Here is a 57,671-nt window from a genome sequence, read left to right as displayed (position 1 = left end):
AAAGGCATCAACGACAACTTCGGCCACGCCGCCGGTGATGCGGTGCTGGTGGCGGTGGCCAATCGCGTTCGTGCGCAGTTGCGCGAAGAGGATCTGGTGGCGCGGCTGGGCGGTGACGAGTTCGCTGTTCTGCTCACGCCGCTGCACAAGGTCGAAGATGCCGAGCGCATTGCCGACAAGATCCTCGCCAGCATGGACATGCCCATCGCGCTGCCGGGCGACACCAGTGTCGTGACCTCGCTCAGTATCGGCATTGCGGTTTTTCCCGATCATGGTGTCACGCCGGGGGCCTTGCTCGATGCCGCCGATGCGGCGATGTATCAAGCCAAGCGTCTGTCGCGCGGCGCCCAATTCACGGCCGGGGCGGAGCACCTGGTCGATTCCGTTCAAACCAGGAGCTGACTGTCGTGTTCACACTGTCCATTCGATCTTTTTACGCGGTGCTGTTGATGGCCGTACTGGCCCTGACCGGTTGCCAGACCGCCCCGCAAAAAGGCCTGACGCCAGCGCAGGTCGCCGTTCTCAAACAACAGGGTTTTGAATTGACCGACGAGGGCTGGGAATTTGGCCTGTCCGGCAAAGTGCTGTTTGGCAGCGACGTCGAAAGCCTGAACCAGCCAAGCACCGAGATCGTCGAACGCATCGGCAAGGCCCTGCTGGGTGTCGGCATCGAGCGCGTGCGCGTCGATGGCCACACCGACGCATCGGGCAAAGAGACGTACAACCAGCAACTGTCCCTGCGCCGTGCGAAAAGTGTCGCCAACGTGCTGGGCACGGTTGGTATGAAACAAGAGAACATCCAGTTGCAGGGCCTGGGTAGCAAAGAGCCGGTGGCGTCCAACGATACGGCAGCCGGCCGCACGGAGAACCGCCGGGTGTCGATTGTGGTCAGCGCCGACTAGTCGGCGAACTGCATCTCGCGGGTCTGCCCCATCAGCAGACCTTGATTACGCTCAGTCACCTCCCGAATGTAATCCCACAACAAAGTGATCCGCTTCAACTTCCTCAGATCCTCCCGGCAGTACATCCAGAACTGCCGGGTAATATCGATTTCCTCCGGCAACACCGGCAGCAGGCGCGGATCCTGCGCGGCGAGGAAGCACGGCAGAATCGCCAGTGAGCGCCCTTGCTGCGCCGCGACGAATTGCGCGATCACGCTGGTGCTGCGCAAGTTGGCGCTGGCGCCCGGCAACACGTTCGCCAGGTACAGCAGCTCCGAGCTGAACGCCAGGTCATCCACATAACTGATGAATTGATGCTTGCCCAAGTCTGCCGGGCGGCGGATCGGTGGGTGTTGGTCCAGATAGTCCTGGGTCGCGTAGAGCTGCAAACGGTAGTCGCAGAGTTTGCAGCACACGTACGGCCCGTGCTCCGGGCGTTCCAGGGCGATGACGATATCGGCCTCGCGCTTGGACAGGCTGATGAAGTGCGGCAGCGGCAGGATGTCCACCGAGATCGCCGGGTAAGCGTCGACGAAATGGCTCAGATGCGGGGTGATGAAAAAACTGCCGAAACCTTCGGTGCAACCCATGCGCACATGCCCGGACAACGCCACACCGGAACCTGAAACCTGCTCGCAGGCCATGTGCAATGTGCTTTCGATCGACTCGGCATAACCGAGCAAACGCTGGCCTTCGGTGGTCAGGACGAAGCCGCTGGTCCGCGACTTCTCGAACAGCAAAGTGCCCAATGCCCCTTCCAGCGAACTGATCCGCCGCGACACCGTGGTGTAGTCGACAGCCAGCCGTTTGGCGGCGGTACTGGCCTTGCGGGTGCGGGCGACTTCGAGGAAAAACTTGAGGTCGTCCCAGTTCAGCGAGCCTAGAGAGGTGATGTTTTTTTGCATGATGGACGGGCTTATATGTGCGTTCTTATTAGAAGTTTGCACATCTATACTCCAAAAACAGTCCGACAACCAATTCGTGACACACGCCTCATCTCAAGGCGAACCTTTCGCCTTGGCTCCTACGATAAAAACAAGTTTCGGAGACCAGCATGAACGCATCGCTTACGCCCAACGAAACCACGTTCCAGAAGGTCAAGCTGCTGATCAATGGCGAATGGGTCGAGTCGCAGACCACCGAATGGCACGACATCGTCAACCCGGCGACCCAGCAAGTGCTGGCCAAAGTCCCGTTCGCTACCGCCGCTGAAGTCGATGCTGCCGTCACCGCCGCCCAGCGCGCCTTCCAGACCTGGAAACTGACCCCGATCGGCGCACGCATGCGCATCATGCTCAAGCTGCAAGCGCTGATCCGCGAACACTCCAAACGCATTGCCGTGGTGCTCAGCGCCGAGCAGGGCAAAACCATTGCCGACGCCGAGGGCGATATTTTCCGTGGCCTGGAAGTGGTCGAGCACGCCTGCTCCATCGGCAGCCTGCAAATGGGCGAGTTCGCCGAGAACGTCGCCGGCGGTGTTGATACTTACACGCTGCGTCAGCCGATCGGCGTGTGCGCAGGCATTACCCCGTTCAACTTCCCGGCGATGATTCCGCTGTGGATGTTCCCGATGGCCATCGCCTGCGGCAACACTTTCGTCTTGAAGCCTTCGGAGCAGGATCCGCTGTCGACCATGCTGTTGGTGGAACTGGCGATCGAGGCCGGCGTTCCGGCGGGCGTGTTGAACGTGGTTCACGGCGGTAAAGACGTGGTCGATGGCCTGTGCACGCACAAGGACATCAAAGCCGTGTCCTTCGTCGGCTCGACTGCGGTTGGCACCCACGTTTATGACCTGGCCGGCAAGCACGGCAAGCGCGTGCAATCGATGATGGGCGCGAAGAACCACGCCGTGGTGCTGGCCGATGCCAACCGCGAGCAAGCGCTGAATGCCTTGGTCGGCGCCGGTTTCGGTGCCGCCGGGCAACGTTGCATGGCCACTTCGGTGGTGGTGTTGGTCGGTGCGGCGAAACAATGGCTGCCGGATCTGAAAGCGCTGGCGCAGAAACTCACCGTCAACGCCGGCAATGAGCCGGGCACCGATGTCGGCCCGGTGATCTCGAAGAAAGCCAAGGCGCGAATTCTCGATCTGATCGAAAGCGGCATCAAGGAAGGCGCCAAGCTGGAACTGGACGGTCGCGACATCAAGGTGCCGGGCTACGAGCAGGGCAACTTTGTCGGCCCGACCTTGTTCTCGGGCGTGACCACCGACATGCAGATCTACACCCAGGAAATCTTCGGCCCGGTGCTGGTGGTGCTGGAAGTCGACACCCTCGATCAGGCGATTGCGCTGGTCAACGCCAACCCGTTCGGCAACGGCACCGGCCTGTTCACCCAGAGCGGCGCAGCGGCGCGTAAATTCCAGACTGAAATCGACGTCGGCCAGGTCGGCATCAATATCCCGATTCCAGTGCCGGTGCCATTCTTCAGCTTCACCGGTTCGCGCGGTTCGAAACTCGGCGACCTCGGCCCGTACGGCAAGCAAGTGGTGCAGTTCTACACGCAGACCAAAACGGTCACGGCGCGCTGGTTCGATGACGACAGCGTCAACGACGGCGTGAACACCACCATCAACCTGCGCTGAGGAATCGATCATGAAAATCGCATTTATCGGTCTGGGCAACATGGGCGCGCCGATGGCGCGCAACCTGATCAAGGCTGGCCACTCGCTGAGTCTGGTCGACCTGAACAAAACCGTGCTGGCGGAACTGGAGCAACTGGGCGGCAGCATTCGCGCTTCGGCCCGTGAAGCAGCCGAAGACGCCGAACTGGTAATCACCATGCTGCCGGCGGCTGTGCATGTGCGCAGTGTCTGGCTCGGTGAGGATGGTGTGCTGGCTGGGATTCGCCAAGGTGTGCCAGCGGTGGATTGCAGCACCATCGATCCGCAGACGGCCCGCGATGTAGCGGCCGCTGCGGCGAAACAAGGCGTGGCCATGGCCGATGCGCCAGTGTCCGGTGGCACCGGTGGTGCCACTGCCGGCACGCTGACCTTTATGGTCGGCGCCACTCCGCAACTGTTCGCCACCCTGCAACCGGTGCTGGCGCAGATGGGTCGCAACATCGTGCATTGCGGCGAAGTCGGCACCGGGCAGATCGCCAAGATCTGCAACAACCTGCTGCTGGCGATCTCGATGGTCGGCGTCAGTGAAGCGATGGCGCTGGGTGATGCGCTGGGCATCGACACCTCGGTGCTGGCCGGGATCATCAACAGCTCGACCGGGCGTTGCTGGAGTTCGGAGATGTACAACCCGTGGCCGGGCATCGTCGAAACGGCACCGGCTTCGCGTGGTTATACCGGCGGGTTTGGCGCGGAACTCATGCTGAAGGATTTGGGTCTGGCGACCGAAGCGGCGCGTCAGGCTCATCAACCGGTGGTGCTCGGCGCGGTGGCGCAGCAGTTGTATCAGGCGATGAGTCAGCGTGGGGATGGCGGGAAGGATTTCTCGGCGATCATCAACAGCTATCGCAAGCCTGCAATAGAAGGACAGCGCTGAACAAACTGTGGGAGCTAGCCTGCTAGCGATGGCTGAGTGTCAGGCAACTCATTTTTGCCAGATTGATCGCAATCGCTAGCAGGCTAGCTCCCACAGGGATTTGAGTGAATCTGTGACATTTGCCGGGAAATCACGTCGGGTGATCTCCCGGCTTTTTTGCATCAGGCAAACACGAAATATTTGCGCACGGTCTCGACCACTTCCCACGTGCCTTTCATGCCCGGTTCAACCACAAAGATATCGCCAGCACGCAGGTGGATCGACGCCATGCCGTCCGGGGTGATTACGCAGTAGCCTTCCTGGAAATGGCAGTATTCCCACTTCACGTATTCAACGCGCCACTTGCCCGGCGTGCAGATCCACGTGCCCATGATCTTGCTGCCGTCTTCGCTGGTGTAGGCGTTGAGGTTGACGGTGTGCGGGTCGCCTTCGAGTTTTTCCCATTTGCAGGCATCGAGTACCGGCAGCGGATGGGTGTCGCGTAGAACGGTGATAGGGGCGGTCATGTGTCGGCTCCAGACAAGGCGATCAAACGGAAGCTGCACCCTATAGCGCCGCGCCTTGGCCCAGATGTCTGTGTTCGACATTCAGATATCCATAAACGCTGCCAGCGTTTTACGGATGGGGGAGTAAACCTTCCAGCAAAATCAATTAACGTCAGTACTGACCTAAAACAAAGGTTATGAAGTTATAACTATTTTACTTGTCCGGTTTTTACTTTTAGTACGTCTGTTCCGTTGCGTCCTTAGTTGCTTTCGAAAGTCGGCCTGCCTGATACCGCGGGCGCCCCACCTTACCCCGTCTTTGTTAAGTAAATAAGTCGTTCACCGCACCAAGGAGGTGCGGCGTCTGTGGGGTTTTGCAGACTTTTTTCGACTTGTAAAAAAACCTTGAATAGTTCGTTGACTCTCCCCTTAAGGGCAGAGTTTAGATTCCCGCCGCGTGAGAAGTTGCTGTGGGAAAAGTTACTTTTCATAAGTCGAATTCATGAAGTAGTCACGACATATAGGGAGATAGAAATGAACAATCCATTGGACTTGGAACATGTCGTTGCCAGCACTCGCGAAATCCTCGCACAGCTGTTGGTGATGGATGCGAATGACATCGAAGAAAACAGCAGCATTGTCGAAGACCTCGGTGCCGACTCGCTGGACATCGTCGACCTGAGCTTCCAACTGGGCCGCCAATATGGCTGCACACTGCCGAAAACCAGCGTGCTCGACCATGCAGTGGCGGTTTGCGGTGATGCCAGCGAGTTTCTCGCCAACGGTCGCATTACCGAAAGCGGCAAAAGCCTGCTTGAGCAAAGCCTGAGCGCCTACACCCCGGATCAGTTGAAGGCGGGCATGCAACCGGCTCAGGTGTTCGCCGCGACCACCGTGCGTAACTGGGCCAACCAGTGCCGCAATCTCTTCAACTACCTGCCGGCAACGTGCCCTGATTGCAATGCTCATCAGGCGATTCTGAACGAGCGCCAACAAGTGGTCTGCGGTGCGTGCAGTGCGCGTCTGGTGCCGGCGGATGGCGATGAAGTGTCGCGTCAATTGGTTGAGCAGTTTGTCGCCACTCACGCCAAAGAAGCGGTGTAGGAGTTCTCATGCGGGCACGAGAAGTCTATGTGAGCGGGTTCGGTCTGGTGGCGCCCATGGCGCTGGACGCTGCCACGTTGTTCGAGCGGATTTGCCGGAAGCAATCCTGTGTCCGCGAAAATCCTCGGTTCAAGGCGCTGGGATTCAGCAACAGCGCTGCCGGGTTTATTGATGACGCGCAGTGGCAGCAGATCGGTGCCGGTTTCGGCGGCAATGCGGCGCTGCACCCACGGCAAAGTGTGCTGGCCGAGTACGTCGCCCGGCAGGCGCTGGAGCATGCCGGTTTGACGCCAGCAGACTTTGCTCACAGTCGCAGCGGTCTGTTTCTGGGCGCCAACAAGTACTGTGCCGACAGCCACGATCTGCAGCGGCTCAGCCGTTGCATGGATGAGGCCGGCCGCGTCGACCTCGACCGTCTGCTGGACAGTCCGGCAACGTCCAGCGCGACCTTCATCCGGCGGGTCGATCAGCAGACGCAGCATCTGGCCGATCGGCTCGGCATCCGCGATCACATCTCGACCCATTCCGATGCCTGTGCCGCCGGCACCATGGCCATCGGCAGTGCTTACCGGGCCATCGAGCGCGGCGAGATCGATCTGGCTATCTGCGGCGCCGTCGAACTGATGGCCAACGAACTGCCTTATTACATGTTCAACAGCCTCGGCGCGCTCTGTCAGGCCGACTTGCCGGCAAGCGAACAGAGCCGCCCGTTCATGCCTGACCGTAGCGGTTTTGTCCTCAGCGAAGGCTCGGCGATGGTCATTCTCGAATCCGCTGAACACGCGCAGCGGCGCAAGGCTGCGCCATTGGGCCGGGTGTTGGGTTACGCGAATGTCTGCGAGGCGCAGAAAATGACCTCCAGCAGTCGCGACGGCAGTAAATACGAGGAATGCATGGAAGCAGCAATCGAAGACGCCGGGCTGCTGCGCAGCGCCGTGCAACACGTCAACACCCACGGCACCTCCACACAGGCCAATGACAGTTGTGAAGCGTTGGCGCTGCAGCGTCTGTTCGGCGGCTGCCAGGATTTCATGACCTTCACCGCCAACAAGTCCGCCATCGGTCATTCGCTGGCAGGCAGTGGTGCGATCGAAGCGGTGCTGTCGCTGATGAGCCTGCGTGACGGTGTGCTGTTGCCCACCCTGAATTACGACCCTGAGCGTGCCGAATACCCTTCGCTGACGTTCTTGAGCGAGCCGGTGCGACAGCCGATCAGCGTGGTGATGTCCAACTCGTTCGGCTTCGGCGGCATCAACAGCTCGCTGGTTCTGGGGAGGGCATGACATGAACCGAGCCATCTATCTCAATGCCGCTGCGGTGCTGAATGTGGTGGGCAGTGAATGCGCTGACTTGCTCGGCACACCCTGCGCGGCGCAACCGCTGGCCTTTGACGCACAGCGTCAGGCATTTGCCTTGCCGACGCCGCGACTGGCCAGTGACCTGTTTGATCGCAAGATCCAGCGCAGCGTCGAACCGCAGGGCTTGCGCCTGTTGCATTGCGCCGCACGGCTGGCGCCAGCGCTGTCGGCGCTGCAATTGCCCGCGTCACGCATTGCCCTGACAGCGGCCATTCCCGAAGTCGACGCGCCGAGTCCTTGCTGGGATGCGGTGCAGGCGATCATCGAACAGCCGCAAAAACAACTGGCGCAGTTATTGGCCAACACGCCGCCTCTGCATGCGCTGACCCTGCTCAACAGCAGCGTGATGGCCTATGTGGCTGAAGCGCTCAATTGTCACGGGCCGATGGGCGGGTTCTGTTCTCAGGACAACGCCGGACTGGATGCGCTGGTCGAAGCCTGCCAGCAGATTGGCGAGCGGCATGCCGACGCCGCGTTGGTGGTCAGCAGCAGTCCGAACCTGACCCCGGCCCTGTACCTGCGCGAGCCCGATCAGGCGAGTGAGCCGATTTTCGGTGAGGGCGCCGCCGCGCTGTTGCTGGCGTCGACACCAGCGCCGGGTGCGGCACACGCCGTGCGCATCGCCGGGTTTGCCCGTGGTTACAGCACCGATCCGCAACGGTCTGTGGTGGTAGGTCGGCGTGTGATCGACCAGGTTCTGAGTGGGGAGAAACTGCGGGTCGGCGACGTCGAGCATATCGTCGGCAATTGCGCTGACGGGCAAGTGATGAAGTTGCTCGAAGCTTTCCCGCGCGAGATTCGCAGCACCCGCGCCATGACCGGTGAACTGGGCGCCAGCGGCTTGCTGACCGAGGTCGCACTGACCTTGCACCTCAGCCGTGAAGTCGCGGCGACGCCGGGCTACACGCTGCTTGTCAGCCACACTCGCGCCGGTCACTGGGGCGCATTGTTGTTGGCCAGTGAAACCATGGAGAAGCACGCATGAGTGCGACACGGATTGTGATCACCGGCATGGGCGCCGTCACCGGTTTCGGTTTCGAATGGCAGACCCTCTGGGAAAAAATGCTCGGCGCCGAACATTGCGTGCGGCCATGGCAGCCGGACGACGTGCAAGAGGCGTCGTTCGCGGTGCGTTATGCAGCGCCTGTCGACATGCGCCTGTTGCCGGAAAAACTGCACAGCCACGCGGCGTGGACCCTGCCACTGGAGAAACGCAGCCGCTTTGGCTGGGTGGCCGCCACGCAAGCCGTCAACGACAGTGGCCTGCAACCGGAGCAATTGCGCGGCGCAGCGGTTCTGTGTGCCTCTGGCGCGCCGCAACACATGCTCGCCGACATGCTCCTGACCGCCGCCCCGGATGGCGCTGCCCCGGGCTGGCAGCACTTGATGCCGCGTGCCGGGCAAGTAAATGCCGATGGCTCGCTGCGTCAGAGCAACGACCGGCTGGCGCGAGTAATCGCCGACGATCTGGGCTGCGAAGGCCCCGTGATCAATATCAGCAGTGCCTGTGCGGGTGCCTCCCAAGCGATCGGTAATGCCTTTCAGATGATCCGTCGCGGCGAAGTCAGCGTAGCGCTGGCCGGCGGGGCCGACTCGGTGCTCAATCTCGACACCATGGCTGCGCTGTACCTGCTCGGCGCCGCTTCGGGAGAACAACGCTGGGGCGCCGACCTGTGTCGGCCGTTCGATCGTGACCGCAGCGGGCTGATCGCCGGCGAAGGCGGCGGTTTTGTCGTCCTCGAAAGCCTGGAACACGCCTTGGCGCGGGGCGCCACACCCTATGCCGAAGTGCTGGGTTTCGGCAGCAGCCTGGACGCTTATAAAGTCACCGCACCACAACCCGAAGGACGCGGCGCGGCGCTGGCGATGCAGGCCGCACTCGACGACGCCGGGCTACGCCCGCAGCAGATCGATCTGATCAACGCCCACGGCACCTCGACGCCACTCAACGACGTGGCCGAAACCCTCGCGATCAAAAGTGTGTTTGCCGAGCACAAGCACTATCAAGCCTTGGCTGTCAGTGCCAACAAATCGCAGTTCGGTCACCTGATCGCGGCGGCCGGCGCACCCGAATGCATCGTCACCGCATTGGCCTGCCTGAACGATCTGGTCACGCCCACGGTGAACCTGCACGACGCCGACGAACAGTGTGATCTGGATTATTGCGCCGGTCAGGCCGTCAGTCGTCGCGTGGATTACGCACTGAGCAATTCTTTCGGTTTTGGCGGCCTCAACACCTCGCTGGCCCTTGGCAAATATCGGGAGCACGGACAATGAGCAATGCCTCTGCACGTATCGCCATCACCGGCAGCGGCTGTGTGTTGCCCACCGGGTGGGGTGTCGAGCGTTTCTGGTCGGCAGCCCGCGAAGGTCGCAGCGCGATCTCGGCCTTGCAGTCGCCGCTTTTCCACAGTGAGCGTGTCGTCGCGTTCGGTCACGTCGCTGAGGACGATCATCAACGCAGTCGCCAGGACGTTGCACAAAACCTCCAGCGTTATTGTCCGCCGGCAGTGATCTGGGGCGTCAGCGCCGTACGTCAGGCACTGGCCGAGGCAGGGCTTGAACCGGGCCGCGACGACGTGCGTTTTGGTCTCTATTGCTGCCAGGGCGGGTACACCCATCCGTCGCTCGCCTCTTACGGTGAGCTGCTGCACGAATGTCAGACCAAAACCGGTGCCGACATGCAGCGTCTGGCCAAACGCGTATTGCAGGAGCGCGCGCTCGACCCGTTTCTGGTCCTCAAAAGCCTCAGCAACGGTTTGCTCGGGGTGGTCAGTCTGGCGTTGAAACTGGAGTGCGAAAGCAACGCTTACATGCAAGGCGTCGCCGGCAATCTGGCGGCGCTACGCGAGGCCTGCGCCGCGCTGCAAAGCGGTCGAGTGGATGCGGCCATTGTGGTCGGCGCCGGCAGTGAACTTGATCCGCTGGCGCTGGCTGCACTGGCCGAGGCTGGCGTGATCAGCACCGACGCTTCGCCAAGTCTGCGCGCCTTTGATCGCCGCGGCCGTGGTGGTATTGCCGGCGAAGGCGCGGCAGCGTTGGTACTGCGCCGCGCCGATGATCTGCCGGCAGGCCCGCAAACCTGCCTGACGGCGCTCTTCGCCCACCCTCGTCTGGATTCGCTGAACCTGCCGGATAAACAAGTGGATCTGCTGGTCAGCAGCGCCACTGGCGATCCGCACAAGGATGCCGATCTGGCTCGCACCCTGGCACGAACCGGCGCCGCACACATCACCAGCAGCACAGCACTGACCGGCATGCTCAGTGGTGCACCGAGTCTGGTTGACCTGATCTTTGCCCGGCAGGCCTTGCAGGCGCAAAGCATCCCGCCGGTCAGTGGCCTGGAGCAACCGCTGGATGCGCATCTGCCGTTTGTGATCGGTGGGCCGCGCGATGCCGTGCTGCACGATTGCCTGGTCATCAACCGCGACGACAACGGTTTCAGTGCCGGTTACCAACTCGAATTTCACGCGGCCGACTGACCGTCGGCACGCAACGAAACGCAGCTGATTTTTTACTTAAGGGATAGAACTGTCATGGATTACCGCGATTACGTACGGCCGAAATTCGTAGAATTGATGCAGGCCCTGGGCCTCGAATGCCAGTTCCACAGAGCGCTGGGCAGCAAACTGTTTTACCGCGACCGCCAGGGTGACGAAGTGACCGTCACCGACTTCCTTGGGGGTTACGGCGCCGCGCTGTATGGCCACAACGATCCGCAATTTGTCGATCAACTCGTCGACCTGCTGCGTGCCGATGTGCCGTTCAACGCGCAGATGTCGGTGCGCGGTGCGGCGGGGCAGTTGGGGCGTGAACTCAGCGAAGCGTTCAACCGTGAACTGAACAACAGCGAGCGCTACATTTCGACCTTCTCCAACAGTGGCGCCGAGTCGGTGGAAATCGCCGTCAAGCACGCCGAATACCGTCGTCAGAAAAACCTGCAGAAGCAATTCGACGAGCGCGATTTCGCCCTCGCCAATCTGGTTGCCAGCGACAAGGCTTACGTCGAACTGGACATCGACGATCTCGATTTGCCCGCCGGTCTGCTGCCGCAGAATCTGTCCTGCGTCACCGTGCGCCAAGTGGCCGAAGCGGTGCGTCAGCACAACCTGGCGCAGCTGCATGTCGAGCCGGTGTTCCTCGCTGTGCGCGGCAGCTTCCACGGCAAACTGGTGAACACCGTTCAGTTGACCTATGGCAAGCAGTACCGCAAGCCGTTCGCCCGTTTCGGTCTCAACGTCGAGTTCATCGACCCGCAACAGCCACAGCAATTGCAGGAGCTGCCGGCCCGTCATATTCGTCACTGGCTGAGCCTGGAATGGAGCGGCGAAACCCTGCAGGTGCGCCGCGAAGCGTTCAGCGCGATTACCGCCGTATTGCTGGAGCCGATCCAGGGCGAGGGCGGGATCAACGAGTTCGCCAATGAGTTCTATCTCGGCCTGCGGCGCCTGTGCAACGAGCAGCAATGCCCGCTGATCATCGATGAAGTGCAATCGGGTTTCGGCCGCACCGGCACCTTGCTTGGCGCCAGCCATTTCAACTTGCAGGGTGATTACTACTGCCTGTCGAAAGCCTTGGGCGGTGGTCTGATGAAGATTGCCGCGACGGTGATTCGCGCCAGCCACTACGAAAACGATTTCAGCTACATCCACAGCTCGACCTTTGCCGAAGATGATGCGTCCTGCCATATCGCCCTGTCGGCCCTGCGCCGTCTGTTCGAGAACGACAGCGCGATGCTCAAGGACGTAAACAAGAAGGGCGAGTACCTCAAGTCTTCGCTGCTGGAACTCAAAGCGGCCTACCCGGACGTGATCGCCGACGTGCGTGGTCGCGGCTTGCTGCTGGGCTTTGAACTGCACGATCTGACCGGCACCAGTTCGCTGGTTCAGGCGTCGGCGCAGTACAACGATGCGCTGGGCTACATCATCGCCGGCTACCTGCTGCAATTCGAATCCCTGCGCGTGGCGCCGTCCGGCAGCAACGCCAATGTGATCCGACTGGAACCGCCGGTGTGCATCACCTTCGAAGAGATCGACGGGTTGATCGGCTCCCTGCAGAAAGTCTGCGACATGCTGCGTCGGCGTGATGCATTTCCGCTGGCGGCCGGTGTGTGCGCCGACAGCATCGCGCAGGTGCCGGCTCGTGAGGTCAGCTTCAAGGAGGACGAAACCCGCCCAAAGTCTGACGAGAACGTGCGCGTGGTGGCGCGCGTGGCGTTCATCAACCATCTGATTGATTCGGACATGCTCAGCGACGTCGATCCGTCACTGTCGACCCTGAGCGCTGAGCAGAAACGCGAGTTCATCAAACGCATGGCCCCCGAGCGCCGTGCCGCGCCAATCGGACCGGTGCAGATTCGCTCGAAACTCGGCACCGCCGTGGAGTTCACCCTGTACCCGCTGTGCATGGATTCCGATGCCATGGCGGCGTACATCGCCAGCGGCGATCTGCAAACCATCCGCGAAGAAGTCGGCAACCGTATCAAGGATGCCCGCGCCGATGGTTACACCGTCGCTGGGCTGGGCATGTACACCTCGATCGTCACCAACAACTGCCAGGCCTTGCAGATTCCCGACATGGCACTGACTTCCGGCAACGCGCTGACCATCGGCATGGGTCTGGAAGCCATCGAACAGGGCTGCAAGCAGCAAGGCCTGGAACTGAGCGCGCAAACCGCTGCGGTGGTCGGTGCGGCGGGGAACATCGCCTCGACCTACGCCTCGCTGCTGTCGACCAGTGTCGAGCACCTGATCCTTATCGGCAGCGGCCGCGACGGTTCCCTGCGTCGTCTGGAAAAAACCGCTCATCAGATTTACGCCGAAGCCGCCCGCGCGATCCTCAAGGGTGTCGCCGAACACGATCGCCTCGCCCGTCGCCTGCAGCAAATTGATGGAATCGATGGACTCTTGCAGGCCCACGGCAGCAGTGCCGATCTGGGGCTGCGCGTGGCGAAACTGGTCGAAGAACGCCTGGGCGCGAACGCCTTCATCACCGTCAGCAACGATCTTGATGTGCTGAAACAGGCACGCATCGTGCTCTGCGCGGCGAACGCACCGCAGCCGTTTCTCTTTGCCGAACACTTCGCCGAAAACAGCGTGATCTGCGACATCGCCGTTCCGCTGAACGTTGACCAGAACCTCGCCAGCCAACGCTCCGACGTGCTCTACATGCACGGCGGCATCGTGCAGACGCCGCTGGGCGATGGCCTGGTGAAAAACGTTCGCGCCTATCTCAAGCAAGGTCAGTTGTACGCGTGCATGGCTGAATCGGTGCTGATGGGCCTGTCCGGGATGAAACAGCACTACTCCTACGGCGATATCAGCCGCGAGCAAGTGCAGCAGATTCGTGCACTCGCGGCGACTCACGGCTTCAGCCTCGCGCAGTTCAAAACCGACAACTCGCTCTAAGGAACGGTCATGCCGAATAAAGTAGCAGTGGTGACCGGTGGCAGTCGTGGCATCGGTCGGTCGATTGTCCAGACCCTGGCCGGGGCGGGTTATCAGATCGCGTTCAGTTACGTGCGCGATGAAGTCGCGGCAATGACCTTGCGCGATGAGGTTCAGGCGTCGGGCATCGATTGCCTGGCGTTGCAGTGCGATGTCAGCAGCGGCGACAGCATCAAGGCGTTTTTCGAGCGGGTCGAGGCGCATTTCCAGCGTATCGATCTGTTGGTCAACAACGCCGGTATTACCCGTGACGGCTTGCTGGCGACGATGTCGGCGCGCGACCTGATCGACGTGATCCAGACCAACCTGATCGGCACGATGCTCTGCTGTCAGCAGGTGGTGCCGGGCATGTTGCGTCAGCGCAGCGGTTGCATCGTCAACATCAGTTCGGTGGCGGCGCAGAAGCCCGGTAAAGGCCAAAGCAACTATGCCGCCGCCAAGGGCGGGGTCGAATCCTTGACCCGTGCCTTGGCGGTGGAGCTGGCGCCGCGCAACATTCGCGTCAACGCGGTCGCCCCGGGCATCGTCAAGACCGAGATGAGTACCGCGCTGATCGGCAGTCAGGAAGAAGAAATCCAGTCGCGCCTGCTGATCAAACGCTACGCGGAACCTGAAGAAATTGCCGAAGCGGTGCTGTACCTCGCCGATCGCGGTTTGTACCTGACCGGGGAGGTCCTGTCGGTCAACGGCGGGTTGAAAATGCCATGAGCCGAACCATTCTGATCACCGGTGCGGCGAAAGGCATCGGCCGTGCGGTCGCCGAGAATTTCGCCGCCGACGCCGACAATCGCCTGATTCTGCTGGATCTCGATCTGGCCGAACTGCAGCGCTGGGTCGATGAGCAACAGGAGCAGATCAAGGCGCGAGTCGAAACCCATGCAGCAAACATTGCCGACCTGCCGGCCATGGAGGCGTTCTTCAAAACCCTTGGTTCGCAAGTCGAATACGTCGATGTGCTGGTCAACAGTGCAGGTATCTGCAACGAGAACGAGCCGGAGGATCTGCATAACTGGCACAAGGTGATTTCGGTCAATCTCAACGGTACGTTCTATGTGACCTCGTTGTGTCTGGCACTGATGCCCGACCGAGGGCGAATCATCAACATGTCGTCGATCCTCGGCCGTGCCGGCAAGGTGCGCAACACCGCGTACTGCGCGTCCAAGCACGGCATCGTCGGCATGACCAAGGCGCTGGCGCTAGATCTCGCTTCGCGGCAGATCACCGTTAACGCGATTCTGCCGGCGTGGATCGATACGCCAATGTTGCAGGGTGAACTGGCGACGCAAGCGGCGATTGCCGGGCTCACCCAGGAACAGATCGTGCGTAACGCGAAGAAGAAACTGCCGATGCGCCGTTTCATCCAGAGCGAGGAGGTGGCGGCGATGGTGCGTTACCTGGCCAGCCCCGAGGCTGGCGGGGTGACCGCGCAGAGTCTGGTGATCGATGGCGGTGTCGGGTTGGGAATGTAGCGATGCCTCGATTTCACAACAGTCATATCGCTTGTGCGGTGTGGGCGTGCATGGCTGCGCCCACCGCGATGGCCGAATTTACCGTCGCTGATCTGAAGCCTGATTACGCCGACGGTGAAGTCGGCGTGGCCACGGCAATGCGTCTGCACGGTGACGATCAGGTCACGCAGAAAGCCGTCTACTTCAAGGCCAACCTGGAAGACAACTGGGAGGGCGGTTACTACAAGGCCAAGGGCCGTGTGCGTTATGACGCGCGCTATGACGGCAACAATCCGTACAGCGAACGGGCGCGGGACAAGTACCGTTTCGACGCCGATTGGCGGCACCTCTACGTCGGCCATTCGCTGGGTGACGGTGAAGTGACAGTGGGCTGGCAGCAAGTGGTCTGGGGCCGCGCGGATGAATTGCGCGTGCTCGATCAGATCAACCCGCTGGACTATCGCGATGGCCTGACGCCGCTGCTCGAAGACAGTCGCATCGCCGTGCCCATGGTGCGTTTTGCGCAACCGCTGGGCGAGTGGGAACTGGAGGCGCTGTGGATCACCGACTTCGTGAAAAACCGGGCGCCGGTTGAGGGCAGTGAATTTGCCGCGCCACTGTTTGCCGCGCCGGACCCGCAGTATTTCCTGCTCGACTCCAAGCCCGGCTATGACGGCGACAAGGGCTATTCCTATGGCCTGAGCGCCAACGGCCGGATCGGCGCGGTGGACACCAGTTTTGTTGCCTTGAGCGCCCGTCAGCAAGACCCGGTGTACGCGGTCGAAGGCCTCGCCGACGACGGTCGCACGCGGCTGGAGCGGCAGTTTCCCCGTTACACCATGGGCGGTGCCGGGCTGGCGATCGACGCCGGGCACAGCATCGTGGTGCGCAGCGAGGTCGCGTATTTCGACAATTGGCGCGTGACCAATCCGACCCGCGCCTACGGTGCCGACAGCACGCCGATGGTCAAGTCGCTGCTGGGTGTCGACTACCTGTTGCGCGACTGGCTGATCTCCGCGCAGTGGCAGGAGCAGGTGTTACTCGACTGGCAGGACGGCATGTTGCAGGACAAACACGAACCGCTGTTCACCCTGTCGGCCGAAGGCACCCATTGGCAGGACCGCCTCAAAAGTCGCCTGGTGGTCGCTGGCTCACCGCCGTTTCAGGACGACGCCTTGCTGCAAGGCATCTTCACCTACAAGCCGGTCGACTACATCAAGCTCGGCCTGGAAGTGGATGTGTTCTTCGGCAAGCCCGAGAAGACTTTCGGCGAGTACAGCAAGCGCGATCAAGTGCGGCTGTCGGCCGGCTATCTGTTCTGACCCATCACGCCTGCCGCGCGCGCGCAGGTGCATTCATCCAACGAAAAGGAAGTTGTTATGTTGCCGTTTTTGAAAAGTCTGACCACCGCCGCACTGATCCTCGGTAGCGCCTGCGCCAGTGCCGCCGAGGCTGGCAATGCCGATGAGATCATCCGTCAGGTACGCGATCGCAATGACGGGAACAGCTTCATGTCCCAGGTTTCGCTGATCCTGCATGACAAGAAAGGCAATACCCGGGTTCGCGAGTTCACCTACCTGCAAAAGGATTACCCGGACAGCGACAAGTTCAGCATGTACTTTTCCGCGCCGACTGACGTGCGTGACGTGGCCTTCCACATCGAAAACCCGCACGAAACCCTCGGCCTGGAAGACAGCCAGTGGATGTACCTGCCGGTCAGCCGCCAGACCCGCCGCATCTCCACCACCGACAAGCGCGGCTCGTTCATGGGCAGTGAGTACTCGTATGCCGATCTGGACAAGATCCGCGTCAAGGACTACTCGCAGAAACTCGTCGGCGAAGAACAGATCAAGGGCCGCGACTGCTACGTGATCGAGCGCGAGCCGGCGTCCCCCGAGGTGCTGGCCAAGACCGGTTACAACAAGCTGAAGGTGTGGATCGACAAGCAGAATTTCCTGGTCATGCGTCAGGATTTCTTCGACGTCAAAGGTGTGCTGATCAAGCAGATGCGCACGCAGAAAGTCGCGACCATCGACTCGATCGACAGCATTGTGCTCAGTGAAACCGAGCACTTCATCGACGGCACGCGCTCGGAAATGCGCTTCAACCAGTTGCAGTACAACGTCTCCTTGGAAGATCGCCTGTTCACCCAGACCGCCATCAAGCGCGGGCTGAAAACCGGTGACCTGCCGGAATTTGCCGTGTCTGCCCGCTAAGCGCCGACCCCGACGACCTGGAACCGCATGATCATGGAAAGATATCTGAATTTCGTCGAGCGCTATGCGCGGGCGATTGTTTTCCTGCTGGTGGCGATTACGGCGTATTTCACCTATACGCTGGGCGCGCTGGTGTCCGACACCAACCCTTATCTGCTCAAGGAAAGCCACCCGGCGCGCAAGACCATTATCGATTTGCAGGGTGAGTTCACCGGCACGTTCGACTCGGTCATGGTGGCGCTGAACAACCCGCAGACGGTGTTCAACAAATCGACGCTCAACGCGCTGTTTTCGATGTCGCAGTCGGTGCGCAAGATGATCCTGGCCAACGATGCCGACAAGGATCAGTTGGCGCAAATCGTCGCCCGGCACCCGGACGACAGCCGTGCGCAGTTGTTGACCCGGGACATTCTCGAGGGTGGTTTTTCGCAGAACGATTACGCCAACGCCAAGGCACTGCGTGATCATGCCCAAAGTCAAAACTGGGATTCCCATGATCAGCTGTTCCTGACCTTTCTCGCCGAGCGGATCAACCCGATCCGCGAAATGGCCTCGATGGGTGATCTGGAAAACATCGTCCTGACCGACGACGGCGAGCTGTTGATCCACAAAACCCTGAATGCCTATGACATGGACCCGGCGCTGGTCGAGTCGCAGATCATGGGCAACGAACTGATGGTCGACGGGGTGGTGTCCAAGGACAAGAAAGTCGCGATGCTGGTGGCTGAGCTCGGCACCAAACAGGACGACGCTCAGGCGCAACTGCGGGCTTATCAGATCGTGCGCGGCATCGTCGCGCAATATCAGGCCGAGCACCCGGAGTACAAGGACGAAATCTTCATTGCCGGCATGCCGATCTTCATCGCCGCGCAGCAGGAAATCATTGATCACGACCTGGCGGTGTTGTTCCCGATCGTGTTTCTGCTGATTACCTTGCTGCTGATCTTCTTCTTCCGCAAACCGCTGGGCGTGCTGTTGCCGCTGTTCAATATTCTGTTCTGCACCATCTGGACCTTGGGCCTGATGGCGCTGTTGCGGGTGCCGTTCGACCTGCTGACCAGTGTGCTGCCGGTGTTCCTGTTCACCATTTGCTGCTCCGATGCGATCCACGTGATGGCTGAATATTACGAGCAGAAAAACGCCGGCAAGAGCAATCGCGAGGCCAACCGCGAAACCCAGCGCTTGATGGTGGTGCCGGTGGTGTTGACGACCGTGACGACCATCGCCACGTTCATGATTTCCACCACCAACAACATTGTCAGCATCCGCAATTTCGGCGTGTTCATGTCGATCGGTCTGACGGCGGCGCTGATCATTTCGCTGTTGCTGATTCCGGCGTGGATCGCGGTCTGGGGCAAGGATCAGCCTCAGCAGGCCAAGGCAGTGGTGCACCAGGACTCGATCATCTCGCGCTATCTGGTGGCGTTCTGTGCCTGGATGATCCGCTTTCGCAAACCGATCCTTATGGTCATTCTGCCGCTGCTGGCACTGGCCACCGTGTTCACCTTCCGCGTCGACATTGAAGACTCCGGCATCGCTTACTTCAAGCCGGAAAGCCACATTCGTGTGTCCGATCAGTTCATCAACCACGCCAAAGTGGCGGGGACGGCGCCGGGCTGGATCGCCATCGACAGCAAGGAGCCGCGCGGCGTGCTGACCACCGAAGTGGTGCAGTTCATCGACAAGCTCGACCACTTCATCAAACAGCAACCTAACGTCAGTTACGGCTACTCGCTGGCCACCTACGTCAAACGCATGAACCTGGTGCTCAACGACATGAACCCGGAGTATCTGCGGGTGCCGAATGCCGTGGAGAAGGTCACTTCGATCAATGACGACGGGCAGGTCGAGCAGTTTGAAGTGCCGGGCAATTCGCTGATCGAGCAGCACGTGATGCTGTTCGAAAACGGTGGCGGCTCGGACCTGAACAACGTGCTCAACGCCGATTTCTCCAAGGCCTTGACTCTGTACACCATGACCTCGTCGGTCGCCAGCGACTATCAGGGCATGCTCGACCGCCTCGACGCCTGGCTACTGGTGAACAAACCGGCCAACCTGGAAGTGACCCACGCCGGCACGCCGTTGATCTGGACCGGCGTACTGCAGGAAATCACTCAGGGCCAGGTGCTGAGTTTTTCCCTGGCCTTGCTGGTCGTCACGCTGATGATGATGTACTGGCTGAAATCGGTGCGCTTGGGAGTGCTGGGCATGCTGACCTTGCTGACCACCTCGGTGACGGTGTACGGCTTCATGTTCATCTTCGGCATTGAGCTGAACATCGGCACGACGCTGGTGACGTTCCTGGTGGTCGGCGTGGTCGATTACGCGGTGCACCTGCTGTCACGCATCAAGTTGCTGGTGCAGCAGGGTATTGAAATCGACGCGGCTATTTTGCAGGCGATGCACAGCGTCGGCCGTTCGACGGTGATCAACGTGGTGATCTTCTCCGTAGGCTTCATGGCGCTGCTGTTTTCCGACTTCAAGCCGATTGTCGATCTCGGCGCATTGGTGGCGATGGCGCTGTTTTCCAGCGGGGTCATGACCATTGTCTTGGTGACGCTGGTATCGCCGTGGTTCTTTGCGGCGATTGCGCCGGTGCATGCGCCGGTTCCAGCACTGCATACAGAGGGAGAGACGGTGCCGGGCTGATTCGCCAACGACCGGGCGCGCCTGCCCTGAGGCGGCAGGCGAGCATGGTCATGCGGCGCAGCAGGGTTTTCAGTTCAGAGTAGTGCCCGGGTTTTTTTCGCCATAACGGGCGATGCGTTCGAACTGACATTCCTGGCGGGCGTCGTTGAGGTTGTGTTCAAACGCCTCGAGGCCATCATGCAATTGCTGCAAATCGCCGATCTGGGTCACCAGTTCGGCTTTTTTTTCGGCGATGGCTCGTTGCGCCATGTCCCACGGGAATTCGTCGCCGCGGTAGTTGTTGAGGATCACCTGCAGCTCTTTGAGCTTGAAGCCCAGTTGCTGGGCGCACTTGATGAACGTCAACACCTCGACACTTTGCTGGCTGTAGATGCGGTATTTGCCTTCACGCTTGGGCTCGGGCAACAGGCCGATTTCTTCGTAGTGGCGAATGCTTTTGACAGTGGTGCCCGACAGCTGGGCGGCTTTGCCGATATACATAAAGGTCCGTCTCGATGGTCAAACATAGCGTAGCGCGATCAGGCGTCATGCCGGATCGGCGGCGATTATATGTCCAATACCATCTGAAAATTGCAACTGCGCGTAAATGACGTGCACAGGCGACGGACGGGCTCGTGGAGGGAACCCGAAGAGGCACTGACGGCGGCTTGTGCGCCGTCAGTTGAGGCGGCTGGAAAGCCTTAGACGGCGGCGGTCACGCGCGCCTTTTCCAGCCAGGCATCGCGCTGGTTTGGCTTGGAGCCAAGGATCGGCCCGAAGGTCAGCGTCTTCAGTGGCTTGATGCCGCAGAATTCCAGCGTGGTCTTGCGCATCTGATTCAGCCCCGGCATGCCGTAGATCCATTTGTAGTACCAGTACGGCGTGTCCATGGTCACCAGCAAATGCGCGGTGCGGCCCTTGAGCAGTTTGTCGGGGAAGGCTTTGCCTTCGCGGTATTTGAAAGCGAAACCTGGCAGGAAGATCCGGTCGACAAAGCCTTTCAACAGTGCCGGAATCCCGCCCCACCAGATCGGATAGACGAATGTCAGGTGTTCGGCCCAGGTGATATCGGCCTGCGCTTGCAGCAGGTCCGGCTCCAGTGGCTGCACCTTGTTGTAGCCTTCGTGCAGGACCGGGTCGAACTCCAGCGCATCCAGACGCAACAGCCGCACCTCATGCCCGGCGTCCTTGGCGGCCTGAACGTAAGTCTCACTCAATGCCCCGCAAAAGCTGTCGGTGGAGGGGTGACCCAGTATCACGAGCATTCGTTTGCTCATTGTGTGTACTCCTGAAATGAAGCTCACAGGATAGAGTCTGCCCCTAGCGGTAGAGTCAAGGCTCCAGCGCATCAAACAAGGACCGGGCGTAACCGGGCAGGTGGTCGAAGTCAAGTGCGCACAGTTGCAAGGTGCGATGGGCCCAGACTTCGTCCAGCGGCCGGCACGTTACCGAGTGCACTGACGCCCAGCGCTCGATGGCCACCTTGGGCACGATGGCCAGCCCCGCACCTCGCGCCACCATGCGCATGACGCCCTCGAAGCCATCGGCACGGATCCGGATCGACATGCGCTGGCCGATGTGCAGCGCTTGTTCCTCCAGGTGAATCGCCAGCGCGCTGTGGCTGCCAAGCGCCACATAGTCGTGCACCAGGGTTTCACCAAATGTCAGCGACGCCTGACTCGCCAAAACATGCTCAGGGGGCAGGATCAGTACCAATGGATCGTCGCGAAAGGGCCGGGTCTGCAGACCGTGGGTGTCGACCGCATCGGAGACGATCCCGAGGTCCGCCGCGCCCTGACGCAAGGCGTGGGTGATGCGCGCGCTGGGCAGTTCCTGCAAGTCGATGTCGAGATTGGGATGATCGCGCAGGAAGTCCGCGAGTACTTCCGGCAGGTATTCGGTGATCGCCGTGGTGTTGCACAGCAAGCGCACCTGACCTTTGACGCCTTGGGCATAGTCGGCCAGATCCTGCTGCAGGCGTTCGGCCTGTTGCAGGAGGATGCGCGCGTGCTGAGCCAGCGCCTTTCCGGCGGCCGTCGGTGTGACGCCGCGTCGGCCGCGCTCGAGAAAATCAACGCCAAGCGAGGCTTCCATGGCGCGGATTCTGGCGCTGGCGGCGGCCAAGGATAAATGGCTGCGGGCGGCGCCGGCGGTGATGTTGCCGGTGTCGAGGATGTGCAGGTAGAGGCGCAGGTCGGTGAGGTCGAAGTGCATAGTGGCAGCCTCTGGTTTTTGTGGTGTCTGGGCGGGCCCCTTCGCGAGCAGGCTCACTCCTACATGGGATCTGTGGCGAACGCAAAACCTGTAGGAGTGAGCCTGCTCGCGATGAGGCCAGAAGCCTCAAAAATATATCAGCCTCTTGTCAGGGCGGAGGCAGCCTCAGTATATGGCAGATTTTCAGCCAACCCCGACTGGCGCACAGTAGCGCCATGAACACACTCACAGATTTCTACCAACACCTCGGTCTGGCCCTGTCCCTGCTGGTCATCATGACCTTCATTCTCGCCGGTCTGATCAAAGGCGTGATCGGCCTCGGCCTGCCCACCGTCGCCATGGGCCTGCTCGGTCTGGCTATGGCGCCGTCGCAGGCAGCCGCGTTGCTGATCATCCCGGCAACCTTGACCAATGTCTGGCAACTGGCATTCGGCGGGCATTTGAAAGGACTGATCAAACGCCTCTCGCCAATGCTGCTGATGATCTTCCTCGGCACCGCTATCGGCACGTTGTCGATCGGCATGACGGGCGGGCATTGGGTGGTGCGCGGGCTCGGCGCGGCCCTGTTGCTCTATGCGTTGACTGGTTTGTTTCTGCCAACGCTGAGCGTCAATCCACGCCATGAAGGCTGGCTGGGGCCGGCGTGCGGTTTGATCACCGGTGTCATCACCTCGGCCACCGGCGTCTTCGTGATTCCAGCGGTGCCGTACCTGCAAGCGCTGGGCTTGAATCGCGATCAACTGGTGCAGGCGCTGGGCCTGTCTTTCACCGTTTCGACGTTGGCGCTGGCCGCCGGATTGCTCTGGCGTGGCGCCCTCGGTGGCGGCGAACTAAGCGCTTCGCTGCTGGCGCTGATCCCGGCCATTCTCGGCATGTTGCTTGGTCAATGGCTGCGCGAACGCATCAGCGCCGTGCTGTTCAAGCGGGTGTTCTTTATTGGTATGGGCGCACTCGGCGCCCATTTGTTGATCAGCGGTTAGCCGAAGCCTCGCTGAGCATTTCGATCTGGCGGATATCGAAATCGCGCTCCAGATAGTCCATGCGCTGTTCAAAGAATGCCTTCATATGCGGCAGATTCGAATGCACATCCAGGTGCGCTTGCGACGCCCAGATCTCGTAGAAGATAAACAGCGTCGGATCTTGCTTGTCGCGCAGCATGTGGTACTCGATACAGCCCGGCTCAGCGCGACTCGGTTCGACATAGGCGCGAAACAGCGCTTCGAAAGCCTCGGCTTTTTCCGGGCGGGTCTTGGCGTGCAGGATAAAACCCAAGCGTTCACTCATCACAACGACTCCTCAAATTCAGAATGCCGCGGATGTTATTGCAACAATCGGCGATGGATTCGTGCCTTTTGATCAAATGTATTTTGCGCAATCAGGCCTTATTCCGCGCGAGGCGGATCGTTAACCTGCCGCCATTCCAGTTTCCCTTCTCCATCCAGCCCACTGGCTGCGCCGAGGCTTTCTCATGAAAAAAGTGCTGTTGCTCAATGGCGGTAAAAAATTCGCTCACTCCGATGGTCGCTACAACACCACCCTGCACGAAGCCGCGTTGAGCGTGCTGGATCGCGGCGGTGTCGATGTGAAAACCACCTTCATCGACGAGGGCTACGACGTTGCCGAAGAGGTGGCGAAATTTCTCTGGGCCGACGTGATCATTTATCAGATGCCGGGCTGGTGGATGGGCGCGCCATGGACGGTGAAAAAGTACCTCGACGAAGTCTTCACCGAAGGCCATGGCAGCCTCTACGCCAGCGATGGCCGCACCCGTTCCGACGCCTCGCAGAAGTACGGCAGCGGTGGTCTGATTCAGGGCAAGCAATACATGCTGTCGCTGACCTGGAATGCACCGCAGCAAGCGTTCGATGACCCGACTGACTTCTTTGAAGCCAAAGGCGTGGATGCGGTGTACTTCCCGTTTCACAAGGCCAATGAATTTTTGGGCATGACCGGGTTGCCGACCTTTTTGTGTGTGGACGTGATGAAACGTCCGAACATCGAGGCTGATGTGGCGCGTTATGAGCAGCATTTGACCGAGGTGTTTGGTCTCAAGGGCTGAATGGTTTCGGGCTACTATCGGTGGTAACAGCAAAAGATCGCAGCCTGCGGCAGCTCCTACAGAGAGTTGCAGTCATCTGCGATCTTGGCGATCTCAAAGAGGACACCCGTGAAAGCCAGATCCGATGAGTTGCAGATTTTCGTCTGCGTGATCGAATGCGGTTCGATTTCCGCCGCCGCCGAACAGGTCGGGCAAACGCCGTCGGCGGTCAGCCGCACGTTGTCGAAGCTGGAAGCCAAGCTCGACACCACGCTGATCAACCGCACCACGCGGCGCATGGATCTGACCGAAGAGGGCAAGTATTTCTTCGAGCAGGCCAAGCTGATTCTCGATCAGATGGAGCAACTCGAAGAGCGTCTGTCTTCACGTCAGCAAACCCCGTCCGGGCGCTTGCGGATCAACGCCGCGTCACCGTTCATGCTCCACGCGGTGGTCCCGTACATCGACGAATTCCGCCGGCTCTATCCGGACATCCAGCTCGAACTCAACAGCAATGACCTGATCATTGACCTGCTGGAACAAAGCACCGACATCGCCATCCGTATCGGCACCCTCGCCGATTCGACGCTGCACGCGCGCTCGCTCGGCTGCAGCCCGCTGTTGATCGTCGCCAGCCCCGCCTACCTGGAAAAACATGGCGCGCCGCAGCAAGTCGCCGATCTGAGCGAACACACCTTGCTTGGCTTCACCCAGAACGAAGGCCTCAACCAATGGCCGTTGCGCTATGTCCACGGTGACCGCTGGCCGATCACCCCGGCGATCAGTGCTTCCAGCGGCGAGACCGTGCGCCACCTGGCGCTGGAAGGGCAGGGCATCGCTTGCCTGTCGCATTTCATGACCATCGACGACATCCGTGCCGGGCGATTGAAAGTCCTGCTCGGCGAATTCAACAGCGGTTATCGCCAGCCGATCAACGCCGTGTACTACCGTAACTCGCAACTGGCGCTGCGCATTCAATGCTTCCTCGACTTTATCCAGAGCAAACTCGCTGCTTACGCCAGCGCCGATTTCAAGGGCTGATTCGTGACCTCTGCGCAAGAGTGAATTGGCCGGGGGCGGGTTTTTCCCTCCGACCCACAGGTCGATACTCGTCCCATCACTTACTCACGCAGGGAGTTACTCCATGAACGTATTCGTCACCGGCGCTGCCGGTTTTATCGGTGGCTCGATTGCTACCGGTCTGGTTCAGGCCGGTCATAAAGTCACCGGTTTGGTGCGCAGCGCCGAACAGGCTGAAGAGCTGAAAGCCATCGGGATCACCCCGGTCATCGGCACTCTCGACGATAAAGCACTGCTCGCTGAACAAGCCCGTGCTGCCGATGCGGTGATCAACGCCGCCAGCAGCGACCATCGCGGTGCGGTCGAAGCCTTACTCGACGCGTTGCGCGGCTCCAACAAAGTATTCCTGCACACCAGCGGTTCGAGCATTGTTGGCGATGCATCCGGCGGCAAGTCCAGCGACGTCATCTATTTCGAAGACAACCTGCCGGAACCGACCGTCGACAAGGCCGCCCGCGTGGCCATCGACAACCTGATCCTCGCCGCGGCGAAGGACGGCGTGAATTCGGCAGTGATCTGCAACACGCTGATCTACGGCCACAGCCTGGGCGTCAACCGCGACAGCGTGCAATTGCCACGACTGCTCAAGCAAGCACGCAAAAGCGGCGTGGTGCGCCACGTCGGCACAGGCCAGAACATCTGGTCCAACGTGCACATCGAAGACGTCGTTGCCCTGTATCTGCTGGCGCTGACCAAAAACGTCCCGGGCACGTTCTACTTCGTTGAAAGCGGTGAAGCCTCGTTCATCGACATGACCACCGCCATGGCCGAGGCCCTCAATCTGGGCCAACCACAAGACTGGCCACTGAAAGACGCCGAAGCCGAATGGGGCTACGAAATGGCCAACTACGGCCTCGGCTCCAACAGCCGAGTGCGCGGCAAACACGCCCGCGAACTGCTGGGCTGGGCACCGAAGCGCACGTCGGTGGTTGAATGGATTCGTAACGAAATGGTGTGAGTCGTCCACTAGCTCCCAAAGGTTTTGCGCATTCTGTCTGGAGGAATGCGATCAAAACTGTAGGAGTGAGCCTGCTCGCGATAGCGGTCATTCAGCCAATGAAGATATTGACTGTTACGGCGCAATCGCGAGCAGGCTCACTCCTACAGGGGGCTGTGTTGGCTGTAAAAGCATGTAAATCCCGCCCCGTGATTTTCATTAATCACGACAAGACATATCCATCAGCGACACACCTTGCCTCTCCGCGAAAATTACTTTCATGCGGTTTGAAATCTCGATCTCGAAATGATTTATGAGTTTCACAACCCATTCGAACGTGACCCTTTCGAGGAGTACCGCATGACACCTTCCTTCGGCTATTGGCTGCTGGTGTATGCCGCCGTCGCCATCATCGCGCTGATCGTGTTGATCGCCCGTTACCGGCTCAATCCGTTCATCGTCATCACCCTGATTTCCATTGGTCTCGCGCTGGTCGCGGGGATGCCGCCGTCGGGTGTGGTGGGGGCGTATGAGGCCGGGGTGGGCAAGACGCTGGGGCATATTGCGTTGGTGGTCGCGCTGGGCACGATGCTCGGCAAGATGATGGCCGAGTCTGGCGGCGCCGAGCAGATGGCGCGCACGCTGATCGACAAGTTTGGTGAGAAGAACGCGCACTGGGCGATGGTCTGCATCGCGTTTCTGGTCGGGCTTCCGCTGTTCTTCGAAGTCGGTTTTGTGTTGCTGGTGCCGATTGCATTCACTGTGGCGCGGCGCGTTGGCGTGTCGATTCTGATGGTCGGTTTGCCAATGGTCGCCGGCCTGTCGGTGGTGCATGCGCTGGTGCCGCCGCACCCGGCGGCGATGTTGGCAGTGCAGGTTTATCAGGCGTCGGTCGGGCAGACCTTGCTGTACGCGATTGCCATCGGCATTCCAACGGCAATCATTGCTGGCCCGCTGTATGCCAAATTCATCGTGCCGCGCATTCAATTGCCGGTGGATAACCCACTGGAAAAGCAATTCCTCGACCGCGAACCGCGCGACAAACTGCCGGGTTTCGGCATCACCATGGCGACCATTCTGTTGCCGGTGGTGTTGATGCTGATTGGTGGTTGGGCCAACCTGATTTCCACCCCGGGCAGCAGTTTCAACCAGTTCCTGTTGTTCATCGGCAACTCGGTGATTGCGCTGTTGCTGGCGACCTTGTTGAGCTTCTGGACGCTGGGCATCGCCCAGGGTTTCAACCGCGAATCGATCCTCAAATTCACCAACGAATGCCTGGCGCCGACTGCCAGCATCACGTTGCTGGTCGGTGCCGGTGGTGGCTTGAACCGCATTCTGGTGGATGCCGGTGTGACCGATCAGATCGTCGGCCTCGCCCACGAATTCCAGCTGTCGCCGCTGATCATGGGCTGGTTGTTCGCCGCGCTGATGCGTATAGCCACGGGTTCCGCGACCGTGGCGATGACCACCGCGTCCGGCGTGGTTGCGCCGGTGGCCATTGGTCTGGGTTATCCACACCCTGAGCTGTTGGTGCTGGCGACCGGCGCGGGCTCGGTTATCTTTTCCCACGTCAACGACGGCGGCTTCTGGTTGATCAAGGAATACTTCAACATGACGGTCGCGCAGACGTTCAAGACCTGGACCGTGCTCGAGACGCTGATCTCGCTGGTCGCTTTTGGTCTGACCATCGGCCTTTCTTACCTGCTGTAACCGGAGCCCGCCGCCCATGGACATCCTCTACCAGATCCGCGCCCGCCAGGATTCCTTCAGCGCCGGTGAAGGCCGCATCGCCCGTTTGATGCTCGATGACGTTGGTTTCGCCGCCAGCGCCAGCCTCGAAGACCTCGCACAGCGCGCCGAAGTCAGCACCGCTACGCTGTCGCGTTTTGCCCGCACGGTCGGTTGCCGCGACCTGCGTGATCTGCGCCTGCAACTGGCTCAGGCCAGCGGCGTCGGCAGCCGTTTTCTCGACCCGGCGGGCACGCCTGAGCAGTCGGCGTTCTACGGGCAGATCGTCGGCGACATCGAAACCACACTGCGCCAGCATCTGGCCGGGTTCGATGAATCACGCTTTGCCGATGCGGTGAAGATGCTCGGCCAGGCACGAATGATTCACGCCTTCGGCATGGGCGGTTGCTCGACCCTGTGCAGCGACGAATTGCAGGTACGCCTGGTGCGCCTCGGCTACCCGATTGCCGTGTGCCATGACGCGGTGATGATGCGCGTCACCGCCGCCAGCCTGAACGCCGAGCAAGTGCTCATCGTTTGTTCGCTGACCGGCATCACCCCGGAATTGCTCGAGACTGTCGAGCTGGCGCGCAACTACGGCGCACGCATTCTGGCGATCACCCGCGCCGATTCGCCGCTGGCCGAACTGGCCGACATCGTCCTGCCGCTGCAAGGCGTAGAAACCTCGTTCATCTACAAACCGACGGCGGCGCGCTACGGCATGCTGCTCGCCATCGACGTACTCGCCACTGAGCTGGCGCTGGCCAATCCTGAAGACAATCAAGAACGTCTGCGGCGGATCAAACTCGCCCTCGACGAATACCGTGGCGGCGACGATCACCTGCCGCTGGGAGACTGACATGCTGTACGACACCCTGATTCGCAATGCCCTGATCATCGATGGCAGCAACGTGCCCGGCTACAAGGCCGACGTGGCGATTCTTGACGGTCGCATCGAGCGCATCGGTGATTTGCACGATGCCACGGCGATGGAAGAAATCGACGCGGCCGGGCGTGTGCTGGCGCCGGGTTTTATCGACGTGCACACCCACGACGACACCGCGGTGATTCGTCAGCCAGAGATGCTGCCAAAACTCAGCCAAGGCGTGACCACGGTGATTGTCGGCAACTGCGGGATCAGCGCTTCTCCCGTGATCCTGAAGAGCGATCCGCCGGATCCGATGAACCTGCTCGGCACAGCGGCGGCGTTTGTTTATCCACGGTTCAGCGATTACCGCGCGGCGGTGGAAGCGGCCAATACCACGCTGAACGTGGCGGCACTGATCGGCCATACGGCGCTGCGCAGCAATCATCTGGATGATTTGTTCCGTACCGCGACGCCAGAAGAAATCGCCGCGATGCGTGAGCAGTTGCGCGAAAGCCTTGAGGCCGGTGCATTGGGTTTATCCACAGGTCTGGCGTACGCCAGCGCCTACAACGCTTCCACCGATGAGGTGATGCAACTGACTGAAGAACTCACGGCCTTTGGCGCGGTGTACACCACCCATTTGCGCAGCGAATTTGCCCCGGTTCTGGAAGCGATGGATGAGGCTTTTCAAATCGGTCGACATGCGAAATCGCCAGTGATCATTTCCCACCTCAAATGTGCCGGTGTCGGTAACTGGGGGCGCAGTCCCGAGCTGCTTGCATCATTGGAAGAGGCTGCGAAAACCCACCCGGTCGGCTGCGATTGCTACCCGTATGCGGCGAGTTCTTCGACGCTGGATCTGAAGCAAGTCACCGATGCGCATCGCATCACCATCACCTGGTCGACGCCGCACCCCGAGGTCAGCGGCCGCGACCTGATCGACATTGCCGCCGAATGGAACGTGCCGCTACTCGACGCCGCCAAACGCCTGCAACCGGCCGGCGCGGTGTACTACGGCATGGACGAGGCGGATGTACGAAGAATCCTCGCCCATCCGTTGTCGATGGTCGGTTCTGACGGACTGCCGGAAGACCCGTTCCCGCATCCACGCCTGTGGGGCGCTTTCCCACGGGTGTTGGGCCATTTCAGTCGTGATGTCGGGCTGTTTCCGCTGCACACCGCCGTGCACAAGATGACCGGGTTGTCGGCGGCGCGATTTGGTTTGAAGGAAAGAGGCGAGATTCGTGAGGGATATTGGGCGGATCTGGTGTTGTTCGATCCGGCGACGGTGCGTGATGTCGCGGATTTCAATGATCCGCAACGGCCAGCGCAGGGCATCGATGGCGTGTGGATCAACGGTGTATTGAGTTATCGCGACGGGCAGGCGAATGGGCGCAGGGAAGGGCGTTTTCTCGCTCGACAGGGTGATCTGCGCGACAACTTTCACTGAGGTTTCGCGGACTGGATCACAGTGATGGCACATTGCGACTAAAGAAAGCCATCAACAGGCCGACTTGCTGACATCCAGCCCAGCTACACTGTCGGGCCAACCAGTCAGGGAGCACCCCATGAGCTTCGGCAAAACCACCCCGATCCTGCGGATCTTCGATGAAGCCAAAGCTGTCGAGTTTTACGTCGACTTTCTGGGTTTCAAGATCGACTGGCAGCATCGCTTCGAGGCGAATTTTCCGCTGTATCTGCAGGTGTCTCGTGGCGAGTGTGTTTTGCATTTGTCCGAGCATCATGGCGATGCGTGCCCGGGTTCGGCGCTGCGCATCGAGACGGATGAACTGGAGGCGTTTCAGCAGCAGTTGGTGGCCAAGGATTACAAGTTTTCGCATCCAGGGATTCAGGCGATGCCGTGGGGGAGCCAGGACATGACGATCGTTGATCCGTTTGGTAATCGGCTGGTGTTTACCAACGCGATTTGTCTCTGAGCTGAAAAGCCCCTCACCCTAGCCCTCTCCCAGAGGGAGAGGGGACTGACCGAGGTGTCTGGCGCTGTACATCGACGTGAAAGATCTGCAGCGATTATGGATTCACAGCAGCACTTTCAGGTCGGTGTATTTAGCGAAGATCCCACGGTCGGCCCTTCACCCTCACCCTCACCCTAGCCCTCTCCCAGAGGGAGAGGGGACCGATCTGGGGATGCTTGAGAGATACACCGACCTGAACCTGCTCGGTCGAATCCATAATCGACTCGGTCATTCAGGTCGATGTATGGCGCCAGACACCTCGGTCGGCCCCCTCTCCCTCCGGGAGAGGGCTGGGGTGAGGGGAAAATGGCCCACCGCAAAAAGAAGCCCGCCACCTAACCATCACAGTTGGGGGCGCGGGTTTTTTCGTTACTCGGTCGGCACTAACCTGTCCAACACGCGATTGACGGCCATTTCCGCCACCATCACCACTTGCGCAATGCCCTGCAGGGTTTTGCGGTGAGTGCCTTCAACCTGCGCGGCATGGTTGTTGAGCATGACCGTCGCCGAACCCAGGGTTTCGCTGGCGTCGGCCAGCAGGGATTCGGTGTCGGCATTGGGGTTGGCCATGTACAGCGTGTTGGGGGTGTAGGGCGTGGCCATGAGGTCGGCGTTCGTCGGACCGAGATAGTGGTCGAGTGCGCGCTCGGCGGCTTCGTGGAATTTCTTTGAATCGGCGGATTCGTAGGGGGAGGCCGGGTCGGTGACCGGCGGATTTGGCGTTATCTTGAACATAGCTGTGTTCCCTTTGTTGAGCGGCAACCCTTTGGCTACTAAACGAAAGGGTGGCAGCTGTACGCAGGTTAGTAGACCGGGGAACTCAGCTAAGCCGGCGCGCCGAAGCGCCCTGCGTACAGCCACCATAAAGCTCAGATACGCGAGTACCTGTGATGAATGTACGACCAGCAGAATTACCACCGGGCTACTAAACCCGATCACTGGGAATCAGTGACCGAATCAAGTTACGCAGCATGCTCAGGGCGCACAAGCCGGCGGATTCTGGCGCAGGCGTAGGCAGCGGCGCAAGGATTTGTGGGCTGTTTCGCGTAACGCTGAGTGTCTTTAAACACCTATAGATAAAAGTGTTTATTGTGTTGTGGCGGCTGGCCTCATCGCGAGCAGGCTCACTCCTACAAGGGATTGTGCCGGACACGGAATCTGCGTTCACTGGAGATCAATTGTAGGAGTGAGCCTGCTCGCGATGAGGCCCGTGCAATCATCCCCGATGCATCTGCCGAAACTCCCCCGGCGGCATCCCGCGTCGACTCTTGAACGTGCGGTGAAACGACCTCGGTTCGGTAAACCCCAGATACTGCGCAATGTCCTGAATCGGCAACGTGCTGTTGAGCAAATAATGCTCAGCCAGCTCCTGACGCAAATCATCGAGAATCTGCTGATACGACGTCCCCGCCTGATGCAACTGTCGCTGCAACGTTCGCACCGAAACGCTCAACTGTTCGGCAACCTGCTCCTTGCGCGGCAAGCCTTCCTTGAGCAACTGCCGCAGGATGTTCTTCACCTGCTGCTCAAGCGACGCATCCTCCAGCGTCGCCATCAATCCCAACGCATGTTCTTCCAGCGTCCGCAGCAACTGCGCATCCGCCTGACGCAACGGCAACTGCAAATACGCCAGCGGCACGACCAGCGCCGAATACGGCTGATCGAACAACACCGGGCAATCGAAAAACGCTTCGTACTGCGCCGGCGTCGCCTCCGCCGGGCATGAATGTTCCAGCCAGACCCCGGCCGGCGACATCTGCGTATCGGCGATCCAGCGCGCGTATTGCAGCCACGAACCGAGGACGTTTTCCACCAGATGCCGACGAATTCGCGGGCGCTGATAGCGACAGGTCCAGATCAGATGCACATGGCCGTCCTGCACCTCGGCGCGACTCACGCCCATGTCCCCCACCAGTTTTTCGAACGGCATGATCCGGCTCATCGCATCGCCCAGCGTTGCGCAGTTCATGGTGATGTAACCGAGCACGCTCCACGAATTGGGCAGGACGAAATTGGCAGCGTTGAGCCCGAACAACGGATCGCCCGAGTGTTCGCAGAAATACTCCAGCAAGCGTTCATGCGCCTCACCGGGCAAACGCAGGGTATTGTCGCTCAACTGCTGCGCCTGCAAACCCGCTGCCGCCAACGCCGGCTCGATGGCCATGCCCAAGTATTCGGCGTGGCGCAGGTATTTGAGCAGCGGCGGAACCGAGGTGAAGCCGAGCGATTGCATGATCCCATTCCTTTGATCAATGGCGGCGGAGGCGGACGAATAGCCTGAAAGGTAATTTGAAACCCCGACTAAAGTAAATGGCTGACGCTTGCGCGACGTTTGACTCAATTGGCTACACGAACTGGCCGGATGCGACCGTGACACTTTGCGGCCGCTGGCTAGTATGGGGGCCTGAAATATCACTGATCTGACGGTTAGAAGGACACACGCATGCGACGCTGGAACGGCTGGGGAGAGGCAAGCACGGTGGTCGAACTGCCGGCCCAGGGCGCGGAGTTTCTTCATAAACGACTGGGCGAGGGGCGAGCGCTGCCCGATGCCACGCTTGAAGCTGCATTGGCCTGGGTGCCGGCCTCGCGGTTACCGGCGCACACGTTGTACAGCGTCGATGCCCATGACCGTTTGTTGCATGCGCGGGGCCAGAGCCTGCCGGACTGGCTGGCGTTGCGCGAAGGTGCTTTGGGCAATTATCCGGATGCGGTGGCGTTCCCCGAGACCGCTGAACACATTCGCCAGTTGCTGGCGCTGGCTCACGAACAGGACTTGTGCCTGATCCCCTATGGCGGCGGCACGTCGGTGGCCGGGCACATCAATCCGCCGGATTCTGCGCGGCCGGTGGTGACGGTGTCGCTGGCGCGGATGAATCGCCTGATCGATCTCGACGAACAGAGCCTGCTGGCGACGTTCGGCCCCGGTGCGAGTGGGCCGCAGGTGGAAAGTCAGCTGCGGGCGCGGGGCTACACGCTGGGGCATTTCCCGCAGTCGTGGGAGCTGTCGACGCTGGGCGGTTGGGTGGCCAGCCGTTCCAGTGGTCAGCAGTCGTTGCGCTATGGCCGGATCGAGCAGTTATTTGCCGGCGGCACTTTGGAAACGTTCGCCGGGCCGATGCACATTCCAACCTTCCCGGCCTCTGCAGCGGGCCCTGATCTGCGCGAAGTGGTGCTCGGTTGCGAGGGGCGTTTCGGGATCATTTCCGAGGTCAAGGTGCGAGTCAGCGCGCTGCCTGCCGATGAACGTTTTTACGGTGTGTTTCTCCCCGACTGGCCGCAGGCACTCAGAGCCATTCGCCAATTGGCCCAGGCACGCGTACCGCTGTCGATGCTGCGCCTGTCCAACGCCGTGGAAACCGAAACGCAACTGGCGCTGGCCGGTCATCCACAGCAAATCGCCTGGCTGGAAAAGTACCTGAATCTGCGTGGCGCGGGTGCGGGCAAATGCCTGCTGACCTTCGGCGTGACCGGTAATCGTCGACAAAACGCATTGTCGCTGACCCAGGCGCGGCAACATCTGAAGGCCTTCGGCGGCGTGTTCACCGGCACTTTGCTCGGCAAGAAATGGGCGCAGAACCGCTTCCGTTTCCCTTACCTGCGCGAGAACCTGTGGAACGCCGGTTACGTGGTCGACACCCTCGAAACCGCTACCGACTGGAGCAACGTCGACAACCTGCTCAACCTCATCGAAAACAGCCTGCGCGATGCCCTGGCCGCCGAAGGCGAACGCGTGCATGTGTTCACCCACCTGTCCCACGTCTACGGCGAAGGTTCGAGTATCTACACCACCTACGTGTTTCGCCCGTCGGCGGATTACCCCGCGACGCTGGCGCGCTGGAAAGCGCTCAAACATGCGGCCAGCCAAACCATCGTCGAAAACCACGGCACCATCAGTCACCAACACGGTGTCGGCAAGGATCACGCGCCGTATCTGCGACGGGAGAAGGGCGCACTGGCGATGGATACCTTGCAGGCACTGAGCAAACATTTCGATCCGGCCGGGCGCCTCAACCCCGGCACGCTGTTGCCGGAGTGACGGCCATGAGTCAGGACTGGAACGCCGCGTGGCGCCAGCAGATTCTGCCGACGCTGGCCGAGGAAACCTGGGATCTGATCGTCATCGGTGGCGGAATCAGCGGCGCCGGCATCCTGCGCGAAGCGGCGCGTCGAGGTTGGCGCTGCCTGCTGCTTGAGCAACGTGATTTCGCTTGGGGCACGTCCAGTCGATCTTCGAAAATGGTTCATGGCGGTTTGCGTTACATCGCCAAAGGGCAATGGCGCCTGACCCGTGATTCGGTGCGCGAACGTCAGCGCTTGCTCGACGAAGCGCCGGGGTTGGTCGAGCCGATGAGTTTCATGATGCCGCACTATCGCGGCGGCTTTCCCGGACCTCGGGTGTTGGGTGGTTTGCTGAGCGTTTATGACGCCTTGGCCGGGCGTCGCAGCCATCGTTTTCATGATGCGCAACAGCTTCGATATCTGGCGCCAGGGGTGAAGGAAATCGACTTGCTCGGCGGCACCAGTTTTGTCGATGCGCTGACTGATGATGCACGGTTGGTGATGCGTGTGTTGAGTGAAGCGCGGGCCGAGGGCGCGGTCGTGGTCAATGGCGTTCGCGTCGATCATCTGTTGCGAGAAAACGGCCGCGTGTGCGGCGTTCAAATCGAAGATTGCGAGGCGGGCGCGACCCTGCAGTTGCGCTGCGGCGTACTTGCTGTGGCCACCGGTGCATGGGCCGAGCGCTTGCGGCCGATGGAGGCACCACAGCAATTACGGCCGTTACGCGGCAGTCATTTATTGCTGCCGGGTTGGCGTCTGCCGGTGGCGCAGGCGTTCACGTTTCTGCATGAGCGCGACCGGCGTCCGGTGTTCGTTTTTCCATGGGAGGGCGCGACAGTGGTCGGCACTACGGACCTCGATCATCGTGAGGATCTGGATCAGAGCGCGAGCATCTCTAACGAAGAACTCGACTATCTGTTGGCGGCCTGCGCGCAACAATTTCCCGGCGCAGAAGTGACGGCGAATGATGTGCTGTCGACCTGGTCCGGTGTGCGTCCGGTGGTGGGCAGCGCGGGTGCACATCAAGACAAACCGTCGAACGAAACCCGCGAGCATGTGCTCTGGCAGGAACCCGGTTGCGTGACCCTGGCCGGCGGCAAACTGACGACGTTTCGCCCGCAAGCCATCGAAGTGCTCAAGGCCTGCGCGAGCATGCTGGATCGTCCCTTCGTCGATGACGCCGCGCCAGTGTTTGCCGCTGTGCCTGCGTTTCCGATCCCGGCGCTGAGCAGCCACCAATGGCGACGTCTCGCCGGACGGCATGGCCGCGACCTGCCAAGACTGGCGCAACTGATCAAAAATGTCGGCCACGAAACGGTTGGTGCTACGGACACGTTGTGGGCGGAATTGGCCTTCGCCTGCGACGCGGAAATGGTCTTGCACCTCGACGATCTGCTGCTGCGCCGCACGCGTCTCGGCCTGTTGCTGCCTCATGGCGGCGAAGAGTATTTCACCGCCATCCGCCAACTCTGCCAGCCACGACTGGCCTGGAGCGACGAACACTGGCAGCAGGAAGAACAGCGTTATCAGGCGTTGTGGCAATGCCATCACGGTTTGCCGGATGTCACGCCTTGATGCCCCTTGAAGAGAGCTCCATGGATAACCACCCGAACAAGCGTTACCTGCTGGCGATCGACAACGGCACCCAGAGCGTGCGCGCGCTGCTCTTCGATCTGCAGGGCAATCTGCTCGGCAAAGGCAAAGTTGAATTGCAGGCCTATTACTCGACGCAACCGGGCTGGGCCGAGCAGGATCCGGAGTATTACTGGGCGAAACTCGGCGAGGCGTGTCAGCAGGTCTGGCAGCAGACTGGCATTGATCGTTCGCAGATTGCCGGGGTGTCGCTGACCACGCAGCGCGGCACGGTGATCAATGTTGATGCCGAGGGTAAAGCGTTGCGCCCGGCGATTCTGTGGCTTGATCAACGTCAGAGCGAAGTCGAGGGCGGGATCAAAGGACCGTGGGGCTGGTTGTTCAAACTGGTCGGCGCGCAAGGCACCGTGGATTATTTTCGCGCTCAGGCTGAGGCGAATTGGATCGCTCAGCATCAGCCAGAAGTGTGGGCCGCGACGGACAAGTTTTTGCTGCTGTCCGGTTTTCTCACGCATCGACTGTGCGGACGCTTTGTCGACTCGGTCGGCTGCTGCGTCGGCTATCTGCCGTTCGACTTCAAACGGCTGAAATGGGCCGCGCCGAGTGACTGGAAATGGCAGGCGCTGGCGGTGCGCCCCGAACAATTGCCGACCCTGCACAAGCCCGGTGAAACCCTCGGCTACATCACCGCTGAAGCCGCTCGCCACACTGGCATTCCCGAAGGCTTGCCGCTGATCGCTGCCGGCGCCGACAAGGCCTGCGAAGTGGTCGGTTCTGGCGTGGTCGATGTGAGTACGGTGTGCCTGTCCTACGGCACCACGGCGACGATCACCAGCACCCGCTCGCGCTATCTGGAAATCGTCCCGTTGATTCCGCCGTACCCGTCAGCGGTGCCCGATCAGTTTAACTGCGAGGTGATGATTTATCGCGGTTACTGGATGGTCAGCTGGTTCAAGAACGAGTTCGGGTTGCGCGAGATGCAGCAGGCGAAAGAGCAGGGCATCGAGCCGGAGCAGTTGTTCGATGCGCTGGTCGATGCGGTGCCGCCAGGATCGATGGGTTTGATGCTGCAACCGTACTGGTCGCCGGGGATTCGCGAGCCGGGTGTCGAGGCGAAAGGCGCGATGATCGGCTTCGGCGATGTGCACACTCGCGCGCATATTTACCGGGCGATTCTTGAGGGGCTGGCGTATGCATTGCGCCAGGGTATGGAAAACATCGAGCGGCGTTCGAAGGTGTCGATCAAGCGGTTGCGCGTGGCCGGTGGCGGCTCGCAAAGTGATGCGGCGATGCAGCTGACGGCGAATATTTTCGGCCTGCCGGCGGAGCGTCCGCATGTGTACGAAGCGTCGGGTCTGGGCGCGGCGATTTGTTGTGCGGTGGGGCTGGGTTTGCATGCGGATTTCCCCTCGGCGATCGCGGCGATGACGCGGGTGGGCGCGGTTTTCATGCCGCAACCCGAGGCGCAGAAAATCTATGAGCAACTGTACAAAGACGTGTACCTGCGCATGTACCGCCAGCTTAAACCGCTGTATCAAAGCATCCGCAAAATCACCGGTTACCCCGCCTGAAAGAACACTGTAGATCCCTGTGGGAGCGAGCCTGCTCGCGAAAGCGGAGTGTCAGTCACCATTGATTTCACTGACCCACCGCATTCGCGAGCAGGCTCACTCCTACAGGGGACGGTGGTGTTTTTGATATCGGGTAATTGGCGCCATCGGAGAACTTTTCTGGCGAAATCGGACAGTGTCACCAGCGGGGGCGGTTGTTAGGCTCATCCCCCACGGCACCGCCAATAAGAACGAAAAGCAATGAAGCTGACTTTCCTCCTGTTGCTGCTTTGTGCAACGGCCCCGAGCGCCTGGGGCTGGTCGAACCATACGGTCGGCAGCTATCTGGCGTTGCAGGGTCTGCCGGCGTTGCGCGATGCGCCAGCGGTCGAAGTCGAGCCACTGGAGCAGTTTCTCACCGAGCAATACCCAGCCGTGCTGGCGCTGTTGGAGCAACAGGAACGCTTCGCCCGCGAGCACTTTGCTCAATACCCTCCACGCCCTGACAACCTGAAATTGCCTGCGGTGCCGAGCGACAATCTGCGCCACGATTTCCTCTCGGCGCTGCGCATCAATCCCGAGATTCACCTGGCAATGGTCATCCAGCCATTGCCCGGCAAAGACTTGCCCGAACGTGAGCATCTGCAGGCCAATCAGGTCATGGTCGAGCAAACCCTCTCTCCATGGAATCGCCAGCGTTTCATCGTTATCGCCGAGCACGAAAAGGTCGCGCCCCTCGCCGTGCTCGCCAGCGCTGCTGATGAGCCGGATTACGGCCACGACATCAATCTGTTCAGCGACAACCCTGGCGACGTCGGCGCGCTCTACGGCTTCGGCCCGCAACCGTTCGGCGATGCGCGTTTCCAGTACAGCTCGCAGGCGCCGTTTCATATGGGCTTCTTCCACGAAAGCGCGGTGGTGTATGCGGCTGCCGGTTTCCTCGAACGCAGTTGGCCGGACTGGCGCGCGTATCAGTACATGGGCCTGGCGCGACTGGCGTTTGCCAGTGGTCATCGGTATTGGGGTTATCGCTTTCTCGGCTGGGGACTGCACCACATTCAGGACCTGACCCAGCCGTATCACGCCAAACCATTGCCGGGCGTCAACCTTGCCAATCTTCTTCTGCTGGAAGGCAAGGCAATCGCCGGTTTCGCCGCCGACAAACAAGCCTCCATCGAGCGCGTCGCGACCCGGCACATGGAAGTGGAGAAATATCAGTCGACCTGGCTGCGCCGCGTGCTGCGTGCCGGTCAGCCGCATCCGATGCTCGCGGCTTACACCGATGTGGCTCAGGACAAAACCTACCCGCCGTACTCGGTCGACTACCTGCGCGAAGTGGTCAGCGCCGAAGCGGTCAACGACTCCGCAGCCTTCGACGAAGCCATCGGGCAGTGGCTGGAAACGGCGCCCGTCAGCAGTGATTTCAGCAGCGGCAATCAACTGCAACGAGAAGACTTCGACCACCCGGCACTCAACCAGCAGCTGTTCAAGTTGCTCGGGCATTTCGGCTCTCACAGCCGAATCTACGTCAGCGCGGGATTGGCGCCCTAGCCATCGCGGCAGGACAACAAAACAATAAAAACACAGGGAAGGAGGAACACATGATCAACACTCGATTGCGCCTGACAGGCGCCGTGCTCCCCGGTGTCGGCCTGGCAGGGCTGCTGCAGTTGTGCGCAGTCGATGCGGCGCACGCGGTGGAGTTCAGCCTGATGGACAAACAGGTCACTGGCTCCCTCGACACGACCTTGTCTTACGGCCGTTTGTGGCGGGTGCAGGGCCGCGACAAGACTAACGATGACGTCAACACCAACGACGGCAATCGCAACTTCGACACTGGGCTGGTTTCCGAGGTGTACAAGATCACCTCCGAGCTTGAAGCCAACTATCAGAATTACGGTTTGTTCGTGCGCGGCACCGCGTTTTACGACACGCAACTGATGGACAAGCGCAACGACTACTACGACAACAACAGCCCGTCGCAACCGAGCCAGAGCTACCCGCAGGACAACCATTTCACCAGCCAGACTCGCGACATCGCCGGTAGCCGCATCGAGATGCTCGACGCCTATGTGCATGGCAGTTGGGATGTCGCGCAGATGCCGGTGACGGCGCGTGTCGGTCGGCAGGTGTTCAACTGGGGCGAGGGGATTTTCTATCGCGGCGGGATCAACACCACCAACCCTGTGGACGCCGCCAAGTACCGCTTGCCCGGCGCCGAAGTGAAGGAAGTGCTGGTGCCGGTCGAGGCGCTGAGCTTCAACATCGGCCTGACCGACTCGCTGACCCTGGAGAGTTTCTACCAGACCAACTGGAAGGAAACCCGCATTGATCCGGTCGGCACCTTCTACTCGCAAACCGACCTGTTCGCCGACGGTGGCAACACCGGTTACAACAACTTCAGCGGCACGGCGCTGGATACGCCTGTGCCGGGGTTTGGCAACGTCATCGGTGTATACAGCGCGCTGGGCAACAACCCGTTGCTGAACTCCGCCCTGCAAACCACTGGCCTGTACGCCAACGGCGTCACTCCGGCCTACGGCAACACGCTGAAAGTGGCGAGCATCGGCAAGGACTACAACGCGCGCAACGATGGCCAGTTCGGCTTTGCCTTTCGCTACATCGCCGAACAACTCAACAGCACCGAGTTCGGTTTGTACCTGGTCAACTACCACGCCAAGGAACCGACCATCGCGGCGGACCTGGGCGGCTACAACGGCATCGACATGGATGCGCTGACCAGCCTGTTGTCCGGTGTTGCCGGCAGTCAGGCCGGGGCGCTGGCCAATGGTCTGGCCACGGCTGATGTGATGGGCAATATCCAGGCGCATCGGCGCTACGCCGAAGACATTCGCATGTACGGTTTCAGCTTCAACACCACACTGGGCGAAGCATCGGTGTTCGGCGAAATTGCTTATCGGCCGAATCTGCCGATAGGTGTCGCGGCTACCAACGATTTGATTGGCGACCTGGCCAACGGCGCGGCTGTGGCGGTGACGGGGCGGTCGATCAACGTCGGCGGGCAGATGGTCAATCTCGACAGCGAGATCAACAACGCCGAACGTGTCGAAGCGTTCAACACCTCGCTGGGGACCATCTACAACTTCGGCCCGACCGCTTCGTTCGACTCGCTGTTCGGCATCTTCGAACTTGCCTCCGAGCACCTGCGCGGCAGCAGTCTGCAGTACACCGCGTATGACGGCAGCCGTCGCTTCTACGCCGGCACCGGTAACTATTCCTATGTCTCTGGCGGTGATCGCGACGATCAGGTCAATCGCAATTCCTACAGCTACACGGCGATGCTCAACGGCACCTGGAACGATGTGTATGCCGGGGTCAACGTCTCGCCGTATATCGTTTACAAGGACGATTTCGAGGGCAACAGCTATCAGGCCGGCAACACCATCGAAGGTCGCAAGGCCTACACGCTGGGGATCAAGGCCAACTACCAGAACAAGCTCGAAGCCGAACTGCAATACACCGAGTTCTATGGCGGCGGGCAGAACAACGGCATCCGCGACCGCGATAACGTCGGGTTCAATCTCAAGTATTTCCTTTGAAGGCTACACACAGCCCCCGTGGGAGCGAGCCTGCTCGCGAAGAGGCCGGCACATTCAACATTGATGTCGACTGACCCACCGCTTTCGTCGGAACGCCGCCCGGAGCAGGCTCGCTCCCACAGGTTTTTGTATTTTGGAGAAGATCATGGTTCACACTTCGGGATTGACCAAAGCTTCGCTAGGGTTTGTTTTAGGCCTTGCCGCTAGCAGCGTCTTCGCGGCCATCACCCCACAACAAGCCGAACAACTGAAAACCACCCTGACCCCCATGGGCGCCGAGCGCGCGGGCAATGCCGCCGGCACGATTCCCGCCTGGACCGGCGGCATCACTCAAGCCCCGGCCGGCTACAAACCCGGCCAGCATCACCCCGATCCATACGCCGCCGACAAACCGCTGTTCACCATCACCAAAGCCAATCTCGACCAGTACAAAGCGCACCTCAGCCCCGGCCAGATCGCCCTGTTCAACAGCTATCCCGACACCTTCCAGATGCCGATCTACCCATCCCGGCGATCTGGCTCGGCACCGCAGTGGCTGTACGACAACACCCTGAAAAACGCTACCTCGGCCAAATTGCTCGAAGGCGGCAGCGGCTTCTCCGATGCCTACGGCGGCGTGCCGTTCCCGGTGCCCAAGGACGGCGTTGAAGTGTTGTGGAACCACATCACCCGCTATCGCGGCATCTACGTCGTGCGCCGCGCCTCCGAAGCGCCGGTCCAGCGCAACGGCAGTTTCGCGCTGGTGACCTCGCAGCAGGAAGCGCTGTTCAACTATTACCGCCCGAACGGCCAGTTCGCCGACCTGAAAAACATCCTGTTCTACTACCTCGCCTTCGTGAAAAGCCCGGCACGGCTGGCTGGCGGTGCCGCCCTCGTGCACGAAACCCTCGACCAACTCAAAGACGCACGCCAAGCCTGGATCTACGACGCCGGCCAACGCCGCGTGCGCCGCGCACCGAACCTCGCCTACGACACGCCGATCGCATCCTCCGATGGCCTGCGCACCGCCGACGACACCGACCTGTTCAACGGCTCGCCGGATCGCTACGAGTGGAAACTCAAGGGCAAACAGGAAATCTACATTCCCTACAACAACTACAAAGTCGCCAGCCCCGATGTGAAATACGCGCAGTTGCTCACCCCGGGCCACCTCAACCCGCAATACACCCGCTATGAACTGCACCGGGTCTGGGTGGTGGAAGGCAACCTGAAACCGGGCTCGCGGCACATCTACTCCAAACGCGTGCTGTTTCTCGATGAAGACAGCTGGGGCGCGGCACTGGTCGATCAATACGACGGGCGAGGGGAGTTGTGGCGCGTGTCGATGGCCTACCTGAAAAACTTCTACGACTTGCCCACCACGTGGAGTGCGCTGGATGTTTTCCATGATTTGCAGGCGCGGCGTTACTACGTGCAGAACCTCGATAACGAAGAGGCGGAGACTGTCGATTTCGCGCAGCCGGTGCCGGAGGATGCGTATTTTATGCCGTCGGCGTTGCGGCAGCGTGGGACGCGGTGATGGCTGAAGTCTTAGTCCACCACTGACAGAAAAAGCCCGAAGCCACTGATGCATTTGGCTTCGGGTTTGTTCTGTGGAACTAAAAATATCTGCTTTACAGATATCTGTATTTGAGATAATTTGGCCGCATGTAGGGATACCAGAACCGAAAACTGTATGAGAGTGATCACTAAAGCGGCGGTTGCGCGGGCTATTGAGACTCATGGCCAGTGGAGAAATCCTCTCACCTTGTGGCTAACCATCTTCGACAGAGCATCGCTGCGTTTCGAGTCGTTTGAGAAGCTTCGTCAAGACTGGACCAGCGCCTCAGGTTGGAACGTCGATCGTATCCCTCACTCGAAGCTGAGGCTGACGAGCAAGAAAGGCCCGCTTGATATTTACGTTTTTGATATCAAGAAAAACGAGTGTCGTGTCATTACGTGGATCAACACGAAGACTGGCACTATCTATATCAAGGACATTCTTCCCCATGCCGGATATGACAAATGGTGGAAGGGTGATGTCAAGTAGTTGGCCAGAATGAAATACGCTATTTATGTTTAACGAAAATAAAGGTGGTCTCAATGAAGCGTAATAAAGTCGAAGCGACAGGACTGGATTCCTTCATAGCCGATATTTCACCCATGCTTGAGGGACTGGGCGATCAGCTAGCGACTTTGTCCAAGTTGTTGTCTGCCTGCCATGATCCGATAAAAAATGATGACGATCTGCAAGTGCGAATGGCCCTGATTGATGAGCTTTATTCCCACGCAAGCACCGAGGATCATGCTGCGGCACGATTTGCGGAGTTTGTGGCTGATCGGGTTTATGAGTACGAAAGTGAAACGGTGTTGATTGCTTATTCGTCCCAATCTGAAGCGCTGGCGTTTCTGCTGTCGGAAAGAGGCGTCAAACAGAAGGACTTGTCTGAGATCGCAACTCAGAGTGCTGTTTCAGAGATATTGAATAACAAGCGAAAAATGACCGTTGCCCAGATAAAGGGATTCGCCGAGTTCTTTAAAGTGCCGGTTGAGTTTTTTATGCACGGTGTGGTTTGACGTGAAGCGGTGATGGGTCGGACGCAATCGCGAGCAGGCTCACTCCTACGGGTAACGCGTCGATCACAGATTATGTGGGCGACGCCAATCCCCCTGTAGGAGTGAGCCTGCTCGCGATGCGGTTGTAGCTTCAGCGCGAAATCCAGATCAAACGCGGAAGTGGCTGACCATCTGCTGCAACTGACCACCCAGACGCGCCAGTTCAACACTCGACGCCGCCGTCTCATCACTCGCCGCAGCGGTCTGTTCCGACACGTCGCGTACGTTGATGATGCTGCGGCTGATCTCTTCAGCCACGGCGCTCTGCTGTTCGGCAGCAGCGGCGATCTGCTGGTTCATCGACTGGATGTTCGACACCGTGCGGGTGATGTTTTCCAGTGATGCGCCAGCCTTGCGGGTCAGGGCGACGCTGCTGTCGGTCAGGGCGCGGCTGTTGCTCATCACGGCCGAGACTTGCTGGGTGCCGTTCTGCAGACCGGCGACCAGGCCTTCGATTTCTTCGGTGGATTTCTGCGTGCGCTGAGCCAGGCCACGAACTTCATCGGCAACCACGGCAAAACCACGACCGGCTTCACCGGCACGCGCGGCTTCAATTGCAGCGTTGAGTGCCAGCAGGTTGGTCTGTTCGGCTACTGCCTTGATCACGTCCATGACGCTGCCGATCTTGTCGCTTTCCTGTTGCAGCACGCTCATGGCTTCGGTCGAACGCACCACTTCGCTGGCCAGACGCTCGATCTGGGCGATGGCTTCGTTGACCACTTTGTCGCCTTCACGGGCTTCGCCGTCAGCGGCGGCAGCCGCTTGCGAGGCTTCTTCGGCGTTGCGCGCGACTTCCTGCACCGTGGCAGTCATCTCGTGCATAGCGGTGGCGACCTGATCGGTCTCGATTTTCTGGCTGTTCACACCGGCGCTGGTCTGCTCGGTCACGGCCGAGAGTTCTTCGGCGGCGCTGGCAATCTGGGTGACGCCGTCGCGGATGCCGCTGATCAAGTCACGCAGGGTCACGCCCATGCGCGCGATGCCTTGTTGCAGCACGCCGAGTTCGTCGCGGCGGGTGACGGTGACGTTCTGGGTCAGGTCGCCGCTGGCGATGCGCTCGACCACAGCCAGGGTTTCTTGCAGCGGACGGGTGATCTGACGGGTGATGATCACCGCAGCAATCACGCCGACCAACAGCGCCAGCAGGGTGCTGATCAACTGGAAGGTGCGCGCCTGGGCACTTTCGATGTCGCGACGGTCGAGCTGGATCTGATAGAGCTGCTCGCTCGTGGTAACGATGGCGGCGCCCTGATCGGTCATTTCTTTCCGCGCCTGCACCGCGTCGGTGTTGGCGTTTTTATAGGCCATCAATGCGCTGCGGTAATTGATCAATGCGGTTTCCAGCTGACGCAGGGCGTCTTGCTGAGAGTCGGCGAAATGCACGTTCAGTTGCTTGAGGCTGGCGATCGCGACATCCAGTTGGCCGACGGCTTTCTGCTCGGTTTCGGCGTTGGTGGTAGCGGTGTAGCCACGCACTTCGTAGCGCGCGAGGATGAACGCTTCCTTAGCGGCGGTGATCGCTTGGAACTGCTCGAAACGCTGCTCGCTCATGTCCATCTGCTGCACGCGTTTGCTGATCGATTCGATCTGGTTGTACGCGGTCTCGGCACTCACGCTCATGCTGTCGCGGGCGCTGTTGCCGGTGCGATAGGCGTTGCGCATTTTGTTCAGCGACGTCTGGTATTCAGCGATGGTCGCGGCCTGCTCCTTGAGCAGTTTGACGTTTTCCGGGCTCTTGAAGCTATTGATCAGCTTCTGTTGTTGCGCGGCGAAGCTTTCAAGGGTGGTTTGCACATTCTGTGCGGCAGTTTCATCGCCATTGGTCAGCATGTATTGCAGACGTACTACGCGCAGTTTGGTCAGACCGGCGTTGAGCTGGGTGATGTCGCTCATCCAGTTGCTGCGGTCGATCAGGCCACCGAGGCTGGTCCAGCCTGTCAGGGCCAGCACGCAGGTCAGGGCCAGCACCAGGCCGAAGCCCAGGCCCAGTTTCATGTTCACGCTGATGTTGCCGAACCAGCTATTCATCAAAAATCCTCCAGAAACGTTGGGTTTCTTGTCGTCGGTTAGGCTGGAAGATTGTTGTTTTTTTGAGCCAGCAAGGGTGTTAGCAGGTTTGTATCGGCCGCATTTCCCAGAGCTGAAAGGATTTTGTCCTACGGAATTTGTAACGGCCCTGCTGAGGCTCTTTTTCATCGCGGGTTCAGGGGCGTGCCTGCACGAGATGATCGTGTAGCGGCTACCTCAATAACCGACGAAGTAATAAGCCTGCCGACCGACTCTCAGGGTCTTGAGCACTTTCAACGGTGCGACAGGTTCGCGGTCTGCCGCCATGACGGCGACGTGGGATGGCGAGGCTGCGAGGAAGTCTTTCAGTTGCGCGTCGGTATCCAGGCCTTTCAGCACCTGTCGGGTGTAAAAAACGCTGGCGCCGCCGACGCGTTCATTGGCTTGAAACAACGCAACTTGTCGACCTTCGGCTTGCAGCATTTGAATGTGTTCGCTCAACGGCAGGAACGATAGCTTTTTGTCGGCGTGGGGCAGCGCCCATTGCGCGGCTGCGAGATAACTGCCGATCACCAGCGTGAGTACGCCGACTGCAAGAGTCTGACGGTGCCGGGCGATTCGGCCTACCAATCGATTACCGGATTCGTACTGCTTCAATCGCTCGAATAGTACGCAGGCATATTCCGCTGCGATCACTGCGACGGCGGGTGTCATCGACATCAGGTACACCGTGCGCTTGCTCGACGCCAACGTCAGCATGATGAATTGCGCAACGATCCACAGGCTGAAAAACAGCAGGTAACGGTTGGCCTTCAATTGTTTGCGGAAATGCCAGAGCCCCAGGTACACCAGAATGTTCCAAGGCAGGAAGGCTTCCGGCAGTTTGGCGAGGTAGTAATAGAACGGTTCGTAGTGTCCGGCTTCGACGAACGATCCGCTGAAGCGCCCGACGCTGTTGGTCAACAGCACTTCTCTGACGGCTTGTGCGCCGCCGTGCTGAAAGAGGATGACGAGCCAGATCAGCAGCGGAATCAAACCGGCCAGGGTCAGTAAGCCCGGTCGCAGCCAGTCAACGATTTTTAGCCGTTTGTCCATCAGGTTGTCAGCCAGCAGGTAAGCAAAAATCACCACCCCCGGCATGGCCAACCCCAGGACACCCTTGCTCAATGTAGCGATGGCGATCCCGACGACAAACAACAGCGAGTTGCCCGCGGTCGACGCCCGTTGCGCCTGGAAAAAGGCCAGCAACGCCGTGGTCACGCCGAGTGCGAGCAGCGCATCCTCGCCGACGCCGCGCACATTGCTCCAATAACTGGCCATGGTCGCGAGCAGAATGCCCGCCGTCCAGGCAATCATTTTCGGCCGTTCAAAGCGGCGCAACATGCCGTACAGCATCATCACGCTGAGCAAGCCAGCCACCGCCGACGCCAGTCGCACGGCCCACGGTGAAACGCCAAACACGCGCATGGCGCCGGCATCCAGCCACAGGCTCAGTGGTGGTTTTTCCAGAAACGGTTCGCCAAACAGCCGAGGCGTCACCCAGTCGTTATCAAGGTGCATCTCCATGGCGATGCCGGCGACGCGGGCCTCGGTGGAGCCTTGCAATTGATGGCCGCCCAAGGCGAAGAAAAACAGCAGGGCGGCAAGCAGAAACAGCGAAGTGACGGCACGCGACATGGCTTTCAGGCAACCGGAAGGGGCGGGAGCCTGAGCATACGGCGGCAATCCTGAATAAATTGTGAAGCTCAGGCCAGTCGTCGCGACCAACGCTGGTCCGGCGTTTCGAACAGCGGATTCACCAGCGCCGTCAGCACATGATCCTGCCAGCGGCCGGCAATGTTCAGATACGCCTTGGCGTAACCCTCGCGTTCGAAGCCCAACCGCTCAAGCAAACGCTCACTGCGCTCGTTGCCGGGAATGTAGTTGGCCATGATCCGGTGCAGGTTCTGGGTATCGAACATGTAACCGATGCCAGCCTCCAGCGCTTCCTGCATCAAGCCCTGACCCTGTTGGGCCTCGTCGATGTGATAACCCAGATAACACGCCTGAAAGGCACCACGAATAATGCCGCTGAAGTTGCACGCGCCGATCATCTGCTGGCCATCCGGGGTCAACAGCGCGAAGTGCATGGCCAGCCCGGCCTCGAATGCGCTGGCCTCTATTTCAAGGCGCCGGCGAATCTGCTCGGTGGAAAAATATTCAGTGGTGCGGATTGGCGACCATGGCGCGAGGTGGCGCTGGTTGCGTTGGTAGAAATCACTTTCAAGTTCGGCCTGATCCGGAGCGAGTATCGCGAGCGTCAGGCGTTGGCAGGGCAGGGTCAACAGCGGCATCGGGCGCTCCGGAGTGGGGATCTTCCGGCAGGTTGGCGCACTCGCCTGTGGGAGAGCAAGCCCTACACAGGCTGGCGCGGTAAATCCGAGGCAAAAAAAAGCCCGCAGGAGCGCGGGCGAACCGTAGTTTCTTGAATGAGCGAGCGGACTGTACAAGGCTTGGCCGCGCAGCTGCAGTGAAGAAAAATTCATCTCGATGGGCGGCTCGGCGTTGTCCGATGCTCACCCGAGCGACGGGGCGACTCGTACAGGTTTCACCCGTCAATGGCGGGTTTCAGGCCCGCAGGTTTGCGGTCCCTGCGGGTCAAGATTGTCCCGCGCCCGGCAGACCAGGATCTCGGCCAGTGCGCTCAATTGCTTCATTGCCACCGCCACATGGCGTTTGGAGCCATCGAACTCATCGGCAAGGTTTGCGCTGATGGCGACGAGGGAGTCGAGGATCTCGCTGGCGTGGGTGAGCAGGGTCAGTGTGTCGACATCGTCGCGCACCCTGATGAGCTGATTGAGAGGAACATTACGCCGCCGACGGGTCGCCTCGGCGCGTGCGGTGGTATTCGACTGAGGCTGTGGGCTGGAAGCGGGCGCGTCGGAAGGTGCCGAGCCAACCAGCGAAAGTTGTGGGGTCTTTTTCATGACGTAGCTCCGTGGAGTGAACATTCACTGCAGTTGCGGCTGCCAAACCGTCCGCTGGTTGGCAGTGGTCGTGGAGCGTAACGCCCTGAGGAACGGTGCACCAGTTCATCAAAGTCGACGCGTGTTGCGGGAATTTTCCTAGGACGTTCGATGTGGGAATGAAGAGCCGGTCCGACTCAAGGCATGTGGTCAGCCGCAAAATCAGCTTCTGATCGGGCGCGCAAACGGCCCTTGCGACAAGCCACCTGGAAACGCTCGAAGTCGCGTTCGTTTTGCGCGGTGTAACTTTGCGCGTATTTCAGCAGGGCATCGGCCAGCGCATCGCCTTTGCCAATGTAACCGCTGATTTGCGCCGCGAGGCCGGATGCCTTGGCATGTGCCCGGGCGAGGGCTCGGCCGCAAACACGTCCATAGGCGGCGAAGGTTTCGGCGTCGAAGGTCTCAAGCTCAGCGGAGATTTTCATGTCGCGCAGTTGCCGCACATAGAAGTGCCGACCGCTGGGGCCGGTGGTCCAGCCGAGAAAAAGATCGCTGGCGGCCTGCATCAGCCGCTGCCCCTCGACCACGCGTTGGCCTTCGTGGCGCGTGCGCGATTTGACTTTGACGTAATCGGCGAGCACCGAACGTCGCGCTTCCTTGAACTGCAGAAACAACGGAAATTCCTGATCGTCCGTCAGCAGCGCCACCAGGCAGCGCGTACCGACACTGCCGACGCCAACCACTTTGAAGGCCAGGTCCTGGGCGTGAAATCGTGAGAGCAGCTCGCGACGGTCAGGTTGCAGCGTGTTTCGATAATCACGCATGAAAGCGTCGTAGAGCGGGCGCCAGTCCGACAACCGCAGCCAGTCATCGTCGGCGTCCAGCAGCGTGGTGTTTTTGTGCAGGTGGAAAATTTCCGGCAGGTCATCGCGAATAATCAGACGACCACTGGCATCGCGCTCACTGATTTTGGGCAGCAGCTCGGCGTGGGTGCGCCGCTCAGCCTTTTCGATGGCGCGCTCCACATGTTCGAGGGTACTTTTGCGCGCCTGCGCAAGCAGATCGTTGTAGCTGATGGACTCGTACCAGTTTTCCAGCGAACTCTGTTCGGCGCATTCCAGCAGCGTCGTCTGATAGGCGCCGACCATTTCACGGCACACCTGTTCCTCGACCGATTCGCCGTGGCGCAAGTCACGGGCGGCTACCACGAAACTTGACGCGAGACGCTTCAGATCCCACTCCCACGGCCCGGGATGTGCTTCGTCGAAATCGTTGACGCTGAACAGCAGATTGCGCTCAGGCGTGGCGAAACCGCCGAAATTCATCACATGGCAGTCACCACAGATGGGCAAGTTCAGGCCCATGTTCGCCGTGCCCGACAAATCGTGCGCCTGCAACAAGGCATTGCCGCGAAAGAACGTGAACGGCGACACCAGCATGCGCCCGTAACGCAGTTCGACCAGCGACGCGACGCGACGCGGCCCTGGCTGGAGGCCTTGATCAACGGAATCGGGTCACGGTTCATCTTGCCGGTGGATGCCTGAGCGCTGCGCGAGCACTGCTTGCGGGCGTCCTTGCCTTGTTGCATGCGGTCTTTGAGTGAGGTCATTGGGCTCGGTCCGGCGGAAGGGGCGCTGTGAGTGTAGAAGCGCTTTTGGGGTTTATCCGTTGGCGTGAGTCCGGTGACAATCCCCATCTCGATGTTCGCAACATAGAGGCTGTGTCGCCCCTGCGTCCTGGGTTGCGCGGATCAAATGTTGCTGGAGGGGAGTGTGTGCTTGAAGGAGAGGGGATCCTTCAGGGAACGGTTCACATAATTCTCACCTGAGTTTTGCCATGATAGTTGCCAATATTTCATCGGCCCGAGCGAGTGATCCCGTCATGAATGTGAGCGTGCTCTACGCGTTGGTTGCAGCAGCATTGTTTGGCGCCAGTACACCACTCGCCAAGCTGTTAGGCGTACAGATTTCACCGATTCTATTAGCCGGGTTGCTGTATCTGGGCAGCGGGCTGGGTTTGACCGTCCTGCGTGTTGCCCGCGATCGAGGCTGGCAGCGTTCCGGACTCGGCACCGGCGAATGGCCGTGGCTGGTCGGAGCCATCGGCTTCGGCGGTGTGCTGGCGCCGGTGGCGTTGATGTTCGGTTTGACCAGAACGTCCGGCGCGAGCGCGTCACTGATGCTCAATCTGGAATCAGTGCTCACGGCACTGCTGGCGTGGGTAGTGTTCAAGGAAAATGCCGATCGGCGAATCGTGATCGGCATGCTCGCCATCGTGGCCGGCGGTGTCGTGTTGTCATGGCCCCAGGAGGCCGTGTCGGCGCAAGACTGGACAGGCCCGCTGGCCGTCGCCTTCGCCTGCTTTTGCTGGGCCATCGACAACAACCTGACGCGTAAGGTGTCTGCCTCGGATGCGCTGTTTATCGCGGGCAGCAAAGGTCTTGTGGCGGGGTTGGTTAACTGCAGCCTCGCCTTGTTCATCGGCAAGCAACTGCCCGCAGCCGACTCGCTGGTGCCCATCCTGCTTGTCGGGTTTCTCGGTTACGGGGTCAGCCTGGTGATGTTCGTCCTCGCTCTGCGCGGCTTGGGCAGTGCGCGAACTGGCGCGTACTTTTCCACCGCGCCGTTTCTGGGCGCAGCGATCTCGATTCTGCTGCTGGGTGAGTCGGTATCGCTGATGTTCCTGCTCGCTGCAGCGTTAATGGCCGTGGGGGTATGGATTCATCTGATGGAGAACCATAGTCATGAGCATCAGCACGAACTGCTCGAGCACGAACATCGCCACACACACGATGAGCATCACCAGCATACGCACGAGTTTGAATGGGATGGAGCGGAGCCGCACAGCCATCCGCATGTGCATACGCCGATGCGTCATCGGCATGCGCATTTTCCGGATGTGCATCATCGGCATGGGCACTGAGGTGTGTGGGCGGGGTTGGTTTTCGGAAGGGGCTGGATGGGACGGCCAGATGCGACAAAGCCCGCACTTGGCGGGCTTTGTTGTTAAGAGTTGGTGCGCCGGGGGGATTTGAATTGAGTTGGTAGATTATTGATTTTTAAAGTTAGTAACGATTTTTGTTTTTTGCTGGGATACCAACTGGAATACTGCACGTCATGTGATTACTTTGTGCGCAATCAATCTGAACAGCACGCCTTGTAAAATTGCAGGCGGTGGAACTGCCTATGGCTAGCTTTCAGCATTGGCAAAGCCGTCCAAAAGTGTGCTCCGGTTTGGCGAGAGTTCGCAACCTAAAGCGCACGCTCCAGATGAGCACCCTCAGATGTTAGACTTGCGGTTTTGCTCGTACTCCAAGGAGTTATTGCGTGAACACGGAAAATCATTCCCAGACGGCCGCGTTTCTATGGTCCATTGCCGATCTGCTGCGCGGTGACTTTAAGCAATCACAATACGGCCGCATCATCCTGCCATTCACTCTGTTACGGCGCATGGAGTGTGTTCTGGCGCCAAACAAGGACGCGGTGGTTCGCGAGTTCTATGCTCAAGAAGGCCGCCCGGACACCGTACGTGATATGTATATGATGCGGGCCGCAGGTGGACAGCAGTTCTTCAACGCCTCGCCACTGACCCTCGGTACCCTGTCAGACACCCAAACCGCCGCTGACCTGATGAGCTACGTGCAGGCGTTCAGCAAGGATGCCCGCGAGATCTTCGAGCACTTCCACTTTGAAGACTTCGTTCAGCAACTGGAAACCGCCAATCTGCTATATCAGTTGGTGCAGCGCTTCGCCGCCACTGATCTGAGCCCCGAGTTCATCAGCAACTTCGGCATGGGCATTATTTTCGAAGAGCTAATCCGAAAGTTTGCGGAAAGCTCCAACGAAACCGCCGGTGAGCACTTCACCCCGCGCGATATCGTGCACCTCACCACATCGTTGGTCATCACCGATCAGGACCACAAGCTCGAACCAAACAGCATCGTTACCATCTATGACCCAACCGCGGGAACAGGCGGATTTCTGTCTGAGGGTGATGAGTACATCCAGTCCATCAGCGAGAAGGTCAGCGTGTCGCTGCACGGCCAGGAGCTCAACCCCGAGTCCTATGCCATCTGCAAGGCGGACATGCTGATCAAAGGTCAGGACGTGGCCAGCATCAAGCTCGGCAACACCCTGTCTAACGACCAACTGGCCGACAAGCGCTTCGACTTTATGCTAAGCAACCCGCCCTTCGGCGTGGAATGGAAGAAGGTGCAAAAGCAGATCACCGACGAGCACAGCCACAAGGGCTTCGACGGCCGCTTCGGCCCTGGCCTGCCGCGCGTGTCCGACGGTTCGCTGCTGTTCCTCCTGCACCTGGTCAGCAAGATGCGTGACCCGCGCGACGGTGGCTCACGCATCGGCATCATTCTCAACGGCTCGCCGCTGTTCACCGGTGGTGCGGGGTCGGGGGAGTCGGAGATCCGCCGCTACCTGCTGCAGAACGATCTGGTCGAAGCCATAGTCGCGTTGCCGACGGACATGTTCTACAACACCGGCATCGCCACCTATGTATGGATACTTAGCAACCACAAAGCCGCTGCGCGTCAGGGCAAGGTGCAGTTGATCGACGGCAGCCAGCACTACGCCAAAATGCGCAAGTCGCTGGGTAGCAAGCGCCAGTACATCACCGAGGATCAAATCAGCGAGCTGGTGCGCCTGTATGGAAGCTTCGAGCAAACCGCACAGAGCAAGATCTTCCCCATCGACGCCTTCGGCTACCGGCGTATCACCGTCGAACGCCCGCTGCGCCTGAACTTCCAGACCAGCGCCGAACGCCTTGCTAAGGTGCAGGAAGAAAAAGCTATCCAGAAACTCAACAGCGCCACTCAGCAGCAGCTGCTGGTCGCCTTGCAAGCAATGGACGCCAACGTGTTGCTCCGCAACCGCGAGCAGTTCAGTAAGCTGCTGAAAAAAGCCCTCAGCGCGCACAGTGTCAGCCTAAGTACGCCGGAATTTAAAGCCCTGATGAGCGCCCTAAGCGAGCGCGATCCCGAGGCGGATATCTGCACGACCAACGGCAACCCGGAAGCCGACGCTGGCCTGCGCGATAACGAGAACGTGCCGCTGGGCGAGTCGGTGTACGAGTATTTTGCGCGCGAAGTTATCCCCCATGTGCCGGATGCTTGGATCGACGAGAGCAAGACCGATGCGCAGGACGGCAAGGTCGGCATTGTAGGCTTCGAGGTTCCCTTTAACCGCCATTTCTATGTGTTCCAGCGGCCGCGCCCGTTGGCCGAGATCGACCGCGATCTGAAAGCCTGTACTGACTGCATCAAGCAGATGATTGAGGGGCTGTCGGCATGAGTTTTTCTGCGTATCCAGACTACAAGGATTCTGGAATTGATTGGTTGGGGCATTTCCCTGAAGGCTGGAGCATTAAACCTCTCTGGGCGTTGTTTCGAAGGCATAAACTAACGGGTTTCCCCGACGAGCAGTTGCTCTCTGTATATCGCGACTATGGTGTCATTCCTAAAGCCTCTCGCGATGATAATTTCAATAAGCCTTCGGACGATTTGGGTGCTTACCAGCTTGTTCAGGTTGGCGATTTAGCAATCAATAAAATGAAGGCGTGGCAGGGCTCTGTTGGTATATCTAGTTACAAAGGTATTGTCAGTCCGGCCTACCATGTTTATGCACCAAGTCATTCAGAAGCTCCTCAATATCTCCACTACCTTTTCCGATGTAACGAATACATCGCTGGTTACTTGGCTAATTCGAAGGGTATTCGGGTAAATCAGTGGGATTTGGAACCACAGCAGCACTCACGCATGTCAGTTCTGTTGCCGTCATGTCAGGAGCAAACCCAAATCGCCCGTTTCCTCGACCACGAAACCGCCTGTATCGACGCGCTGATCGAAGAGCAGCAGCGCCTGATCGAACTGCTCAAGGAAAAACGGCAGGCCGTGATCTCTCACGTCGTCACCAAAGGCCTCAATCCGATGGTACCGATGAAAGACTCCGGCGTTGAGTGGCTGGGCGAGGTGCCTGCACATTGGAATGTTTCTCGCCTCAAATACCACAGCACTAGGATCGGTGATGGTTTGCACTCCACCCCAGAGTATGACGATGCGGGTGATTATTTTTTTATCAATGGGAATAATCTTGTGGGAGGGGCCATTACCATCTCCCCAACAACTCGGCAAGTTAATCGCCAAGAGTTTTTAAAACATCGAGTGTTGCTTGACTCGAGCACAGTCCTTATCTCTATTAATGGCACCATAGGAAACCTAGCGCTCTACAGTGGCGAGCCGGTGATCTTAGGAAAAAGTGCAGCCTATATAAATTGTACTGAGTCACTTTCACCAAGATTTTGCCTATATCTTTTTTCCTCAGAGCAGATTAAGCGCTTCTTTGAAAACCAGCTTACCGGGACGACTATTTATAATCTTTCGCTGCGAACAATTGCGGAAATTCCAACGCCTTTACCGTCTATAGATGAACAAAATTCCATAGTCGAATTCTTGAATAGAAATGTCGATGGATTTGACGAGCTAATCGACAATGCTATGAAGCTTGCACAACTTCTCCAAGAGCGTCGCTCCGCCCTTATCTCCGCCGCCGTAACCGGCAAAATTGACGTACGCGGCTGGCAGCCACCGGCCAGCGTGCCAACTCCCGAATTAGTACAAGAGGCCGTGTAATGGCGGACAGCAAGGAAGCGCAGTTTCAACGCGACATTATCGACGCCCTGGCCGCCCAAGGCTGGCTTGTCGGCACCGCCAGCGGTTTTGACCGCCGCACGGCGCTGTATACCGAAGATGTGCTGGGGTACTTCAAAGACGCCTGGCCGGAGCGTTGGGAAAAGTTTGCCAAGGCCAATCCGAACAACCCGGATGATGTGCTGGTGCAAAAGCTGGTGCGCGAGCTGGAGCAAAGCGGCACCCTGGATGTGCTGCGCCATGGCTTTAAGCTGCCGGCTGTGAAGGTGGATCTATGCAGCTTCCAGCCCGACCACGGCATGAACCCGGATACCCTCAAACGCTACCACTGCAACCGTTTGCGCGTGGTGCCGGAAGTTTCTTACTCACCGCATGCGCGCGAGGCTGGCAAGGGCGGACAGAGTTACGACCCGCGTCTGGATCTGGTGCTGTTCGTCAACGGAATCCCCACCGCCACGCTGGAGTTGAAAAGCGAATTCAAGCAGTCGGTGGAAAACGCCAAACGCCAGTACCGCAATGACCGCCCGGTAAAAGACCCGCTAACACGCAAACTCGAACCACTGCTCACTTTCAAACGTGGTGCGCTGGTGCACTTTGCCGTGGGCCAGAACGAAGTGGCGATGACCACCAAACTTGCGGGTAAAGACACCTTCTTCCTGCCGTTTAACCTCGGCAGCGCGGAAGGTGGTGCGGGTAACCCGATGCCTGAGGACGATAGTCAATACGGCACGAGCTACCTTTGGCAGCGCCTGTTGCAGCCAGATGCATGGCTCAAGGTGCTGGGGCGCTTTCTCCATGTGGACAAAAAAATCAGTGAAGGCTTCGACGGCACGCTGGTGACCAAGGAGACGATGATCTTCCCCCGTTACCATCAATGGGAAGTGGTCAATAAGCTGATCGATACCACCCGCACCGAAGGGCCGGGCAAGCGATATTTGATTCAGCACAGCGCAGGCTCAGGCAAGTCCAACTCCATCGCCTGGACCGCGCATCAACTGGCCTCGCTGTACGACGATGCCAGTCAGCGCCTGTTCAACTCAGTGATCGTGGTCACCGACCGAACAGTGCTGGATAGCCAGCTGCAGAACACCATCTACCAGTTCGAGCACGCCCAGGGTGTGGTCAAACCAATCAGCCGGGATGTCGGCAACCAAAGCAAGTCCGAGCAACTAGCCGAGGCGCTGGCTGAACAGACGCGCATCATCATCGTCACCATCCAGACCTTCCCGGCGTTGTTCGACGCGCTGGACAAGTACCCCAAGCTGGCCAGCGGGCGCTATGCAGTGATCGCTGACGAAGCACATTCCTCGCAAACCGGCTCATCGGCCAGCAAGCTGAAACAGATTCTCGGCAGCGATGCTCTGGAGGCGGAAGATGTCAGCGCCGAAGAGTTACTGGATGCCGCCGTACAAGCGCGCCAACCCAATGAGCGCATCAGTTACTACGCATTCACTGCAACGCCCAAAGCCAAGACTCTGGAGCTGTTCGGTCGCCCGGCCGACCCGGCGCTGCCAGCCAGTGCCAGCAACAAGCCGGAGGCGTTTCACCTGTACTCCATGCGTCAAGCCATCGAGGAAGGTTTTATCCTCGACGTGCTGCGCAACTACACTACCTACAGCACTGCCTGGAAGATCGCCCACCCGGATGGCGAAGACGACGAGGTGGATAGCAAAAAGGCCCGCATCAAGTTGGCACGCTGGGTGCGCTTGCACCCGTACAACATCAGCCAGAAGGTCG

At 59.7% G+C, this 57,671-nt stretch carries 47 protein-coding genes and 2 pseudogenes (2 of these 49 only partly in view); 35 read left to right on the top strand and 14 right to left on the bottom strand.

Translation table 11 applies throughout. The features are described 5' to 3' along the window. Together CKW17_RS09075 and CKW17_RS09070 are read left to right on the top strand one after the other, a co-directional pair. Positions 1–402: the 3' portion of a diguanylate cyclase domain-containing protein gene (locus CKW17_RS09075; RefSeq protein ID WP_095119591.1), read on the top strand. It extends 867 nt beyond the left edge of the window; the window shows 402 of its 1,269 coding nt (coding positions 868–1,269); its start codon lies beyond the left edge, outside the window; it ends in the stop codon at positions 400–402. A 47-nt stretch (positions 403–449) separates the two neighbouring features. Beyond that, positions 450–902, top strand: a complete 453-nt coding sequence (locus tag CKW17_RS09070) for an OmpA family protein (RefSeq protein WP_189684027.1) — start codon at positions 450–452, stop codon at positions 900–902. Here the strand turns inward: CKW17_RS09070 and CKW17_RS09065 are convergent. Next, positions 899–1,846 carry a LysR family transcriptional regulator gene (locus tag CKW17_RS09065; protein ID WP_095119589.1) on the bottom strand — a complete coding sequence of 316 codons (948 nt, stop codon included), beginning with the start codon at positions 1,844–1,846 and terminating at the stop codon, positions 899–901. The two genes, CKW17_RS09070 and CKW17_RS09065, sit on opposite strands and share 4 nt — an antisense overlap. A gap of 149 nt (positions 1,847–1,995) precedes the next feature. On the opposite strand from CKW17_RS09065, the gene CKW17_RS09060 reads away from it, so the two are divergent. Both CKW17_RS09060 and mmsB read left to right on the top strand, forming a co-directional pair. Next, a complete protein-coding gene (locus CKW17_RS09060) occupies positions 1,996–3,522 on the top strand; it encodes a CoA-acylating methylmalonate-semialdehyde dehydrogenase (protein WP_095119588.1) in 1,527 nt (508 codons plus the stop codon). Positions 3,523–3,532: 10 nt separating this feature from the next. Beyond that, the gene (gene mmsB, locus CKW17_RS09055; RefSeq protein ID WP_093442369.1) at positions 3,533–4,435 is read left to right on the top strand and encodes a 3-hydroxyisobutyrate dehydrogenase; all 903 of its coding nucleotides are present in this window, start codon (positions 3,533–3,535) and stop codon (positions 4,433–4,435) included. A 161-nt stretch (positions 4,436–4,596) separates the two neighbouring features. On the opposite strand, the gene CKW17_RS09050 is transcribed toward mmsB, so the two are convergent. Continuing rightward, entirely contained in the window at positions 4,597–4,941 is a 345-nt protein-coding gene (locus CKW17_RS09050; protein ID WP_095119587.1) for a cupin domain-containing protein, read from the bottom strand. Between the two features lie 513 nt (positions 4,942–5,454). Here CKW17_RS09050 and CKW17_RS09045 point away from each other — a divergent pair. From CKW17_RS09045 to CKW17_RS08995, 11 genes are all read left to right on the top strand, one after another. Next, complete coding sequence (locus CKW17_RS09045; protein WP_095119586.1) at positions 5,455–6,024, top strand: acyl carrier protein; 570 nt, start codon at positions 5,455–5,457, stop codon at positions 6,022–6,024. An 8-nt stretch (positions 6,025–6,032) separates the two neighbouring features. Then, positions 6,033–7,307 (top strand): beta-ketoacyl-[acyl-carrier-protein] synthase family protein, encoded by a 1,275-nt coding sequence (locus CKW17_RS09040; protein ID WP_095119585.1) that lies wholly within the window; start codon positions 6,033–6,035, stop codon positions 7,305–7,307. A 1-nt stretch (position 7,308) separates the two neighbouring features. Next, positions 7,309–8,367, top strand: a complete 1,059-nt coding sequence (locus tag CKW17_RS09035) for a beta-ketoacyl synthase (protein WP_095119584.1) — start codon at positions 7,309–7,311, stop codon at positions 8,365–8,367. After that, positions 8,364–9,659 carry a beta-ketoacyl synthase gene (locus tag CKW17_RS09030; RefSeq protein WP_095119583.1) on the top strand — a complete coding sequence of 432 codons (1,296 nt, stop codon included), beginning with the start codon at positions 8,364–8,366 and terminating at the stop codon, positions 9,657–9,659. The genes CKW17_RS09035 and CKW17_RS09030 overlap by 4 nt, the downstream gene beginning before the upstream one ends. Beyond that, the gene (locus tag CKW17_RS09025; protein ID WP_095119582.1) at positions 9,656–10,864 is read left to right on the top strand and encodes a beta-ketoacyl synthase N-terminal-like domain-containing protein; all 1,209 of its coding nucleotides are present in this window, start codon (positions 9,656–9,658) and stop codon (positions 10,862–10,864) included. The genes CKW17_RS09030 and CKW17_RS09025 overlap by 4 nt, the downstream gene beginning before the upstream one ends. 54 nt (positions 10,865–10,918) lie before the next feature. Next, the gene (locus CKW17_RS09020; protein ID WP_095119581.1) at positions 10,919–13,789 is read left to right on the top strand and encodes an aminotransferase class III-fold pyridoxal phosphate-dependent enzyme; all 2,871 of its coding nucleotides are present in this window, start codon (positions 10,919–10,921) and stop codon (positions 13,787–13,789) included. Between the two features lie 9 nt (positions 13,790–13,798). After that, positions 13,799–14,536, top strand: a complete 738-nt coding sequence (locus CKW17_RS09015) for a 3-oxoacyl-ACP reductase family protein (RefSeq protein ID WP_095119580.1) — start codon at positions 13,799–13,801, stop codon at positions 14,534–14,536. Continuing rightward, positions 14,533–15,297: an SDR family NAD(P)-dependent oxidoreductase gene (locus tag CKW17_RS09010; RefSeq protein WP_095119579.1), complete on the top strand. Its 765-nt coding sequence runs from the start codon at positions 14,533–14,535 to the stop codon at positions 15,295–15,297. Before CKW17_RS09015 ends, CKW17_RS09010 begins: the two co-directional genes overlap by 4 nt. Positions 15,298–15,365: 68 nt before the next feature. After that, positions 15,366–16,598: a DUF1302 family protein gene (locus tag CKW17_RS09005; RefSeq protein WP_371850954.1), complete on the top strand. Its 1,233-nt coding sequence runs from the start codon at positions 15,366–15,368 to the stop codon at positions 16,596–16,598. Positions 16,599–16,655: 57 nt separating this feature from the next. Next, positions 16,656–17,492, top strand: coding sequence for an outer membrane lipoprotein-sorting protein (locus CKW17_RS09000; protein ID WP_095119577.1), 837 nt, complete (start codon positions 16,656–16,658; stop codon positions 17,490–17,492). 33 nt (positions 17,493–17,525) lie between these two features. After that, complete coding sequence (locus tag CKW17_RS08995) at positions 17,526–20,141, top strand: RND family transporter (protein WP_095119607.1); 2,616 nt, start codon at positions 17,526–17,528, stop codon at positions 20,139–20,141. 69 nt (positions 20,142–20,210) lie between these two features. Here CKW17_RS08995 and CKW17_RS08990 read toward each other — a convergent pair whose 3' ends face one another. The 3 genes from CKW17_RS08990 to CKW17_RS08980 form a co-directional block, all read right to left on the bottom strand. Next, positions 20,211–20,621, bottom strand: a complete 411-nt coding sequence (locus CKW17_RS08990; protein ID WP_095119576.1) for a MerR family transcriptional regulator — start codon at positions 20,619–20,621, stop codon at positions 20,211–20,213. A gap of 200 nt (positions 20,622–20,821) precedes the next feature. Beyond that, positions 20,822–21,397, bottom strand: a complete 576-nt coding sequence (locus CKW17_RS08985) for an NAD(P)H-dependent oxidoreductase (RefSeq protein WP_034154374.1) — start codon at positions 21,395–21,397, stop codon at positions 20,822–20,824. A gap of 55 nt (positions 21,398–21,452) precedes the next feature. Continuing rightward, complete coding sequence (locus tag CKW17_RS08980; protein ID WP_095119575.1) at positions 21,453–22,334, bottom strand: LysR substrate-binding domain-containing protein; 882 nt, start codon at positions 22,332–22,334, stop codon at positions 21,453–21,455. A gap of 215 nt (positions 22,335–22,549) precedes the next feature. Here CKW17_RS08980 and CKW17_RS08975 point away from each other — a divergent pair, with 215 nt between their 5' ends. Next, entirely contained in the window at positions 22,550–23,314 is a 765-nt protein-coding gene (locus tag CKW17_RS08975) for a sulfite exporter TauE/SafE family protein (protein WP_095119574.1), read from the top strand. Here the strand turns inward: CKW17_RS08975 and CKW17_RS08970 are convergent. After that, complete coding sequence (locus CKW17_RS08970; protein ID WP_095119573.1) at positions 23,304–23,618, bottom strand: putative quinol monooxygenase; 315 nt, start codon at positions 23,616–23,618, stop codon at positions 23,304–23,306. The two genes, CKW17_RS08975 and CKW17_RS08970, sit on opposite strands and share 11 nt — an antisense overlap. A gap of 184 nt (positions 23,619–23,802) precedes the next feature. Between CKW17_RS08970 and CKW17_RS08965 the strand changes: the two genes are divergently transcribed. The 7 genes from CKW17_RS08965 (at position 23,803) to CKW17_RS08930 (ending at position 30,922) form a co-directional block, all read left to right on the top strand. Continuing rightward, positions 23,803–24,393: an NAD(P)H-dependent oxidoreductase gene (locus tag CKW17_RS08965; protein ID WP_095119572.1), complete on the top strand. Its 591-nt coding sequence runs from the start codon at positions 23,803–23,805 to the stop codon at positions 24,391–24,393. Between the two features lie 108 nt (positions 24,394–24,501). Beyond that, positions 24,502–25,413, top strand: a complete 912-nt coding sequence (locus tag CKW17_RS08960; protein WP_095119571.1) for a LysR family transcriptional regulator — start codon at positions 24,502–24,504, stop codon at positions 25,411–25,413. A 103-nt stretch (positions 25,414–25,516) separates the two neighbouring features. Next, positions 25,517–26,410 carry an NAD-dependent epimerase/dehydratase family protein gene (locus CKW17_RS08955; RefSeq protein WP_095119570.1) on the top strand — a complete coding sequence of 298 codons (894 nt, stop codon included), beginning with the start codon at positions 25,517–25,519 and terminating at the stop codon, positions 26,408–26,410. A 339-nt stretch (positions 26,411–26,749) separates the two neighbouring features. Then, complete coding sequence (locus CKW17_RS08945; protein ID WP_095119606.1) at positions 26,750–28,099, top strand: GntP family permease; 1,350 nt, start codon at positions 26,750–26,752, stop codon at positions 28,097–28,099. A gap of 16 nt (positions 28,100–28,115) precedes the next feature. Then, positions 28,116–28,976 carry a MurR/RpiR family transcriptional regulator gene (locus CKW17_RS08940; protein WP_095119568.1) on the top strand — a complete coding sequence of 287 codons (861 nt, stop codon included), beginning with the start codon at positions 28,116–28,118 and terminating at the stop codon, positions 28,974–28,976. Position 28,977: 1 nt separating this feature from the next. Then, on the top strand, positions 28,978–30,435 hold the full coding sequence (locus CKW17_RS08935) for an amidohydrolase family protein (RefSeq protein ID WP_095119567.1): 1,458 nt from the start codon (positions 28,978–28,980) through the stop codon (positions 30,433–30,435). A gap of 118 nt (positions 30,436–30,553) precedes the next feature. Next, positions 30,554–30,922, top strand: a complete 369-nt coding sequence (locus CKW17_RS08930) for a glyoxalase superfamily protein (protein ID WP_007911550.1) — start codon at positions 30,554–30,556, stop codon at positions 30,920–30,922. A gap of 408 nt (positions 30,923–31,330) precedes the next feature. Here CKW17_RS08930 and CKW17_RS08925 read toward each other — a convergent pair whose 3' ends face one another. Together CKW17_RS08925 and CKW17_RS08920 are read right to left on the bottom strand one after the other, a co-directional pair. Next, positions 31,331–31,696: a DUF6124 family protein gene (locus CKW17_RS08925; protein WP_095119566.1), complete on the bottom strand. Its 366-nt coding sequence runs from the start codon at positions 31,694–31,696 to the stop codon at positions 31,331–31,333. Positions 31,697–32,177: 481 nt separating this feature from the next. Then, the gene (locus CKW17_RS08920; RefSeq protein WP_095119565.1) at positions 32,178–33,194 is read right to left on the bottom strand and encodes an AraC family transcriptional regulator; all 1,017 of its coding nucleotides are present in this window, start codon (positions 33,192–33,194) and stop codon (positions 32,178–32,180) included. Positions 33,195–33,404: 210 nt separating this feature from the next. Between CKW17_RS08920 and CKW17_RS08915 the strand changes: the two genes are divergently transcribed. From CKW17_RS08915 to CKW17_RS08880, 8 genes are all read left to right on the top strand, one after another. After that, positions 33,405–35,000 carry an FAD-binding oxidoreductase gene (locus CKW17_RS08915; protein ID WP_095119564.1) on the top strand — a complete coding sequence of 532 codons (1,596 nt, stop codon included), beginning with the start codon at positions 33,405–33,407 and terminating at the stop codon, positions 34,998–35,000. A 5-nt stretch (positions 35,001–35,005) separates the two neighbouring features. Beyond that, positions 35,006–36,598: a glycerol-3-phosphate dehydrogenase/oxidase gene (locus tag CKW17_RS08910; protein WP_095119563.1), complete on the top strand. Its 1,593-nt coding sequence runs from the start codon at positions 35,006–35,008 to the stop codon at positions 36,596–36,598. A 20-nt stretch (positions 36,599–36,618) separates the two neighbouring features. Then, a complete protein-coding gene (locus CKW17_RS08905; RefSeq protein ID WP_095119562.1) occupies positions 36,619–38,187 on the top strand; it encodes an FGGY-family carbohydrate kinase in 1,569 nt (522 codons plus the stop codon). A gap of 240 nt (positions 38,188–38,427) precedes the next feature. Beyond that, on the top strand, positions 38,428–39,717 hold the full coding sequence (locus tag CKW17_RS08900) for a phospholipase (RefSeq protein WP_095119561.1): 1,290 nt from the start codon (positions 38,428–38,430) through the stop codon (positions 39,715–39,717). A 50-nt stretch (positions 39,718–39,767) separates the two neighbouring features. After that, positions 39,768–41,726, top strand: coding sequence for a DUF1302 domain-containing protein (locus CKW17_RS08895; protein WP_095119560.1), 1,959 nt, complete (start codon positions 39,768–39,770; stop codon positions 41,724–41,726). A gap of 145 nt (positions 41,727–41,871) precedes the next feature. Then, positions 41,872–43,245, top strand: a complete 1,374-nt coding sequence (locus tag CKW17_RS08890) for a DUF1329 domain-containing protein (protein WP_095119559.1) — start codon at positions 41,872–41,874, stop codon at positions 43,243–43,245. A 156-nt stretch (positions 43,246–43,401) separates the two neighbouring features. Further along, positions 43,402–43,755 (top strand): type II toxin-antitoxin system HigB family toxin, encoded by a 354-nt coding sequence (locus CKW17_RS08885; protein ID WP_256586209.1) that lies wholly within the window; start codon positions 43,402–43,404, stop codon positions 43,753–43,755. Positions 43,756–43,808: 53 nt separating this feature from the next. Next, complete coding sequence (locus CKW17_RS08880) at positions 43,809–44,282, top strand: type II toxin-antitoxin system HigA family antitoxin (RefSeq protein ID WP_095119558.1); 474 nt, start codon at positions 43,809–43,811, stop codon at positions 44,280–44,282. A gap of 147 nt (positions 44,283–44,429) precedes the next feature. Here the strand turns inward: CKW17_RS08880 and CKW17_RS30735 are convergent, their stop codons facing one another. From CKW17_RS30735 to CKW17_RS08855, 6 genes and pseudogenes are all read right to left on the bottom strand, one after another. Beyond that, on the bottom strand, positions 44,430–45,143 hold the full coding sequence (locus CKW17_RS30735; RefSeq protein ID WP_371042694.1) for a methyl-accepting chemotaxis protein: 714 nt from the start codon (positions 45,141–45,143) through the stop codon (positions 44,430–44,432). Between the two features lie 144 nt (positions 45,144–45,287). Further along, positions 45,288–46,214, bottom strand: a pseudogene (locus tag CKW17_RS30730) (methyl-accepting chemotaxis protein); the annotation flags it as partial. 351 nt (positions 46,215–46,565) lie between these two features. Beyond that, positions 46,566–48,005, bottom strand: coding sequence for a glycosyltransferase family 39 protein (locus CKW17_RS08870; RefSeq protein WP_095119556.1), 1,440 nt, complete (start codon positions 48,003–48,005; stop codon positions 46,566–46,568). Positions 48,006–48,073: 68 nt separating this feature from the next. After that, entirely contained in the window at positions 48,074–48,661 is a 588-nt protein-coding gene (gene rimJ, locus CKW17_RS08865) for a ribosomal protein S5-alanine N-acetyltransferase (RefSeq protein WP_095119555.1), read from the bottom strand. Positions 48,662–48,922: 261 nt separating this feature from the next. Then, the gene (locus CKW17_RS08860) at positions 48,923–49,294 is read right to left on the bottom strand and encodes a DUF6124 family protein (protein WP_095119554.1); all 372 of its coding nucleotides are present in this window, start codon (positions 49,292–49,294) and stop codon (positions 48,923–48,925) included. 176 nt (positions 49,295–49,470) lie between these two features. Continuing rightward, positions 49,471–50,882 (bottom strand): annotated as a pseudogene (locus tag CKW17_RS08855) (DUF2252 domain-containing protein). A 272-nt stretch (positions 50,883–51,154) separates the two neighbouring features. Here CKW17_RS08855 and CKW17_RS08850 point away from each other — a divergent pair. The 4 genes from CKW17_RS08850 to CKW17_RS08835 all read left to right on the top strand — a co-directional run. Continuing rightward, complete coding sequence (locus tag CKW17_RS08850; RefSeq protein WP_095119553.1) at positions 51,155–52,195, top strand: DMT family transporter; 1,041 nt, start codon at positions 51,155–51,157, stop codon at positions 52,193–52,195. Positions 52,196–52,599: 404 nt separating this feature from the next. After that, a complete protein-coding gene (locus CKW17_RS08845; RefSeq protein ID WP_095119552.1) occupies positions 52,600–54,579 on the top strand; it encodes a class I SAM-dependent DNA methyltransferase in 1,980 nt (659 codons plus the stop codon). Then, positions 54,576–55,916, top strand: coding sequence for a restriction endonuclease subunit S (locus CKW17_RS08840; RefSeq protein ID WP_095119551.1), 1,341 nt, complete (start codon positions 54,576–54,578; stop codon positions 55,914–55,916). The genes CKW17_RS08845 and CKW17_RS08840 overlap by 4 nt, the downstream gene beginning before the upstream one ends. After that, positions 55,916–57,671: the 5' portion of a type I restriction endonuclease subunit R gene (locus CKW17_RS08835; protein ID WP_095119549.1), read on the top strand. It continues 1,445 nt past the right edge of the window; only the first 1,756 of its 3,201 coding nucleotides appear in the window; it begins with the start codon at positions 55,916–55,918; its stop codon lies beyond the right edge, outside the window. Before CKW17_RS08840 ends, CKW17_RS08835 begins: the two co-directional genes overlap by 1 nt.

Origin of the sequence: Pseudomonas sp. Irchel s3f10, assembly GCF_900187515.1 — a bacterium.
Classification (GTDB): Bacteria; Pseudomonadota; Gammaproteobacteria; order Pseudomonadales; family Pseudomonadaceae; genus Aquipseudomonas; species Aquipseudomonas tensinigenes.
This window is presented reverse-complemented; position numbering and strand designations above follow the sequence as displayed.

Bases quoted from the DNA above. Each gene is read 5' to 3' on its own strand.
- CKW17_RS09065 (WP_095119589.1), bottom strand. From the start codon at position 1,846: ATGCAAAAAAACATCACCTCTCTAGGCTCGCTGAACTGGGACGACCTC.
- CKW17_RS08985 (WP_034154374.1), bottom strand. From the start codon at position 21,397: ATGAGCAAACGAATGCTCGTGATACTGGGTCACCCCTCCACCGACAGC.
- CKW17_RS08885 (WP_256586209.1), top strand. From the start codon at position 43,402: ATGAGAGTGATCACTAAAGCGGCGGTTGCGCGGGCTATTGAGACTCAT.
- CKW17_RS08870 (WP_095119556.1), bottom strand. From the start codon at position 48,005: ATGTCGCGTGCCGTCACTTCGCTGTTTCTGCTTGCCGCCCTGCTGTTT.
- CKW17_RS08850 (WP_095119553.1), top strand. From the start codon at position 51,155: ATGAATGTGAGCGTGCTCTACGCGTTGGTTGCAGCAGCATTGTTTGGC.
- CKW17_RS08980 (WP_095119575.1), bottom strand. From the start codon at position 22,334: ATGCACTTCGACCTCACCGACCTGCGCCTCTACCTGCACATCCTCGAC.
- CKW17_RS09020 (WP_095119581.1), top strand. From the start codon at position 10,919: ATGGATTACCGCGATTACGTACGGCCGAAATTCGTAGAATTGATGCAG.
- CKW17_RS08920 (WP_095119565.1), bottom strand. From the start codon at position 33,194: ATGCAATCGCTCGGCTTCACCTCGGTTCCGCCGCTGCTCAAATACCTG.
- CKW17_RS09030 (WP_095119583.1), top strand. From the start codon at position 8,364: ATGAGTGCGACACGGATTGTGATCACCGGCATGGGCGCCGTCACCGGT.
- CKW17_RS09015 (WP_095119580.1), top strand. From the start codon at position 13,799: ATGCCGAATAAAGTAGCAGTGGTGACCGGTGGCAGTCGTGGCATCGGT.
- CKW17_RS08910 (WP_095119563.1), top strand. From the start codon at position 35,006: ATGAGTCAGGACTGGAACGCCGCGTGGCGCCAGCAGATTCTGCCGACG.
- CKW17_RS08905 (WP_095119562.1), top strand. From the start codon at position 36,619: ATGGATAACCACCCGAACAAGCGTTACCTGCTGGCGATCGACAACGGC.
- mmsB (WP_093442369.1), top strand. From the start codon at position 3,533: ATGAAAATCGCATTTATCGGTCTGGGCAACATGGGCGCGCCGATGGCG.
- CKW17_RS08945 (WP_095119606.1), top strand. From the start codon at position 26,750: ATGACACCTTCCTTCGGCTATTGGCTGCTGGTGTATGCCGCCGTCGCC.
- CKW17_RS08880 (WP_095119558.1), top strand. From the start codon at position 43,809: ATGAAGCGTAATAAAGTCGAAGCGACAGGACTGGATTCCTTCATAGCC.
- CKW17_RS08935 (WP_095119567.1), top strand. From the start codon at position 28,978: ATGCTGTACGACACCCTGATTCGCAATGCCCTGATCATCGATGGCAGC.
- CKW17_RS08995 (WP_095119607.1), top strand. From the start codon at position 17,526: ATGGAAAGATATCTGAATTTCGTCGAGCGCTATGCGCGGGCGATTGTT.
- CKW17_RS09050 (WP_095119587.1), bottom strand. From the start codon at position 4,941: ATGACCGCCCCTATCACCGTTCTACGCGACACCCATCCGCTGCCGGTA.
- CKW17_RS09025 (WP_095119582.1), top strand. From the start codon at position 9,656: ATGAGCAATGCCTCTGCACGTATCGCCATCACCGGCAGCGGCTGTGTG.
- CKW17_RS08930 (WP_007911550.1), top strand. From the start codon at position 30,554: ATGAGCTTCGGCAAAACCACCCCGATCCTGCGGATCTTCGATGAAGCC.
- CKW17_RS08970 (WP_095119573.1), bottom strand. From the start codon at position 23,618: ATGAGTGAACGCTTGGGTTTTATCCTGCACGCCAAGACCCGCCCGGAA.
- CKW17_RS09000 (WP_095119577.1), top strand. From the start codon at position 16,656: ATGTTGCCGTTTTTGAAAAGTCTGACCACCGCCGCACTGATCCTCGGT.
- CKW17_RS09035 (WP_095119584.1), top strand. From the start codon at position 7,309: ATGAACCGAGCCATCTATCTCAATGCCGCTGCGGTGCTGAATGTGGTG.
- CKW17_RS08915 (WP_095119564.1), top strand. From the start codon at position 33,405: ATGCGACGCTGGAACGGCTGGGGAGAGGCAAGCACGGTGGTCGAACTG.
- CKW17_RS08895 (WP_095119560.1), top strand. From the start codon at position 39,768: ATGATCAACACTCGATTGCGCCTGACAGGCGCCGTGCTCCCCGGTGTC.
- CKW17_RS08940 (WP_095119568.1), top strand. From the start codon at position 28,116: ATGGACATCCTCTACCAGATCCGCGCCCGCCAGGATTCCTTCAGCGCC.
- CKW17_RS08955 (WP_095119570.1), top strand. From the start codon at position 25,517: ATGAACGTATTCGTCACCGGCGCTGCCGGTTTTATCGGTGGCTCGATT.
- CKW17_RS08890 (WP_095119559.1), top strand. From the start codon at position 41,872: ATGGTTCACACTTCGGGATTGACCAAAGCTTCGCTAGGGTTTGTTTTA.
- CKW17_RS09005 (WP_371850954.1), top strand. From the start codon at position 15,366: ATGGCCGAATTTACCGTCGCTGATCTGAAGCCTGATTACGCCGACGGT.
- CKW17_RS08965 (WP_095119572.1), top strand. From the start codon at position 23,803: ATGAAAAAAGTGCTGTTGCTCAATGGCGGTAAAAAATTCGCTCACTCC.
- CKW17_RS09070 (WP_189684027.1), top strand. From the start codon at position 450: ATGGCCGTACTGGCCCTGACCGGTTGCCAGACCGCCCCGCAAAAAGGC.
- CKW17_RS09045 (WP_095119586.1), top strand. From the start codon at position 5,455: ATGAACAATCCATTGGACTTGGAACATGTCGTTGCCAGCACTCGCGAA.
- CKW17_RS08990 (WP_095119576.1), bottom strand. From the start codon at position 20,621: ATGTATATCGGCAAAGCCGCCCAGCTGTCGGGCACCACTGTCAAAAGC.
- CKW17_RS08975 (WP_095119574.1), top strand. From the start codon at position 22,550: ATGAACACACTCACAGATTTCTACCAACACCTCGGTCTGGCCCTGTCC.
- rimJ (WP_095119555.1), bottom strand. From the start codon at position 48,661: ATGCCGCTGTTGACCCTGCCCTGCCAACGCCTGACGCTCGCGATACTC.
- CKW17_RS08840 (WP_095119551.1), top strand. From the start codon at position 54,576: ATGAGTTTTTCTGCGTATCCAGACTACAAGGATTCTGGAATTGATTGG.
- CKW17_RS09010 (WP_095119579.1), top strand. From the start codon at position 14,533: ATGAGCCGAACCATTCTGATCACCGGTGCGGCGAAAGGCATCGGCCGT.
- CKW17_RS08900 (WP_095119561.1), top strand. From the start codon at position 38,428: ATGAAGCTGACTTTCCTCCTGTTGCTGCTTTGTGCAACGGCCCCGAGC.
- CKW17_RS08860 (WP_095119554.1), bottom strand. From the start codon at position 49,294: ATGAAAAAGACCCCACAACTTTCGCTGGTTGGCTCGGCACCTTCCGAC.
- CKW17_RS30735 (WP_371042694.1), bottom strand. From the start codon at position 45,143: ATGCACGAGATGACTGCCACGGTGCAGGAAGTCGCGCGCAACGCCGAA.
- CKW17_RS08925 (WP_095119566.1), bottom strand. From the start codon at position 31,696: ATGTTCAAGATAACGCCAAATCCGCCGGTCACCGACCCGGCCTCCCCC.
- CKW17_RS09060 (WP_095119588.1), top strand. From the start codon at position 1,996: ATGAACGCATCGCTTACGCCCAACGAAACCACGTTCCAGAAGGTCAAG.
- CKW17_RS09040 (WP_095119585.1), top strand. From the start codon at position 6,033: ATGCGGGCACGAGAAGTCTATGTGAGCGGGTTCGGTCTGGTGGCGCCC.